The 49,519-nt window shown below is 71.4% G+C and carries 51 protein-coding genes (1 of these 51 only partly in view); 38 read left to right on the top strand and 13 right to left on the bottom strand.

What is annotated here, in order from left to right; genetic code table 11:
* Positions 1 to 238 precede the first annotated feature (238 nt).
* The 3 genes from ABFJ78_RS42015 (at position 239) to ABFJ78_RS42005 (ending at position 3,662) form a co-directional block, all read left to right on the top strand.
* Positions 239 to 1,282 carry an NAD-dependent epimerase/dehydratase family protein gene (locus ABFJ78_RS42015; RefSeq protein WP_436393017.1) on the top strand — a complete coding sequence of 348 codons (1,044 nt, stop codon included), beginning with the start codon at positions 239 to 241 and terminating at the stop codon, positions 1,280 to 1,282.
* Positions 1,279 to 2,304 carry a 1-acyl-sn-glycerol-3-phosphate acyltransferase gene (locus ABFJ78_RS42010; protein WP_436393016.1) on the top strand — a complete coding sequence of 342 codons (1,026 nt, stop codon included), beginning with the start codon at positions 1,279 to 1,281 and terminating at the stop codon, positions 2,302 to 2,304. Before ABFJ78_RS42015 ends, ABFJ78_RS42010 begins: the two co-directional genes overlap by 4 nt.
* Positions 2,305 to 2,459: 155 nt before the next feature.
* The gene (locus ABFJ78_RS42005; RefSeq protein WP_436393042.1) at positions 2,460 to 3,662 is read left to right on the top strand and encodes an ISAs1 family transposase; all 1,203 of its coding nucleotides are present in this window, start codon (positions 2,460 to 2,462) and stop codon (positions 3,660 to 3,662) included.
* Positions 3,663 to 3,734: 72 nt separating this feature from the next.
* On the opposite strand, the gene ABFJ78_RS42000 is transcribed toward ABFJ78_RS42005, so the two are convergent.
* From ABFJ78_RS42000 to ABFJ78_RS41990, 3 genes are all read right to left on the bottom strand, one after another.
* Positions 3,735 to 4,628, bottom strand: a complete 894-nt coding sequence (locus ABFJ78_RS42000) for an HAD family hydrolase (RefSeq protein WP_436393015.1) — start codon at positions 4,626 to 4,628, stop codon at positions 3,735 to 3,737.
* Positions 4,629 to 4,738: 110 nt separating this feature from the next.
* A complete protein-coding gene (locus ABFJ78_RS41995) occupies positions 4,739 to 5,797 on the bottom strand; it encodes a DUF5667 domain-containing protein (protein WP_436393014.1) in 1,059 nt (352 codons plus the stop codon).
* A 114-nt stretch (positions 5,798 to 5,911) separates the two neighbouring features.
* Positions 5,912 to 6,604 (bottom strand): sigma-70 family RNA polymerase sigma factor, encoded by a 693-nt coding sequence (locus ABFJ78_RS41990; protein WP_436393013.1) that lies wholly within the window; start codon positions 6,602 to 6,604, stop codon positions 5,912 to 5,914.
* A gap of 315 nt (positions 6,605 to 6,919) precedes the next feature.
* Between ABFJ78_RS41990 and ABFJ78_RS41985 the strand changes: the two genes are divergently transcribed.
* The 7 genes from ABFJ78_RS41985 (at position 6,920) to ABFJ78_RS41955 (ending at position 15,531) form a co-directional block, all read left to right on the top strand.
* Positions 6,920 to 8,431 (top strand): AMP-binding protein, encoded by a 1,512-nt coding sequence (locus ABFJ78_RS41985; protein ID WP_436393012.1) that lies wholly within the window; start codon positions 6,920 to 6,922, stop codon positions 8,429 to 8,431.
* Between the two features lie 10 nt (positions 8,432 to 8,441).
* Complete coding sequence (locus ABFJ78_RS41980) at positions 8,442 to 8,678, top strand: glutaredoxin family protein (protein ID WP_372671403.1); 237 nt, start codon at positions 8,442 to 8,444, stop codon at positions 8,676 to 8,678.
* 155 nt (positions 8,679 to 8,833) lie between these two features.
* Positions 8,834 to 10,420, top strand: a complete 1,587-nt coding sequence (locus tag ABFJ78_RS41975) for a molybdopterin-dependent oxidoreductase (protein ID WP_436393011.1) — start codon at positions 8,834 to 8,836, stop codon at positions 10,418 to 10,420.
* 331 nt (positions 10,421 to 10,751) lie between these two features.
* The gene (locus ABFJ78_RS41970) at positions 10,752 to 11,657 is read left to right on the top strand and encodes a redox-sensing transcriptional repressor Rex (protein WP_436393010.1); all 906 of its coding nucleotides are present in this window, start codon (positions 10,752 to 10,754) and stop codon (positions 11,655 to 11,657) included.
* Positions 11,654 to 12,961 carry a glutamyl-tRNA reductase gene (locus ABFJ78_RS41965; protein WP_436393009.1) on the top strand — a complete coding sequence of 436 codons (1,308 nt, stop codon included), beginning with the start codon at positions 11,654 to 11,656 and terminating at the stop codon, positions 12,959 to 12,961. Before ABFJ78_RS41970 ends, ABFJ78_RS41965 begins: the two co-directional genes overlap by 4 nt.
* A 20-nt stretch (positions 12,962 to 12,981) precedes the next feature.
* Positions 12,982 to 13,911 carry a hydroxymethylbilane synthase gene (hemC, locus tag ABFJ78_RS41960; protein ID WP_436393041.1) on the top strand — a complete coding sequence of 310 codons (930 nt, stop codon included), beginning with the start codon at positions 12,982 to 12,984 and terminating at the stop codon, positions 13,909 to 13,911.
* A gap of 87 nt (positions 13,912 to 13,998) precedes the next feature.
* A complete protein-coding gene (locus tag ABFJ78_RS41955) occupies positions 13,999 to 15,531 on the top strand; it encodes a uroporphyrinogen-III synthase (protein WP_436393008.1) in 1,533 nt (510 codons plus the stop codon).
* A gap of 48 nt (positions 15,532 to 15,579) precedes the next feature.
* On the opposite strand, the gene ABFJ78_RS41950 is transcribed toward ABFJ78_RS41955, so the two are convergent.
* Together ABFJ78_RS41950 and ABFJ78_RS41945 are read right to left on the bottom strand one after the other, a co-directional pair.
* Complete coding sequence (locus ABFJ78_RS41950) at positions 15,580 to 16,452, bottom strand: NAD-dependent epimerase/dehydratase family protein (RefSeq protein ID WP_436393007.1); 873 nt, start codon at positions 16,450 to 16,452, stop codon at positions 15,580 to 15,582.
* On the bottom strand, positions 16,449 to 17,237 hold the full coding sequence (locus ABFJ78_RS41945; protein ID WP_436393006.1) for a DUF6597 domain-containing transcriptional factor: 789 nt from the start codon (positions 17,235 to 17,237) through the stop codon (positions 16,449 to 16,451). Before ABFJ78_RS41945 ends, ABFJ78_RS41950 begins: the two co-directional genes overlap by 4 nt.
* 82 nt (positions 17,238 to 17,319) lie before the next feature.
* Between ABFJ78_RS41945 and hemB the strand changes: the two genes are divergently transcribed.
* From hemB to ABFJ78_RS41905, 8 genes are all read left to right on the top strand, one after another.
* Positions 17,320 to 18,291, top strand: coding sequence for a porphobilinogen synthase (gene hemB, locus ABFJ78_RS41940; RefSeq protein WP_436393005.1), 972 nt, complete (start codon positions 17,320 to 17,322; stop codon positions 18,289 to 18,291).
* Between the two features lie 17 nt (positions 18,292 to 18,308).
* Positions 18,309 to 18,845, top strand: a complete 537-nt coding sequence (locus tag ABFJ78_RS41935) for a hypothetical protein (RefSeq protein WP_436393004.1) — start codon at positions 18,309 to 18,311, stop codon at positions 18,843 to 18,845.
* Entirely contained in the window at positions 18,842 to 19,288 is a 447-nt protein-coding gene (locus tag ABFJ78_RS41930) for a hypothetical protein (RefSeq protein ID WP_436393003.1), read from the top strand. The genes ABFJ78_RS41935 and ABFJ78_RS41930 overlap by 4 nt, the downstream gene beginning before the upstream one ends.
* A 13-nt stretch (positions 19,289 to 19,301) precedes the next feature.
* Entirely contained in the window at positions 19,302 to 19,640 is a 339-nt protein-coding gene (locus ABFJ78_RS41925) for a hypothetical protein (protein ID WP_436393002.1), read from the top strand.
* A 62-nt stretch (positions 19,641 to 19,702) separates the two neighbouring features.
* The gene (locus tag ABFJ78_RS41920; RefSeq protein WP_436393001.1) at positions 19,703 to 20,980 is read left to right on the top strand and encodes an efflux RND transporter periplasmic adaptor subunit; all 1,278 of its coding nucleotides are present in this window, start codon (positions 19,703 to 19,705) and stop codon (positions 20,978 to 20,980) included.
* Positions 20,977 to 21,696: an ABC transporter ATP-binding protein gene (locus ABFJ78_RS41915; protein ID WP_436393000.1), complete on the top strand. Its 720-nt coding sequence runs from the start codon at positions 20,977 to 20,979 to the stop codon at positions 21,694 to 21,696. The genes ABFJ78_RS41920 and ABFJ78_RS41915 overlap by 4 nt, the downstream gene beginning before the upstream one ends.
* Complete coding sequence (locus ABFJ78_RS41910) at positions 21,693 to 22,895, top strand: ABC transporter permease (protein ID WP_436392999.1); 1,203 nt, start codon at positions 21,693 to 21,695, stop codon at positions 22,893 to 22,895. Before ABFJ78_RS41915 ends, ABFJ78_RS41910 begins: the two co-directional genes overlap by 4 nt.
* 9 nt (positions 22,896 to 22,904) lie before the next feature.
* On the top strand, positions 22,905 to 23,459 hold the full coding sequence (locus tag ABFJ78_RS41905; RefSeq protein WP_436392998.1) for a hypothetical protein: 555 nt from the start codon (positions 22,905 to 22,907) through the stop codon (positions 23,457 to 23,459).
* Here the strand turns inward: ABFJ78_RS41905 and ABFJ78_RS41900 are convergent.
* Entirely contained in the window at positions 23,456 to 23,932 is a 477-nt protein-coding gene (locus ABFJ78_RS41900; RefSeq protein WP_436392997.1) for a TspO/MBR family protein, read from the bottom strand. The two genes, ABFJ78_RS41905 and ABFJ78_RS41900, sit on opposite strands and share 4 nt — an antisense overlap.
* A 152-nt stretch (positions 23,933 to 24,084) precedes the next feature.
* Between ABFJ78_RS41900 and hemL the strand changes: the two genes are divergently transcribed.
* The 7 genes from hemL to ABFJ78_RS41865 all read left to right on the top strand — a co-directional run bounded on the left by hemL (position 24,085) and on the right by ABFJ78_RS41865 (position 32,031).
* Positions 24,085 to 25,386 (top strand): glutamate-1-semialdehyde 2,1-aminomutase, encoded by a 1,302-nt coding sequence (gene hemL, locus ABFJ78_RS41895; protein WP_436392996.1) that lies wholly within the window; start codon positions 24,085 to 24,087, stop codon positions 25,384 to 25,386.
* Complete coding sequence (locus ABFJ78_RS41890; RefSeq protein WP_436392995.1) at positions 25,383 to 26,009, top strand: histidine phosphatase family protein; 627 nt, start codon at positions 25,383 to 25,385, stop codon at positions 26,007 to 26,009. The genes hemL and ABFJ78_RS41890 overlap by 4 nt, the downstream gene beginning before the upstream one ends.
* The gene (locus ABFJ78_RS41885) at positions 26,006 to 26,569 is read left to right on the top strand and encodes a redoxin domain-containing protein (protein ID WP_436392994.1); all 564 of its coding nucleotides are present in this window, start codon (positions 26,006 to 26,008) and stop codon (positions 26,567 to 26,569) included. Before ABFJ78_RS41890 ends, ABFJ78_RS41885 begins: the two co-directional genes overlap by 4 nt.
* Before the next feature lie 635 nt (positions 26,570 to 27,204).
* On the top strand, positions 27,205 to 27,978 hold the full coding sequence (locus tag ABFJ78_RS41880; RefSeq protein WP_436392993.1) for a cytochrome c biogenesis CcdA family protein: 774 nt from the start codon (positions 27,205 to 27,207) through the stop codon (positions 27,976 to 27,978).
* Complete coding sequence (resB, locus tag ABFJ78_RS41875) at positions 27,975 to 29,570, top strand: cytochrome c biogenesis protein ResB (protein WP_436392992.1); 1,596 nt, start codon at positions 27,975 to 27,977, stop codon at positions 29,568 to 29,570. Before ABFJ78_RS41880 ends, resB begins: the two co-directional genes overlap by 4 nt.
* 3 nt (positions 29,571 to 29,573) lie before the next feature.
* On the top strand, positions 29,574 to 30,542 hold the full coding sequence (gene ccsB / locus ABFJ78_RS41870) for a c-type cytochrome biogenesis protein CcsB (RefSeq protein ID WP_436392991.1): 969 nt from the start codon (positions 29,574 to 29,576) through the stop codon (positions 30,540 to 30,542).
* 76 nt (positions 30,543 to 30,618) lie between these two features.
* Positions 30,619 to 32,031: an AAA family ATPase gene (locus tag ABFJ78_RS41865; protein ID WP_436392990.1), complete on the top strand. Its 1,413-nt coding sequence runs from the start codon at positions 30,619 to 30,621 to the stop codon at positions 32,029 to 32,031.
* On the opposite strand, the gene ABFJ78_RS41860 is transcribed toward ABFJ78_RS41865, so the two are convergent.
* Positions 32,028 to 32,210: a hypothetical protein gene (locus tag ABFJ78_RS41860; protein WP_436392989.1), complete on the bottom strand. Its 183-nt coding sequence runs from the start codon at positions 32,208 to 32,210 to the stop codon at positions 32,028 to 32,030. The genes ABFJ78_RS41865 and ABFJ78_RS41860 overlap by 4 nt on opposite strands.
* 328 nt (positions 32,211 to 32,538) lie before the next feature.
* On the bottom strand, positions 32,539 to 32,751 hold the full coding sequence (locus ABFJ78_RS41855; RefSeq protein WP_033291096.1) for a BldC family transcriptional regulator: 213 nt from the start codon (positions 32,749 to 32,751) through the stop codon (positions 32,539 to 32,541).
* Positions 32,752 to 33,032: 281 nt separating this feature from the next.
* Between ABFJ78_RS41855 and ABFJ78_RS41850 the strand changes: the two genes are divergently transcribed.
* From ABFJ78_RS41850 to ABFJ78_RS41840, 3 genes are read left to right on the top strand one after another with little or no spacing between them, the layout of a single operon-like run.
* Entirely contained in the window at positions 33,033 to 33,506 is a 474-nt protein-coding gene (locus ABFJ78_RS41850; RefSeq protein WP_410597988.1) for an Lrp/AsnC family transcriptional regulator, read from the top strand.
* A gap of 11 nt (positions 33,507 to 33,517) precedes the next feature.
* Positions 33,518 to 33,805 carry a DUF4229 domain-containing protein gene (locus ABFJ78_RS41845; RefSeq protein WP_436392988.1) on the top strand — a complete coding sequence of 96 codons (288 nt, stop codon included), beginning with the start codon at positions 33,518 to 33,520 and terminating at the stop codon, positions 33,803 to 33,805.
* A complete protein-coding gene (locus tag ABFJ78_RS41840; RefSeq protein WP_436392987.1) occupies positions 33,802 to 34,884 on the top strand; it encodes a PLP-dependent cysteine synthase family protein in 1,083 nt (360 codons plus the stop codon). The genes ABFJ78_RS41845 and ABFJ78_RS41840 overlap by 4 nt, the downstream gene beginning before the upstream one ends.
* Here ABFJ78_RS41840 and ABFJ78_RS41835 read toward each other — a convergent pair.
* Genes ABFJ78_RS41835 through ABFJ78_RS41820 form a run of 4 tightly spaced genes read right to left on the bottom strand, consistent with a single transcriptional unit; the run spans position 34,881 to position 38,041 of the window.
* The gene (locus ABFJ78_RS41835) at positions 34,881 to 35,750 is read right to left on the bottom strand and encodes a 1,4-dihydroxy-2-naphthoate polyprenyltransferase (protein ID WP_436392986.1); all 870 of its coding nucleotides are present in this window, start codon (positions 35,748 to 35,750) and stop codon (positions 34,881 to 34,883) included. The two genes, ABFJ78_RS41840 and ABFJ78_RS41835, sit on opposite strands and share 4 nt — an antisense overlap.
* 37 nt (positions 35,751 to 35,787) lie before the next feature.
* Entirely contained in the window at positions 35,788 to 35,931 is a 144-nt protein-coding gene (locus ABFJ78_RS41830) for a hypothetical protein (RefSeq protein WP_436392985.1), read from the bottom strand.
* 51 nt (positions 35,932 to 35,982) lie between these two features.
* On the bottom strand, positions 35,983 to 37,116 hold the full coding sequence (gene menE, locus ABFJ78_RS41825; RefSeq protein ID WP_436393040.1) for an o-succinylbenzoate--CoA ligase: 1,134 nt from the start codon (positions 37,114 to 37,116) through the stop codon (positions 35,983 to 35,985).
* A 1-nt stretch (position 37,117) separates the two neighbouring features.
* Positions 37,118 to 38,041: a 1,4-dihydroxy-2-naphthoyl-CoA synthase gene (locus ABFJ78_RS41820; RefSeq protein WP_436392984.1), complete on the bottom strand. Its 924-nt coding sequence runs from the start codon at positions 38,039 to 38,041 to the stop codon at positions 37,118 to 37,120.
* A gap of 51 nt (positions 38,042 to 38,092) precedes the next feature.
* Between ABFJ78_RS41820 and menD the strand changes: the two genes are divergently transcribed.
* The 3 genes from menD to ABFJ78_RS41805 all read left to right on the top strand — a co-directional run bounded on the left by menD (position 38,093) and on the right by ABFJ78_RS41805 (position 41,876).
* Complete coding sequence (gene menD / locus ABFJ78_RS41815) at positions 38,093 to 39,769, top strand: 2-succinyl-5-enolpyruvyl-6-hydroxy-3-cyclohexene-1-carboxylic-acid synthase (RefSeq protein ID WP_436392983.1); 1,677 nt, start codon at positions 38,093 to 38,095, stop codon at positions 39,767 to 39,769.
* 117 nt (positions 39,770 to 39,886) lie between these two features.
* Positions 39,887 to 41,404 carry a M1 family metallopeptidase gene (locus ABFJ78_RS41810; protein WP_436392982.1) on the top strand — a complete coding sequence of 506 codons (1,518 nt, stop codon included), beginning with the start codon at positions 39,887 to 39,889 and terminating at the stop codon, positions 41,402 to 41,404.
* Between the two features lie 22 nt (positions 41,405 to 41,426).
* Positions 41,427 to 41,876, top strand: coding sequence for a DUF3592 domain-containing protein (locus ABFJ78_RS41805; RefSeq protein WP_436392981.1), 450 nt, complete (start codon positions 41,427 to 41,429; stop codon positions 41,874 to 41,876).
* A 301-nt stretch (positions 41,877 to 42,177) separates the two neighbouring features.
* Here ABFJ78_RS41805 and ABFJ78_RS41800 read toward each other — a convergent pair whose 3' ends face one another.
* Positions 42,178 to 43,014: an inositol monophosphatase family protein gene (locus tag ABFJ78_RS41800; protein ID WP_400864699.1), complete on the bottom strand. Its 837-nt coding sequence runs from the start codon at positions 43,012 to 43,014 to the stop codon at positions 42,178 to 42,180.
* Positions 43,015 to 43,191: 177 nt separating this feature from the next.
* On the opposite strand from ABFJ78_RS41800, the gene ABFJ78_RS41795 reads away from it, so the two are divergent.
* From ABFJ78_RS41795 to ABFJ78_RS41765, 7 genes are all read left to right on the top strand, one after another.
* Positions 43,192 to 44,262 (top strand): glycosyltransferase family 4 protein, encoded by a 1,071-nt coding sequence (locus tag ABFJ78_RS41795; RefSeq protein WP_436392980.1) that lies wholly within the window; start codon positions 43,192 to 43,194, stop codon positions 44,260 to 44,262.
* A 1-nt stretch (position 44,263) separates the two neighbouring features.
* Positions 44,264 to 45,367 carry a glycosyltransferase gene (locus ABFJ78_RS41790; RefSeq protein ID WP_436392979.1) on the top strand — a complete coding sequence of 368 codons (1,104 nt, stop codon included), beginning with the start codon at positions 44,264 to 44,266 and terminating at the stop codon, positions 45,365 to 45,367.
* Between the two features lie 22 nt (positions 45,368 to 45,389).
* The gene (locus ABFJ78_RS41785; RefSeq protein ID WP_436392978.1) at positions 45,390 to 46,079 is read left to right on the top strand and encodes a demethylmenaquinone methyltransferase; all 690 of its coding nucleotides are present in this window, start codon (positions 45,390 to 45,392) and stop codon (positions 46,077 to 46,079) included.
* Between the two features lie 10 nt (positions 46,080 to 46,089).
* Entirely contained in the window at positions 46,090 to 47,376 is a 1,287-nt protein-coding gene (locus tag ABFJ78_RS41780; protein ID WP_436392977.1) for a geranylgeranyl reductase family protein, read from the top strand.
* 504 nt (positions 47,377 to 47,880) lie between these two features.
* Entirely contained in the window at positions 47,881 to 48,300 is a 420-nt protein-coding gene (locus tag ABFJ78_RS41775; RefSeq protein WP_364460780.1) for an NADH-quinone oxidoreductase subunit A, read from the top strand.
* 4 nt (positions 48,301 to 48,304) lie between these two features.
* Positions 48,305 to 48,853 (top strand): NuoB/complex I 20 kDa subunit family protein, encoded by a 549-nt coding sequence (locus tag ABFJ78_RS41770; RefSeq protein ID WP_086678877.1) that lies wholly within the window; start codon positions 48,305 to 48,307, stop codon positions 48,851 to 48,853.
* 4 nt (positions 48,854 to 48,857) lie between these two features.
* Positions 48,858 to 49,519, top strand: the 5' portion of a protein-coding gene (locus ABFJ78_RS41765) for an NADH-quinone oxidoreductase subunit C (protein WP_436392976.1). The gene runs 88 nt beyond the window's last position; 662 of the gene's 750 nt are visible here — the first part of the coding sequence; it begins with the start codon at positions 48,858 to 48,860; its stop codon lies off the right edge, out of view.

The raw sequence follows: 49,519 nt of genomic DNA, 5'->3' as shown, positions 1-49,519 counted from the left end.
TGGCCCGTCCAGTCTCTGGAGGGCCCACGTCCATGTGGTGGGCCGGTTCCCCCCGTTCGAGTGAGGCCTTCGTCGCTTTCCGGGGGAATGGCGGTTAATAGCACGTAAGACACCCCGGAGCTACCACTGATGAGCGGTAACATCTCAAGGGCGTCCGCGCGATGCTTCCAGTGAGTGCAGGCCCGCGCACATCGGGTGATCGTCCACCCCCACCACGCCCTACGCCGCAGGGAGTCGCATGCCGTCGAACATCGTGCTCGTCACCGGCGTCGCCGGGGAACTGGGCGGGAAACTCCTCGCCCGGCTGGGCAACAACCCCGACTTCGAGCGGGTCATCGGGGTCGACACGGTGGCGCCGGACAAGACGGTGCTGCAGCGCATGGGCCACGCCGAGTTCGTCCGCGCGGACATCCGGAACCCGTTGATCGCCAAGGTGATCAGCACGGCCGAAGTGGACACCGTGGTGCACGCGTCCTGCACCGCGCACCCGGCCGGGCCGGGGCGCCGCAGCGCGATCAAGGAAGTCAACGTCATCGGCACCATGCGGCTGCTGGCCGCGTGCCAGCGCTCGCCGCTGGTGAAGAAGCTGGTGGTCAAGTCGACGGCGGCGGTCTACGGCGCCGGCGCGCGCTCGCAGGCGGTGTTCACCGAGGACTCCGAGCTGATCCCGACGTCGTCCAGCGGGTACGCGAAGGACGCCGTCGAAATGGAGGGGTACGTGCGCGGCCTGGTGCGGCGCCGCCCCGACATCACGACGACGCTGTTCCGCTTCGCCAACATCATCGGGCCCGAGACCGACACCGTCCTTTCGCGCTACTTCGCGCTGCCGGTCGTGCCGACGGTCTTCGGCTACGACGCGCGCATCCAGTTGCTGCACTCTTCGGACGCGCTGGCCGTGCTGGAACGCGCGACCCTGGAAGACCGGCCCGGCGTGTTCAACGTCGGATCGGAGGGGGTACTCACCCTCTCGCAGGCGATCCGGCGAGCGGGCCGGGTCGAGCTGCCGATGCCGCGGAGCGTGGTGCCGTCGGTCGGCAAGGTGCTGCGCGGGGCGCGTGTGGTCGACTTTTCCGCCGACCAGGTCCGGCTGCTGAACTTCGGCCGGGTCGTCGACATCACGAAGCTGAAGGAAGGGTTCGGCTACACCCCGCGGTGGACGACGCGTGAGGCGTTCGACGACTACATCACCGGACGCGGCTTGCGACCGGTGCTCGACGGCGGGAAGCTGGCGGGCCTGGCCGGCAAGGTGCTCGTCGCCGCGGCGACGGGGCAGAGCCGATGACCAAACCGCACGACTTGGACGACTTCGGAAGCGAGGCGGAGACGGTGGGCGGTGCCGAGGCGCAGGTCATCCCCCTGCACGGACCGGGCCGGGAGAAGCCGGCGGCGAGTCCCCGTGACGAAGCCGCGCGGGTCGACGCACCGGTCGTCGCCTTCCCCGGCGCGGACCAGCCGGCGCCGGAGGAACCCCTTTCGGACGCCGCGCGCTCGGCGCTCGGCTTCATCCGCGACCGGCTGACCGGCGACTACACGGTCGACGAGTTCGGCTTCGACGCCGAGCTGACCGACGCGGTGTTCCTGCCGCCGCTGCGCGCGCTGTACAAGAAGTGGTTCCGCGTCGACACGTACGGCGTCGAGAACCTCCCGGCGTCCGGCGGCGCGCTCCTGGTGTCCAACCACTCCGGCACGATCCCGCTGGACTCGTTGATGACGGCGGTGGCGGTCCACGACGAAACGGGCGGCCGGCACCTGCGCGGCCTCGGCGCGGACCTGGTGTTCCAGGTGCCGCTGGTGGGCTCGTTCGCCCGCAAGTCGGGTCAGACGCTGGCTTGCAACGCGGACGCGGAACGCCTCCTGCGCGGCGGCGAGCTGGTCGGCGTGTGGCCCGAGGGGTTCAAGGGGATCGGCAAGCCGTTCTCGTCCCGGTACAAGCTGCAGCGCTTCGGCCGCGGCGGGTTCGTGTCGGCGGCCCTGCGCGCGGGCGTCCCGATCATCCCGGTGTCGGTGATCGGCGCGGAGGAGATCTACCCGAAGCTGGGCGACATCAAGGTCCTGGCGCGGATGCTCGGGCTGCCGTACTTCCCGGTGACGCCGTTCTTCCCGATGTTCGGGCTGCTGGGCGCGATCCCGCTGCCGACGAAGTGGAGCATCGAGTTCGGCGAGCCGATCGCCACGGACGCGTACGGCCCGGAGGCGGTCGAGGACCCGATGCTGGTGTTCCAGTTGACGGACCAGGTCCGCGAGTCGATTCAGCAGACGCTGTACCAGCGGCTTTCGCAGCGGAAGTCGGTCTTCCGCGGCTGAGTTGTCCACATCGGGTTCAGTTGTCCACAGATTTCCGCCGCGGCCGTCTTTGCCCCCGGGCGGCGATAGACTGGACCAGGGGACGCCCCCCGGGACAGGGCAGGGTTCCGGCAAAGTCGTGTCGTTGCAGGCAGGCACGGCTCTCGGTGGTGATCATGTGGTTGTCGAAGCCCATGGTCTGTGAGAGAGCCGTGCCTGCTGTTGCATCTTCTCCCATTCTTGCCGCGCTGACCCGACTGGCCTCCCTCGATCCTGATCAGGTAGCTGATCTGCGTGAATACCTCACCCGAGTGCCGGACCCACGCAAGCGGCGTGGGCTGCGGCATCCGCTGGGATCAGTTCTGGCACTGGCTGCGGCGGCAGTAGCAGCCGGGGCCCAGTCGTTTACTGCGATCGGGGAATGGGCCGCGGATGCACCACAGTGGGCGCTGGCCCGTCTCGGCACCCGGTTCGACCCCCGCCGGGATCGCCACGTTCCCCCGGACGAGGCCACCATCCGACGGGTGCTCTGCGACATCGACGGCGACGACCTCGACGCCGCGGTCAGCGGCTGGATCGCCGCCACCACCGACACCCCGGCAGGAGTCGCGGTGGACGGCAAATCCCTGCGCGGCACCTTCGCCCGCACCGGCGGCGCAGGGGCCCACCTGTTGTCCGCGCTGACCCATCGCGACGGAACGGTGCTGGCCCAACGGCAGGTCACCGCCGGGACCAGCGAAATCAGCTGGATACAGCCTCTGCTGGCCACCCTCGACCTCACCGGTGTCGTGGTCACCGCCGATGCCCTGCACACCACCCGCGGCCTGGCCCGCTACCTCGCCCGCCGCGAGGCGCACTACGTATTCACCGTCAAAGCAAACCAACACCGGCTGCATGCCCGGCTGGCGGCACTGCCGTGGCCAGCCGCCGGCCACCACATCAGCACCGGCATCGGCCACGGCCGTCTCGAGCAACGCACCATCGAAGTCCTGCCCGCCCCCGCCAACCTCGACTTTCCCCATGCGGCAACGGTTTTCCAGATCACCCGCTACCGCACCGACCGCGCCACCGGCACCCGCGAAACCCACACCGGCTACGGCATCACCAACCTGCCCGCCGGCACCGGACCGGCCACCATCGCCGGCCACCTCCGCCGGCACTGGGAAATCGAGAACCGGCTGCACTGGGTCCGCGACACCACCTACCGCGAAGACCACCCCCGCGTCCGCACCGGCACCGCACCCCGAGCCATGGCCACCCTGCGCAACCTCGCCATCAGCGCCCTGCGCACCGCCGGGCACACCAGCATCGCTGCAGCACTCCGCCACACCGCCCGAGACACCACCCGACCACTCACACTCTTCGGAATACCCACATGACCAGCACAAACGACTTTGCCGGAACCCTGCCGGGACAGGGCGGGGGCTGCCTTCCGGGCCGGTGGGCCGCCCTCAGCGGCGGCGGTAGGCCATCCCCGCCGCCACGGCACCCGCGAGCGCCCCGGCTCCCAGGACCGACGGCACGCCGATCTTCGCGGCCTTCCGCCCGGTCCGGAAGTCCCGGATCTCCCACCCGCGCGCCCGGGCCACGTCCCGCAACCCGCCGTCCGGGTTGACCGCCACCGCCGTGCCCACCGCCGACAGCATCGGGATGTCGTTGGCCGAGTCCGAATACGCCGTGCAGCGCTTGAGGTTCAGCCCTTCGCGGGACGCCAGCGCGCGCACCGCGTGCGCCTTCGCGCGGCCGTGCAGCAGGTCGCCCACCAGGCGGCCCGTGTACACACCGTCGCGGGTCTCGGCCACCGTCCCCAGCGCGCCGGTCAGCCCGAGCCGGCGTGAGATGATCGCCGCCAGCTCGATCGGGGTCGCCGTCACCAGCCAGACGCGCTGCCCGGCGTCCAGGTGCATCTGGGCCAGCGCGCGCGTGCCGGACCAGATCTTGTCCGCCATCAGCTCGTCGTAGATCTCTTCGCTGATCGACGTCAGCTCCGCCACCGTGCGACCGGCCACAAAGGACAGTGCGCGCTCGCGGTGGGTCTTGATGTCCTCTTTGTTCTCGCGGCCGCCGAGGCGGAACTTGATCTGGCCCCAGACGAAACCGGCCAGGTCGGACGACGTGAAGAACTTGCGCGCCGCCAATCCGCGGGCGAAGTAGAAGATCGACGCGCCCATCATCATCGTGTTGTCGACGTCGAAGAACGCGGCCGCCGTGAGGTCCGGCGGTGCGGGCGGGGCGGAGGGCTCGGCGACCACGCGGGCGTGCGCGGCCTCGGCCGACGCCTCGCCCGCGAGCGTGGCGAGCCGTTCGAGCTCCTGACTCTTATCCCTGCCACGCCAAGCTGACACGCACACCGCCTCCACGTCTGCCCACGTCCGGCCACGTCCCGGCGAAGGTCCGGGTCCTTCGCACAGCGTAGCGAGCCGCCCACCGCGACGTCGCAGGTGTGGCCCGGACCTCAGCCGATCACGATCGGGGGCAGACCCGGGAGCAGCGGCGGGATCGAAACCAGCGGCGGCGGCTGCGTGGTCGAGGTCACCGGCGGCGGCTGCGTGGTCGTCGGCACCTGGCCGTACACCGGCGGCGGCGTGACCCCGCCGGTCGGCGTGGACAGGCCCGGCGTCGCCGCGGCGTCCGACGGCGGCAGCTGCGTGCCGGTCGCCACCGGCGCGGTGCTTTCGGTCGACGACTGGGGAGCCGCCGACGTCGGCTCGCCGCCCGAAGACGGGATCGGCCGCTGCGTGCACTCGCCGGTCGCCGGGATCAGGCCCAGGTCGTCCGACGACCCGGTGGTGATCTGGTAGCAGTTCATTCGCGCCGCCAGGCCGCTCGTGCGCTCCTGGACCTTGCCGAGCAGGTCCCGGACGTCTTCGAACACCGGGGCCGAGCCGGCCGGGAGCGTCGCGAGCCGCGCCTGCTGGTTGCGGGCCCACAGCCGGACGTCGGACAGCGCCTGCGCGCCACCGCCTTCGCTCGTCGCCACGGTCGCGATCTGGGCGACCCCGGCCTTCAGGTCGGCCGCGAAGTCGTCGTAGGCCGTCCGGTAGTCGGCTTCGCTCGCGCCTTTTGACGCCAGCTCGCCCAGCTCGGTGACGCGGTTGGTCGCGAACTCCAGGTGCTTGCGGGCCTTGGCCTCGTCGCCGAAGGTCAGGCTCAGCGCCGTCGACTCCCCGGCGCGCTTGACGCCGTAGAGCGGGTCGCCCGGGAGCGCATTGCGGGAGAGCACCAGCGTCAACCCGGAGAGGACGAGGAAGAGGAAGAGCGCGGCGGCCACCAGGTCGGCGGTCCGCGGCCGCCACCTCCGACGCGGGGTGGCCACCGCCGTCTCCAGGCGGCCGGCGATCTCCGCGCGGATCCGCTGCCGGGTTTCCAGGTCCGGGGCCCCGGCCGCCCCGAGCTCGCGCAGGGCGCCGACGAGAGCCAGCTCGTCGGCGAACTCGCCGTCCCGGCGTACCGGGGACGGCTCCAGGGCACGCGCGAACCGATCGATCTCGGCTCGCTCACGCGCAAACCTCACTGCGCTGCTCCATCTCGGGCCTTTGGCCGGTCCTGACACCGGTCTGGCAGGAGTAACGATCCAGAAGCCGTCAGGGTTACCGGTTTCGGTCGACGGGCAGAAAAGTTCGCGGGATCAGCGCAATCCCGTGGGGAGAAGTTGTGCCAAACGGCGTACCGCGCGGTGCTGGAGCGCCTTGATCGCGCCCTCGTTGCGGTTCATGATCTCGGCCGTCTCCGCCACCGACAGTCCCTGCAGGAACCGCAGGATGATGCATTCCCGCTGGTCATCGCCCAGTTCGGCGACGCAGCGGAGCAACTCGGTGCGGGTCGCGCGGCTGATCGCCTCCTGCTCGGGACCCACCTGGACGCTCGCGCCGACGCTGAACGGCGCCGAACCCGGCTCCGTCACCTCGTCGGTGACGACCTCGAGGCGGAACCGGCTCGACTTCACGTGGTCGAGCACGAGGTTGCGGGCGATGGTGACGAACCAGGCGCCGACGTCACGGCCCTGGTAGCTCACCGAGGTGATCCGGCGCAGCGCGCGCAGGAACGTCTCGCTGGTGACGTCCTCGGCCAGGTCGCGGTCGCCGAGCCGGAACAGCACGTACCGGTAGACGACGTCGACGTAGCGGTCGTAGAGCCGGCCGAACGCGGACGTGTCGCCTTCCTGCGCGGCGCGCACGAGGTCCCACGCCTCGGCCTTGGCCGCCTCGGCGCGCTCGTCGTCGGACGCCTGCCTGCTCACCGGCATGGACGCGGAACGCCCGAACACGCGCTCGGCGAACATGAAGACGGGCCCGCGGCTCACGGCGGTCGGCACGGTCATCGGGCGGCACCTCCGGCGGCGAAGCTGGCCCAGCGGGCCACGGTACCCCCGGAACTCCGGAGAGCAGGGGCCTGCCGGCTCGCGTGCCCCACGGCTTCGTGGGCAAGCAAGTTCGTCACGGCGACTCCCTCTCTCCGGTCGTGGTGGTGATCACCGCCACCCCCACGACGCAGTGCAGCATACGTGTAGTTACCGCGAAGTAGGTAGTGGCTCCCGGGGTTGTGCAGACGCGACGCTCGCGGTCAGCACCCATGACGTCGCTCCGAATGACAGACTTGCAACGGTTTGGGCCGGGCGAGGAGAGGTGGATCGCGCGTGAGTGCTCCAGAGGGGACGCGGGCGGGGGTCGGCGGGCTGCTCACGCGGGCCGCGGCGACGTGGCCGGACCACGTGGGCGTGCAGGAGACCGGCACCGGGCGCGGCCTGACCTTCCGCCAGGTCGAGGCCGTTGCCCAGGCGCAGGCCCGGCGGCTCGTGGACGCGGGCGTCGAGCCCGGCGACCGGGTCGCGTTGCGGCTGCCGACGTCGGTGGACTTCGTGGTCGCGTTCTTCGGCGCCCTGCGCGCCGGCGCGGTCGTCGTGCCGCTGTCGCCGCAGGCGCCGGAACCCGAGCTCGAGAAGCTGCTCGAGCACAGCGGTGCCAAGGTTGTCATCACGCGCGACGCCGATGAGGCACTGCCGGACGGCGTGACCGGTCTCACTCCGGAATCCGACCCGGATGGAGCAATCGAATTCGTCGACGCGGGCCGGGCCGGGGAGGACATCGCCGTCGTCTCCTACACCTCGGGCACCACCGGGCCGCCGCGCGGCGTGATGCTGTCGCACCGCGCGCTGCTGGCGAACCTGGCGCAGATCGGCGAGGTCGAGGGCGCGCTGGAGCACGACGACCGCGTGCTGATCACCATCCCGCTCTTCCACGTCTACGGCCTCGGCCCCGGCCTGCTGCACGCGGTCGCCGTCGGTGCGACCGCGGTCCTGTCGGAGCGCTTCGAGGCGCAGCGCACCCTCGACGACTGCGCCGAGCACGGCGTCACGACGATCACCGGCGTCCCCACGATGTACACGGAGTTCGCCGCGCTGGGCACCGACGAGCTGCGCGGGAAGCTGACCACCGTCCGGCGGATGACGTCGGGCGCGGCGCCGCTGCACCCGAAGGTGCTCGGCGCGATCCGCGAGGCCACCGGCCTGGACGTCTTCGAGGGCTACGGGCTCACCGAGTGCGCGCCGGTGGTGACGTCGACGCTGGTCACCGGCTACCCGAAGCCGGGTTCGGTCGGGCGGCCGCTGCCCGGGGTCGAGCTGCGGCTGGTCGACAGCGACGGCACCGACCAGGCCGTGCCGCTCGACCCGGACGACGTCGACGACGTATTCGAAGCCGAGGGCGAGACCGGGCTGGTGTCGATCCGCGGCGCCAACCTGTTCTCCGGCTACTGGCCCGACGGTGACCACGGGCCGGACGCCGAGGGCTGGTTCCGCACCGGCGACGTCGGCTACCTGGACGTCGACGGCGACCTGCACCTGGTCGACCGGGCCAACGACCTGATCATCGTCAACGGCTTCAACGTCTTCCCGCGCGAGGTCGAGGAGGTCATCGGGCAGCTGCCGGAGGTGGCCGAGGCCGCGGTCGTCGGGGTCGTGGACGAGCGAAGCGGCGAAGCGGTGAAAGCGTTCGTGGTGCCGGTTTCCGGGGCGTCGCTGTCGGAGCAGCAGGTCGTCGACCACTGCGCGGCCCACCTCGCGGGGTACAAGGTGCCGCACGCGGTCGAGTTCGCCGAGTCGCTGCCGCACTCGGCGACCGGCAAGCTGCGCCGGGTCCGGTTGCGGTAGGACTGAGGGCATGGCGCACGAAGTGACGGTCATGGGCCGCGACGGCTGCCACCTCTGCGAGGTCGCGGAGGCGGAGGTCGCCCGGATCTGCGGCGAGCTGGGGGTCCCCTGGCGCGCGGAGGACGTCGACACGGACCCGGAGTGGCGCGCGGAGTACGGCGACCGCGTCCCGGTGATCCTCGTCGACGGCGCCGAGCACGGGTACTGGCGAGTGGAGGAGGACCGGCTGAGGAAGGCCCTCGCCTGACCCGGTCCGCCCGGATGACATGAATGACTCATTCATGTCGCCAGACGACGTGAATGACCCTTTCATGTCGTTTGGGCGGCGCGGGACCTGAGCCGTAACCGGCTCGTAAGGGGGATCGGGCAGCCGCTTCGCGCTCGCGCTCCGAAGATGGAGGCGTGAGCACTCTGCAGGAAGCGCCGCCCGAAGCGCCCCGGCGGCTTTCGCTGCCCGTCGCGACCCTCATCGGGCTGCTGGCGCTGGCGGCCGCCCTCGGCGTCGGGCACCTCGTCGCCGGCTTCGTCGGCTACACCGCTTCGCCGTTCATCGCGGTCGCCAACTACGTCATCGACCACAGCCCGACCGGGATCGTGAAGTGGGCCGAGCGGACGCTGGGCACGTGGGACAAGCCGGTCCTCAAGATCGGGCTGGCCGTGGTGCTCGTGCTGTTCGCGCTGCTGGCCGGGCAGCTCTCGCGCCGGACGCCTCGCGCGGGGCAGGTCCTCGTCGTCCTGCTCGGGGCCGCCGGCGTCGCGGCCGTGTACGCGCGCAGCGACCTCGGGCAGGTCTCGCTGCTCGCGCCGGTCGCCGCGCTCGTCGCGGGGCTCGCGGTCTTCACCTGGCTGCACCGGCTCGCACTTTCACGTGAAAGTGCCGACCAGGGGGCCGCACTTTCACGTGAAAGTGCGGCTTCGGGGGCGTCCCGGCGGAAGTTCCTCCGGGCCGGCGTCGGGGTCGTGGCGGGTTCGGGCGTTGCCGCCGTCGTCGGGCAGGTGGCCGGGACCAGCAAGAACGCCGAGGACTCGCGGGCCGCCGTCGGGCCGCTCGTCCCCGCGCGGACCGCGCCGTCGCTGCCCGCCGACGCCGACTTCGCGAAGCTCGGCTCGCCTCCGTTCATCACGCCGAACGGCGACTTCTACCGCATCGACACCGCGCTGGTCGTCCCGCAGATCCGCACCGAGGACTGGAGCCTTCGCGTGCACGGGATGGTCGACCGCGAGGTGACGTTCTCCTACGCCGACATCCGCAACCGGCCGCTGGTCGAGCGGCGCGTCACGCTGACGTGCGTGTCCAACGAGGTCGGCGGGCCGCTGATCTCGAACGCGACGTGGCTCGGCGTCGACCTCGTCGACCTGCTCGACGAAGCGGGCGTGCACCCGGGCGCCGAGCAGATGTACGCGACCAGCGTCGACGGCTGGACGTGCGGCACCCCGGCGAACGTCGCGCTCGACCCGCAGCGCGGCGCGATGCTCGCGATCGGCATGAACGGCGAGCCGCTCCCGATCGAGCACGGCTTCCCGGCGCGGATCGTGATCCCCGGGTTGTACGGGTACGTGTCCGCGACGAAGTGGGTCCAGTCGCTGGAGTTCGCGAAGTGGGACGACCGGCAGGCGTACTGGCTCAGCCGCGGCTGGGCCGAGCAGGCGCCGATCAAGACGGAATCCCGCATCGACACCCCGACGGGCTTCGCGCGCGTTTCGGCGGGCAAGGTCCGGCTGGCGGGGACGGCGTGGGCGCAGCACACGGGCATCGCGAAGGTCGAGGTCCGGCTGGACCAGGGGGCGTGGCAGCCGGCGGTGCTGTCGGCCGAGGTGAGCAAGGACACCTGGCGCATGTGGTGGATCGAGCTGGACGTACCGAAGGGGACGCACCAGGCGTTCGTCCGGGCGACCGACCAAGACGGCTACACGCAGACGGAGAACCGCGCGGACCCGGTCCCCGACGGCGCGACCGGCTGGCACTCGGTGAGCCTCGACGCGAGCTGACTCCAAGCGCCCCAATGTGGCCTTGGTTGCGTCTCACGCACCGAAGGCCGCCTTGGGTGCGTCAGACGCACCGAAGGCCACATTGGGGCGCTTGAGGCCTGGGCTGCGGAAGTGCCTGGCGGGCAAGGATTCTGACACCGCGTCATGATCGTGGCCACCCCTGAACCGCCTCCGACCAGTGACTTTGTGCGCGCGTTCACAAGTGGTCTACCGTAGGACCATCGCCCCCGGGCGGTCCGCATCGAACCGGACCTCGCGCCTTGGGTCAAGACACAGTTCGGAACGGCCGTGGCGATGGCCGCCGGGTGCACAGCGGGCAGGAGACGACGGCGTGGTGACACAGCGGGGGAGGCGCGACGCGGCGGACTCCCCGGGCCGGGTGCCGCGACGGCCCCGCCGGCAGGCCACCCCGGACGCCGACAACGCCCCCACCGCCGAAATGCCGGCCGTCCCGGCCGAGCGCAACGGGGATGCCCCCGAGGCCGTCCGGGCGAAGTCGATCCCGGAAGCCGCCGTCGCCCGGCTCGCCGTCTACCTCCGGGTGCTGTCCGGAATGTCGGAACAGGGCGCGACGACCGTTTCGAGCGAAGAGCTCTCGCAGGCCGCCGGCGTCAATTCCGCGAAATTGCGCAAAGACCTCTCCTACCTCGGGTCGTACGGCACCCGCGGCGTCGGCTACGAGGTCGGCGTCCTGGTCAGCCAGATCGAGCGCATCCTGGGCCTGACCCGGCAGCACAAGGTGGCCGTGGTCGGCATCGGCAACCTCGGCCACGCGCTGGCCAACTACGGCGGCTTCCCGGGGCGCGGCTTCCCGGTCGAGGCCCTGTTCGACCTGGACGCGGACCTGATCGGCGTGCCCGTCGGCGGCCTCCCCGTGTCGCACATGGACGACATCCCGCGGATCTGTGCCGAGCGTGGCATCTCCATCGGCGTGATCGCCACCCCGCCGACCGCCGCGCAATCGGTGTGTGACCGGCTGGTCGCGGGCGGTGTCCAGTGCATCCTCAACTTCGCCCCGGTCGTGCTGCAGGTTCCTGCTCACATCGAGGTCCGCAAAGTGGATTTGGCCGTGGAGCTGCAGATACTCTCGTTCCATGTGGCCCGCCGCGCGGACGACGCCGCCGGTAATCAGGGCAATTCCGGATTACCCGGTGCGGGCCTGCCGTCCGACAATGGGAAGGGCGGCCGGAACGGTTCGGGTCCGGACGGCGGACGGGAAATGGTGGTGCGCTCATGAGCGTCTTGGCGGTCGGTCTCTCGCATCGGAGTGCGGAGCTGAGCACGCTGGAGCGCGTCGCGGTCCCCGCGCCCGAGATCGGCAAGGTGCTCGACGAGCTGCAGCAGGCCGAGCACGTCAGTGAGGTCATGCTCGTCTCGACGTGCAACCGGATCGAGGTCTACGCGGTCGTCGAGACCTTCCACGGCGGCCTCGACGACGTCACCCGCGTGCTGTCCCGCCAGGCCGGGATGGAACCCGCCGAGCTCTACGACAGCCTGTACGTGCACTACGCCGGCGCCGCGGTCGAGCACCTGTTCTCGGTCACCTCGGGCCTGGACTCGATGGTCGTCGGCGAGACGCAGATCCTCGGCCAGATCCGGTCCGCCTACGCCACCGCCCGTGAGGCGGGCACCGTCGGCCGCACGCTGCACGAGCTGATCCAGACCACGCTGCGCGTCGGCAAGCGCGTCCACACCGAGACCGGGCTCGACCAGCTCGGCGCGTCGGTCGTGTCCGAGGCGCTCGCCGCCGCCGGGGACGTCGCCGGCAAGCACGCTGTCATCGTCGGCGCCGGCTCGATGGGCGCGCTGAGCGCGTCGCAGCTGCGCAAGGCCGGGATCGGCGAGATCACCGTGGCCAACCGCACCGACGCCCGCGCGCGCCGGCTCGCCGCGAACGTCACCGAGCAGGGCGTGCCGGCCCGCGCGATCCCGCTGTCCGGGGTCGCCGACGCCGTGCGCGACGCCGACGTCGTGATCTGCTGCACGGGCGCGCAGGACGCCGTCTTCGGTCCGGAGCACGTGCTGCCGCGCGGCGGGCGCGCCCTGGTCGTCTGCGACCTCGGCCTGCCCCGCGACGTCGACCCGGCGGTCGGCGAGCTCGCCGACGTGCGGGTCGTCGACCTGGCCACCATCCAGCGCCGGATGCGCGAAGCCGGCACCCCGACCACCGAGCGCCAGACGGCCAAGGCGACCGGGATCGTCCTCGACGAGGTCCGCGACTACCTCGCCGGGCAGCGCAGCGCCGAGGTGACCCCGACCGTGACGGCGTTGCGCCGGCGCGCGGCCGAGGTCGTCGACGCCGAGCTGCTCCGGCTGGACAACCGCCTGCCCGAACTGGACGGCGCGGTCCGCGAAGAGGTCGGCCGCACGGTCCGCCGGGTGGTCGACAAGCTGCTGCACGCGCCGACGGTGCGGGTCAAGCAGCTGGCCGCCGAGACGGCCGACACCGACTACGCGAACGCGTTGCGAGAACTGTTCTGCCTCGACCCGCAGGCACCCGCCGCGGTGGCGAGCCCGAAGCCCCCACCAGAGAAGAAGTAGCAGTGACCAGAGTCATTCGCATGGGTACGCGCGGTTCGAAGCTCGCGCTGACCCAGACCGGAACCGTGGCCGACGCCCTGCGCGCCACCGGCGTCGAGGTCGAGATCGTCAAGGTGACCACCCCCGGCGACAAGTCGATGGCGCCGATCGCGACGATCGGCGTCGGCGTGTTCACCTCCGCGCTGCGGGAAGCGTTGCTGCGCGGCGAAGTCGACGTCATCGTCCACTCCTACAAGGACCTGCCGACCGCGCCGGAGCCGGGCATCACGCTCGCCGCCGTGCCGCCGCGCGAAGACCCGCGGGACGCGTTGATCGCGCGTGACGGACTGACTTTGGGTGAGCTGCCGCCGGGTTCGACGGTGGGCACCGGCGCCGCGCGGCGCACCGCGCAGCTGCGGGCGCTGGGTCTCGGTTTGGAAATCGTGCCGATTCGCGGCAATATCGACACCCGCATGCGCAAGGTGACCGACGGCGAGCTCGATGCCGTGGTGCTCGCGCGTGCCGGACTGGCCAGGGTCGGACTGGTCGAGGCGATCACCGAGACCCTCGACCCGATCCAGATGCTGCCCGCGCCCGCCCAGGGCGCGCTGGCGGTGGAGTGCCGGTCCGCGGACGTGGACATCGAGCAGCTGCTCGCGTCCACAGTGGACGACGAGGGCACGCGGGTCGCGGTGACGGCCGAGCGGGCCCTGCTGGCCGCGCTCGAGGCGGGGTGCAGCGCGCCGGTGGGCGCGCTCGCCGAGATCGTCGAAGATCTCGACGCCGAGGGCAAGGTCGTGGAACGGATCTCGCTGCGCGGCACCGCCGCGGCCGAAGGCGAGAACGGCGCGGTGGACATGGTCCGGGCCATCGCGCTCGCCGACAAGGACCAGGCCGCCCAGCTGGGCAAGGACCTGGCCGCCGAGCTGCTGGACCTCGGAGCCGGAGCCCTCTCCGGACCCGCTCAGTAGCGCTCTCGCGAGCGCTTCCGAAAAGACGTGTAGGAGACCTGCGTCCGTGCGATCCCGCACGGCCGCCGCAAGAGGAGAAACGCACAGATGACCCCCGCGCGAAAGACCACCGGGCGCGTAGCGTTCGTGGGCTCCGGCCCCGGCGACGCCGGCCTGCTCACGGTCCGGGCCCAGGAGCTGCTGACCAAGGCCGAGGTCGTGGTGACCGACCCCGACGTCCCCCAGGCGGTGCTGGCCATGGCCGCCGAGGGCGCCGAGGTCCGGCCCGCCGTCGGCGAGGCCACCGAGGTCGCCAAGGACCTCACCGCCGAGGCCAAGGCCGGCCGGCTGGTGCTGCGCCTGGTCGCCGGCGACCCGCTGACCACCCCGGCCGTGGTGGCCGAGGTCCAGGCGGTCGCGCGCACGAGCGCCGTGTTCGACGTCATCCCGGGCGTCTCGCCGGGCGCGGCCGTGCCGGCGTACGCGGGCGTCGCGCTGGGCGGCACGCACACCGAGGTCGACGTCCGCGGCGACGTCGACTGGGCGGCGCTGGCCGCTTCGCCGGGCCCGCTGGTGCTGCACGCGACGTCGGCGCACCTGGCCGAGGCCGCGTCGGCGCTGACCGGCAACGGCGTCCCGGCGTCGACCCCGGTCGCGGTCACCGCGAACGGCACCATCAACACCCAGCGCACCCTGGACACCACGCTCGAGAAGGTCGCCAACGACGCGGGCGAGCTCGTCGGGCCGCTGATCGTCACGATCGGCCAGGCCGCCGGGCACCGCTCGAAGCTGTCGTGGTGGGAGTCGCGCGCGCTGTACGGCTGGAAGGTCCTGGTGCCGCGCACCAAGGAGCAGGCGGGCGAGATGGCCGAGCGCCTGCGCGGCCACGGCGCGACGTCGCACGAGGTGCCGACCATCTCGGTCGAGCCGCCCCGCAGCCCGGCGCAGATGGAGCGCTCGGTCAAGGGCCTGGTCGACGGCCGCTACCAGTGGATCGTCTTCACCTCCACCAACGCGGTCCGCGCGGTGTGGGAGAAGTTCGAGGAGTTCGGGCTCGACGCCCGCGCGTTCTCCGGCGTGAAGATCGCCTGCGTCGGCGAATCGACCGCGGCGAAGGTGCGCTCGTTCGGCATCATCCCGGAGCTGGTCCCCTCGGGTGAGCAGTCTTCGGAAGGGCTCCTGGCCGAGTTCCCGCCGTACGACGACGTCCTCGACCCGGTCGACCGCGTGCTGCTGCCGCGGGCGGACATCGCCACCGAGACGCTGTCGGCCGGCCTGCGCGACCGCGGCTGGGAGATCGACGACGTGACGGCGTACCGGACGGTCCGCGCCGCGCCGCCGCCCGCCGAGACCCGCGAGATGATCAAGACCGGCGGTTTCGACGCGGTCTGCTTCACCTCGTCTTCGACCGTGCGGAACCTGGTCGGCATCGCCGGCAAGCCGCACACCCGCACGCTGGTCGCGTGCATCGGCCCGAAGACCGCGGAGACCGCCGTGGAGTTCGGGCTGCGGGTCGACGTCCAGCCGGAGAAGGCGGACGTGCCGCACCTGGTGGACGCACTCGCCGAGCACGCCGCCCGGCTTCGCGCGGAGGGTGCGCTGCCGCCGCCGCGCAAGGCGAAGCGGGCCCGCCGCTCCTGACGCGCTTCACGACGAAGGCCGCCCCGATCGGGGCGGCCTTCGGTCGTTTCAGCGGGGGTTGGTCTCGCGCCACTTCAGGTAGTCGGCCACCGAGGCCGGGACGTCGAACTGCGGCTTGAAGCCCGTGTCCGCGGTCAGGCGCGAGATGTCCAGGTACGGGCCGTTCGAGCCGCCCGGCTGCAGAGTTACGCCCAGCGCCGACGCGAACTCGCCGTACGTGAACGGGCGGCCGCTCGAGACGTTGTAGACCTCGTGGTTCACCGTCGGAGCCGTGGTCAGCAGGGCGATCGCGCGGCCCGCGTCCGGGGCGTAGCAGACGTCGCCGCCGTCGTCGGTGTGCATGTCCGACGTGGCCGTGTTGACCAGCGAGGGGATCGGGCAGAACGGTGACCGCGGATCCACCAGCGGGCCCCAGATCGTGCCGATCCGCAGCACCACCGGCTGGACGCCGCTGCCCGCCAGGCTGTGCGTCGTCAGCGGCTCGACCGCCTTCTTGAACGCGATGATCAGGTGCGGCAGGGACGCCGTCGGCAGGTCCAAGCCCTCGTGCCAGGGAACTTCGGGACGGCCGATGTACACGCCCAGGCTGCTCGCGACCGCGAACCGCCGGACACCCCACGCGCGGGCCGCGTCGAGGGCGTTGAGCAGGCCGGTGAGGTCCGTCCGGAAGAAGTCCACCGGATCGTCGCCCGGGATGCTGCCGGCCAGGTGGACGATGTCGCTGATGTCGTGGCGCGAACCGAGCGCCAGGAACGCGTCCCGGTCGGTGACGTCGAGCTGTTCGACCGTGACCCGGCCTTCGAGGAACGACGGGACTTCGGCGCGCCGGTGGGCCGTCACGACGACGTCGTGGCCGAGGTGCAGCAGCGCGCGGGCGGTGTGGGCGCCGATCATGCCGAGCCCGCCGGTGACGAGGATCATCGCGCCAGGCTAGGGACGCCGAACCGCCGGTTCTTGAACGAATCGCGCAGGAACGGCAGGTAGGACGCCGAGTGGTCGTGGCCGCAAGCGCACGCGGAGACGCTGCCGCCGAGCAGCGCGCGCGGAGTCAACCCGGTCAGCCGGAGGCACTCGCGGTTGAGGTGCGCCTGGTCGGCGTACCCGGCGTCGGCGGCGAGCCCGGCCGGACCGCCCGCGCCCGCCTGGGCCAGTGCGAGGAAACCCTGGAACCGCAGCGTCCGCTGGAGCACCTTCGGCGCGACGCCCACCGCGCGCAGGCAGCGGCGGCGCAGCTGGCTGGGGGAGAGCGCGAGGTGCCCGGCCAGGGTGTCGATGTCGACCGGGCGCCACGGCATCAGCAGCCGCACGGCCTCGGCCATCAGCGGGTCCACCGCTCTCACGGGCAGCTGGGCCTGGATGGTTTCGAGGGCCCGTTCCGGGGACGCGGCGACGGCTTCGGCCAATCGGTCGTCGGCCAGGTCTACGTGCTGGTCGACCAGCTCGTCGAGGGGTACCGGCAGCGGTGGCGCGGCCCCCGGGTGGAACCGGACGCCGACGAGGGTCGTGCGGGCCGGGATGACCTCGAGCCGGGCCGCGGTCAGCGGGCCCAGCAACCGGGGGCGGCCGCCGATCGGGAAGTGCAGTTCGACGCCGCCGGTCGGCAGGTGCCGCTGGACGTACGGCTCGTCGCCGGTGCGCTGGAGCCAGACCGTCCGCACGACGGACGCCAGCCGCGGCACGGGCAGGCGCTCGACGTACTCGGTCACCCCCGTACCGAATCGCCCGCGCGAGCCGGGGTCAAGCACCCTTGCGGAACTCCGGCGATCACGGCGGGAGTAACTTGGAGGGGTGTTCCCAGAGCATCGTCCCCGCAGGCTCCGCACCACCCCGGCCATGCGCAGGCTGGTGGGTGAGACGACGCTGCGGCCACGCCAGCTGATCCTCCCGATGTTCGTCGCCGAAGGCCTCGACCAGCCGAAGGCGATCTCGAGCATGCCGGGCGTCGTGCAGCACACCCGGGACACGCTGCGGAAGGCCGCCGTCGACGCGGTCAACGCCGGCGTCGGCGGGCTCATGCTGTTCGGCATCCCGCAGACCCGGGACGCCGAGGGCTCCGGCGCCGTCGACGAGAACGGCATCCTCAACGTCGCCCTGCGCGACCTGCGCCACGAGCTCGGCGACGCCACCGTGCTGATGGCCGACACCTGCCTCGACGAGTTCACCGACCACGGCCACTGCGGCGTCCTCGACGCCGACGGCGGGGTCGACAACGACGCCACCCTGCGCATCTACGCCGAGATGGCCGTCGCGCAGGCCGAAGCCGGGGCGCACGTGCTCGGGCCGTCCGGGATGATGGACGGCCAGATCGGCGTCATCCGCCGCGCGCTCGACGAGGCCGGGCACCGCGACAAGGCGATCCTCGCCTACTCCGCGAAGTACGCCAGCGCGTTCTACGGCCCCTTCCGCGAGGCCGTCGACTCGCAGCTCAAGGGCGACCGCAAGACCTACCAGCAGGACCCGGGCAACGGCCGCGAGGCGCTGCGCGAGATCGAGCTGGACCTCGCCGAGGGCGCGGACATGATCATGGTCAAGCCCGCACTGTCCTATTTGGACGTCATCAAGGCGGCCGCGGACATCTCGCCGGTGCCAGTGGCGGCGTACAACATCTCGGGCGAGTACGCGATGGTCGAGGCGGCCGCGGCGAACGGCTGGCTGGACCGCGAACGGACCGTCCTCGAGGTGCTGACATCGATCCGCCGCGCGGGCGCCGACCTGATCCTCACGTACTGGGCCGCCGAGGCCGCTGCCTGGCTGGACTGACGTATTAGAGTCCCCCCGTGGACGACAAAGAGGACCTCACCGGTCTGACCGACGACGAACGGCGCAAACTGGGCCGCTCGCCGGATCCGGTGCTGCCGGGCCAGGTCGCGACGCAGGTGACCCCGCCCGGACCCGTGCAGGTGTCCTTCTGGTTCTGGGTCGCCGGCGGGCTCGTGCTGATCGGCGGCCAGGTGCTCACCCTGGTCCTCAAGCAGCAGCTGATCGACCAGCTGATCAAGCAGAACCGCGAGGCGGGCCGCCAGTTCGACGCGGCGGCGATCGCGAGCGGCACCACCACGCTGGTCTGGGTGCTGTTCGTCGGGGCGGTGGTGTTCGCGCTGCTGATGGCGCTGTTCGCCTACAAGGCCCGCGAAGGCACCCGCTCGGCGCGCACGGTGCTCACGTGGCTCGCGATCGCGTGCGTGCTGTTCCAGTTCGCCCTGTTCAGCAACCTGCCGTCGGTCATCGCGACGCTGCTGTTCGTCATCGCGCTGGTCCTGATGTACCTGCCGTCGGTGCGCGACTACTTCCCGAAGGCCGGCAGCAAGCCGTGAGCGACCGGCTCTACGCCGAGTCGGGCGTGAGCTGGACCGCCGTCGTGTGGGGTCCGGTGTTCGCGCTGCTCGGCGCGCTGGCGGAGCTGGTCACGGGCGGGCCGGTGCACGTGGTGGGCTGGCTGATGGTCGGGTTCGGGCTGTGCGTCATCACGGTGCCGTGGGTGTACGCGCGCCGCCGGTTCCTCTCGCTGGAAGTGACGACGAAGCAGCTGCGCCAGGGCCGCGAGAAGGTCCCGGCGGACCAGCTGGCGTCGGTGACGGACGTCGGGGTGCCGGTGGGGGCGCGGGTCCTGGGCGGCGGCTGGACGGTGCCGCGCAAGTACGACTCGCTCCCGGTCGAGCTGGCGGACGGCACGGTCGTCCTGGCGTGGGCGAAGGACGTCGAAGCGCTGAAGGACGCGCTGGACCGGCTCGTCCGGGCGACGCCGGAGGAAGCATGAGAAAATCGCTTCCGTGATCGACCTTCCGCAGCCCACCGGGGCCGAGCTCTGGCCGCCGGAAGAACCCGGCCCGCAAGCCCGGCTGCACAAGCCGTGGCGGACGCTCGTCGCCGTCGTGGAAGTCGTGCTCGCCGTCGCCGCCGGGTGGGCCGCCTACGCCCTCTGGCACGGCGGCCGCGCGATCGTCGTCACGCGGACCGACGACGGTGCCGTCCTCGAGTCGCACCGGTACTTCGGGGGCCTGCTCGCCGCCGCCATCGGGCTCGGCACCGTGGCCGCGATCCTGCTGGTCGACGCGGTGCGTCAGCTGCTGCTCGCCGTGCGTGCGCGGCACCGCGCGCCGAAGGCCTGATACACAGCTCCCGCACAGGGAACGAACAGGCAATTGCTAAGCAGCGGCAGCACTGTTGCCGCATGACGCGCGTGCGTGCCTCGAAGGCATGGGTGATCAACGGTGCTCTGGTCGTACTGCTGGCCGGAGCGGGTTTCGGGATATACCAGGCGTTCAGCCCCGAACCGAGCACGGCGCAGGCGCAGACGCGCAGCACCCAGGTGCGCCGCGCGACGGTCACCGAGACCATCTCCGCCGCCGGGACCCTCGCCAGCAGCTACACCGGCGCGGCGAACTTCTCGACGGCGGGCAAGGTCACCTCGATCGACGTGAAGGTCGGCGACGTCGTCAGCGCCGGCCAGAAGCTCGCCACGATCGACAGCACGCAGGCGGCGAAGCAGCTTCAGGTCGCGAAGGCGAACCTGGCGGTCGCGCAGGACAGCCTGGACTCCGCCGAGGACGCAGAGGACACGCCGGCGACGGGCCAGAACTCCCAGAACAGCGCCCAGTCGGCGGCCACCAGCGTCACCTCGGCGCAGGCCAAGCTCGACCAGGCCCAGCTGGACGTCCAGACCGCGCAGGAAGCCCTCGACAACACCACGCTCTACGCGCCCGGCGCCGGCACGGTCACCGCGATCAACGGCACCGTCGGGCAGCAGTCCTCGAGCGGCTCGGCCGGCAGCTCCCAGTCGACGTCGAGCAGCGGCAGCGGCCAAGGCGGGCAGGGCTCGTCGAACAGCTCCGCGTCCTCGTCCAGCAGTAGCAGCAGCGGCTTCATCACCATCACGAACATGACCGGCCTGGTCGTCAACACCTCGGTCGCCGAGATCGACGTCAGCAAGGTCAAGACCGGCCAGAAGGCGACCGTCACGCTCAACGCGCTGCCGGACAAGCCGATCCAGGCCACTGTCTCGAGCATCAACCTGACCCCGACCACCAGCGGCAGCGTCGTCTCCTACGGCGCGCAGCTGGCGCTGACCGACCCGCCGGACGGGCTGCGGCCCGGCCAGTCGGCGAGCGTCGTGATCACCGTGGCGGAGGCGCAGAACGCGCTGAGCGTGCCGGCCGCGGCCGTGACGACGGCAGGCAACACCAACGTCGTCACCGTGCAGGAGAACGGCCGGAACGTCACGCGCCAGGTGCAGGTCGGCATCCGCGGCGAGTCGACCGTGCAGATCACCTCCGGGCTGACCGAGGGCGAGAACGTCGTGCTCACCGGGGCCTCGACCGGCACCACCGGCACCGGCCGGACCGGCACCGGCACCGGCGGGTTCCCGGGCGGCGGGACCGGGGGCTTCCCCGGCGGCGGCCAGCGCGGCACCGGAACGGGCGCCGGCGGCGGCTTCGGCGGCCGCGGGTGAACCCGGCGCGCGCGAACCCGGTGATCGCGGTCTCCGGGCTGCGCAAGACCTACGGCGCCGGCGACACGGCGGTGCACGCGCTGCGCGGCGTCGACCTCACGGTGTGGCCCGGCGAGTACGTCGCCATCATGGGTGCCTCGGGCTCGGGCAAGTCGACGCTGCTGAACATGCTCGGCTGCCTCGACGTCCCGACGTCCGGCCAGTACCTGCTCGACGGCTTCGGCGTCGGCAAGCTGAACGAACGGCAGCTGGCGTTGCTGCGCAACCGGAAGATCGGGTTCATCTTCCAGTCGTTCAACCTGGTGCCGCGGACGTCCGCATTGTCCAATGTGGAATTGCCGCTCGTCTACAGTGGACTCCGCCGGGCGGAACGCCGGCGCCGCGCGCTCGCCGCGCTCGACATGGTCGGGCTGTCCGACCGGGCCAAGCACCTGCCGAGCGAGCTGTCCGGCGGGCAGATCCAGCGCGTCGCCGTGGCGCGGGCGCTGGTCACCGGCCCGGCGATGCTGCTGGCCGACGAGCCGACCGGCAACCTCGACCGCCGCAGCACCGAAGACGTCCTCGGCGTGTTCGACCGGCTCAACCGGCTCGGCCGCACCATCGTCGTCATCACGCACGAGGACGAGGTCGCCGAGCACGCGCGCCGCGTGGTGCGGGTCGACGACGGCCTCATCGTCTCGGACGAGATCACCCGCGCGGTCGGAGCGCTCACGTGAACTTCCTCGAAATCCTGCGCTTCGCCGTCCGCGGGCTCACCGCGAACAAGCTGCGCTCGGCGCTCACCACGCTCGGCATCACCATCGGCGTCGCCGCGGTGATCCTGCTCGTCGCGGTCGGCAACGGCGCGTCGGCGGCCATCGCGGCCAGCATCCAGGGCCTCGGCACCAACGTCGTCAACGTCTCCCCGGCGCGCGGCGGCGGGCAGGGCGCCTCGGCGCGGCCGCTGACCGTCCAGGACGCGCACGCGCTCGTCGACCCGATCGGCGCGCCGGACGTCAAGGCCGCGTCGCCGGTGGTGAACACAACGGCGACCGCCACCTACGGGCAGACGTCGTACGACATCTCCAGCGTCGCCGGCACCGAACCCGCGTACTTCACGACGACCAACCGCGACCTCGCCCAGGGACAGCTTTTCACCAGCGAGGACGTCACGGCCGCGCGGAAGGTCGTCGTGCTCGGCCCGACGACGGCGGAGTCGATCTTCGGTACCGCGGACCCGGTCGGCAAGAACGTGCTGCTGAACAGCATCCAGTTCACCGTGATCGGGGTGCTGCAGGCCAAGGGCAGCACCGGGCTGCAGAACGCCGACGACGTCGCCATCGCGCCCATCTCGGCCGTGCAGAACTCCCTGGCCGGGTACGGCAGCCTCAGCCAGATCGCCGTCCAGGCCACCAGCGCCGACTCCGTCTCGCTGGCGCAGTCCGAGATCACCGCGATCCTCAACGCCCGCCACGGCATCCGGCTCGGCGGCACCGCCGACTACCAGATCCAGAACTCCGAGCAGCTGCTCGCGACCCGGACGTCGGCGACCGAGACGTTCACCGTGCTGCTGGCCGCGGTCGCGGCGATCTCGCTGCTCGTCGGCGGGATCGGCGTCACCAACATCATGCTCGTCACGGTGACCGAGCGGATCCGCGAAATCGGCATCCGCAAGGCCATCGGCGCCCCGCGCGCGGCCATCCTCGGCCAGTTCCTCGCCGAAGCGACCATGCTCAGCCTGTTCGGCGGGCTGCTCGGCGTCGCGATCGGGCTGATCGGCAGCCGGTTCACCATCTCCGGGATCAAACCGGTCGTGGTGCCGTCGTCGATCTTGCTCGCCTTCGCGGTATCCGCCCTGATCGGGCTGTTCTTCGGCAGCTTCCCGGCGAACCGGGCCGCCAAGCTGCGGCCGATCGACGCCCTGCGTCACGAATAGGAGCCCACGATGACCACCAACCCCGCACTTTCACGTGAAAGTGCCGACCAGGGGGCCGCACTTTCACGTGAAAGTGCGGCCGAGGAGATCGTCGCCAGCCCGGCGGTCGAGGGGGACCTCAACGCCGAAATGCGGCGGGCCGCGAAGCCGTTTTCCCGCACCACGCTGGTGCTCGCCGGGCTCGTCGTCCTCGCGATCGCGTTCGGCGGCGGGGCCTGGACGCACGCCGCGTTCGGCTCGTCGTCGACCTCGACGCCGACCCGCCCGAGCGGTGCTCAAGGCGGGACTCAGGGCGGCACCGGCCAGCAGGGCGGCGGCTTCCGCGGCGCGGGCGGCCGGGGCACCACCGGGACCGTCGACCGCGTCGACGGCACCACGGTCTACGTGAAGACCGCGCAGGGCGAGGACGTCAAGGTGTCCACATCGGACTCGACCACGGTCGGCGTCACCCAGCAGGGCAAGCTGTCCGACCTCAAGCCGGGCGCGACGGTCACCGTCCAGGGCCAGGCGGGCGAGGACGGCACCGTGACCGCGCAGGCCATCACCCAGCAGGCGGCGCGCTAGTTGAGCGCGACGATCGCGGTGTTCAGCGCCGTCGCGTAGAGGATCCAGGCGAGGTAGGGCACGAGCAGCGCGGCGGCGGCCTTCGACCGGCGGGCGAACAGGACGATCGTGACGACCACGACGACGTCCAGCACGACGATGTCGACGAGCGCCGCCTTCGCCGCGCCGCCCTCGAAGAACAGCGGCGTCCACAGGAGGTTGGCCAGCAGGCCGATGCCGTAGGCGGCGAAGCCGCGGGTCTCGCCGTCGGTGCGCCAGTACAGCCAGCCGGCCACCGCGATGGTGACGTACAGCACTGTCCACACCGGACCGAACCAGGAGGGCGGCGCCGCCCACGACGGCTGCTCGAGCCGCGCGTAGACGTCCTTCGCCGAGGTCGCGGCCAGTGCGGCGACCACGGCCACGACGGCGACGACGCCCAGGAAGCCGCCCAGCATGAGCCACGGGTTGCGTTGCGGGGCACGTTCGGTCACCGGCTGTTCCCCTCCCGGGCGGCTGCCCGCCATCCTAGGCGGGTTTGCGAGACTGAACCTCATTCTGGTTAGGCTGGCGCTACGGATCGCGACCGTGCCGCTTGAGGTGACCTCTCGCGCCGGCCGACGGCTGAATGAGGTTCACTGAACCGGTGAGCACTGGAACCGAGCAGTCCAAGGCATGGTTCGACCGCGCGAAGACGGCCATCCCGGGCGGGGTGAACTCGCCGGTCCGGGCGTTCAACTCGGTCGGCGGCACCCCGCGGTTCATGGTCCGCGGCGAGGGCCCGCACCTGTGGGACGCCGACGGCAACCGCTACGTCGACCTGGTGTCGTCCTGGGGCCCGATGATCCTGGGCCACGCGCACCCGCACGTCGTCGAGGCGGCGCGCGAGGCGGCGACGTCCGGGCTGTCGTTCGGCACGCCGACCATCGGCGAGGTCGAGCTGGCCGAGGAGATCATCAACCGCGTCGAACCGGTCGAACAGGTCCGCCTGGTCAACTCGGGCACCGAGGCGACGATGAGCGCGATCCGGCTGGCCCGGGGCTTCACCGGCCGGTCGAAGATCGTGAAGTTCGCCGGGTGTTACCACGGTCACGTCGACGCGCTGCTCGCCCAGGCCGGCTCCGGCGTCGCGACGCTCGGGCTGCCGACGTCGCCGGGCGTCACGGGCGCCCAGGCCGCGGACACGCTGGTGCTGCCCTACAACGACCTCGACGCCGTCCGGCAGTCCTTTGTGGACAATCCGGGCGAGATCGCCGCGGTGATCACCGAGGCCGCGGCGGGCAACATGGGCGCGGTCGCGCCGGACGAAGGCTTCAACGCGGGCCTGCGCGACCTGGCCCACGAGCACGGCGCGCTGCTCATCATGGACGAGGTGATGACCGGGTTCCGCGTCTCGAGCGCGGGCTGGTTCGGCCTCGAAGGCGTGGCCGGCGACCTCTACACGTTCGGCAAGGTGATGTCCGGCGGGCTGCCGGCGGCGGCGTTCGGCGGCCGCGCCGACGTGATGGCGAAGCTCGCCCCGGGCGGGCCGGTCTACCAGGCCGGGACGCTCTCCGGGAACCCCGTCGCGGTGGCCACGGGCCTCGCGACGCTGCGCGCGGCCGACCACGCCGTGTACGCGGCGCTCGACGCGAACGCGAAGCGCCTCGGCGACCTCTTCCGCCGCGAGCTCAGCAACGCGGGCGTCGCCAACAACGTCCAGTACGCGGGCAACTTGGTAAGCGTCTTCTTCGGCGAAGCGCCCGTACGCGACTACGCGGGCGCGCAGGCGTCCGAGACGTGGCGGTACCCGGCGTTCTTCCACGCGCTGCTCGACGCGGGCGTGTACGGGCCGCCCAGCGCGTACGAGGCCTGGTTCGTCAACGCGGCCATGGACGACGAAGCGTTCTCGGTGATCGAAGCGGCCCTGCCCGCGGCGGCGCGCGCGGCGGCGGAGGCGGTCAAGTGACCACCGTCGTCCACCTGCTGCGGCACGGCGAAGTGCACAACCCGTCGAAGATCCTCTACGGCCGCTTGCCGGGTTACCGGCTGTCCGAGCGCGGGCAGCGGCAGGCGCTGACGGTCGCCGAGGCCGTCGCCGGCCACGACCTCGTGCACGTCGTCGCGTCGCCGCTGCAGCGGGCGCAGGAGACGGCGGGCCCGATCGCCGCGGCGCACCGCCTCGACATCGCGACCGACGAGGGCCTCATCGAGGCGGGCAACCAGTTCGAGGGCCTGCACGTGGCCGTCGGCGACGGCGCGCTGCGGGAGCCCAAACACTGGCCGAAGCTGGTGAACCCGTTCAAGCCGTCGTGGGGCGAGCCGTACGTCGAGATCGCGCACCGGATGCTGGGCGCGGTCCACCGGGCCCGCGAAGCGGCTGTCGGTCACGAGGCTCTCTGCGTGTCGCACCAGCTGCCGATCTGGACGCTGCGGCGGTTCCTCGAGGGCAAGCGCCTGTGGCACGACCCGCGGCGCCGCCAGTGCTCGCTGGCGTCGCTGACGTCGCTGGTGTTCGACGGCGACGAGCTGCGGGAGATCGTCTACAGCGAGCCGGCGGGGACGACCGACCCGAAGGTGACCGGGGCATGAAACGGCTGGTCGTGGGGGTTGTCGCGCTGCTCGCGCTGGCCGGGTGCAGCAGCGGCAAGGACGCGGTGGTGCAGGGGAGCAGCTTCAGCTTCGTCTCTCCGGGCGGCAAGGTCGACATCACCTACGACCTCGCCCAGCGCCAGACCGCGCCGGTGCTGGCCGGCGAAGACCTGATGAACGAGGGCAAGCAGTTGTCGCTGGCGGACTTCCCCGGCAAGGTCGTCGTGCTCAACCTGTGGGGTCAGTGGTGCGGGCCGTGCCGCACGGAGGTGCCGGAGATGGAGGCGGTGGCCAAGCAGGGCGTCCAGGTGGTCGGCATCGACGTCCGCGACCCGGCGCGCGAGGTGGCGCAGGACTTCGTCCGCGACCGGAAGCTGACGTACCCGTCGATCTACGACCCGGACGGCCGGGTGCTGCTCAAGCTGAGCGGCTACCCGCGCAACATCATCCCGTCGACGATCGTGCTGGACAAGCAGCACCGCGTGGCGGCGGTGTTCCTGCGGCCGGTGCTGGCCCAGGACCTGCTCCCGGTGACGCAGCGCCTGGCGGCCGAAGCCTGATCGCCGCCGCCGCGGTCACCGCGGTGTCGTGCCCGCCTCGGCGTCGGTCCAGGGGTTCACGGTGCTCAAGGCGAAGAGCGGCTACGGCCGCACGCTGCGCGTGTGGCTGAACACGAGCGCCCCGCCCTTCCCTGGGGGGCGTGCCCTTGTCCAGTCTATCGGCGAGGGGCGACAAACCCCGCCGACAGACGGCGCTGGGCCGGAGCTGTCCACATTCACGGTGAGTTGTGGACAACTCCGGCGCGGCGAGCGGAGGGCCGGCCGGTCTTCCCGGCAGCCGAAGGCCTGACCGGCACTCCGCCCAGACCCGCCCACCACCCCGATCCGAAGCCAGAACACGGACGGCGGTGCCGGGTCAAGGCACGCTTTCCCGCCTTGACGCGGTGCTGCCGTCCGTAGTCACAATCGGGCTTCGGGGTGGCTGCCCGCCGCACGGTCGGCCGCCGAAACCTGCCGGCCCACCGCACCGACGACGTGAATGACCCATTCATGTCGCCACACGACATGAATGAGTCATTCACGTCATCCGACGGCCGCTGCGCCGGGCGGGACCAAGGTCCTGAACTGCTGTGACCGAGGTCCTGTGAACCAGCCCCGGCGTTCTCACCAGGACCTCACTGCCTACCCTCAACGGGGTGAACTCCGTGACCGAGCTGGCGATCTCCGGACCGCTGCTGCTCGCCGCGGGCGTCGCGCTGCTGGCCGGGACCATCTCCTTCGCCTCGCCCTGCGTCGTGCCGCTCGTGCCGGGGTACCTCGCGTACCTCGCCGCGCTCGTCGGGGCCGATGCACCCGCTGTTAGCGCCGACGAAGAACGCAAAAAAGGCCGGTGGGCCGTGCTCGGCGCCGCTCTCCTCTTCGTGCTCGGATTCACCGTCGTCTTCGTCGCCACCCTCGGCACCCTCGTCTGGCTGGCCGACACCCTCGTCCTCAACCAGGACCTCCTCCAGCGCATCGGCGGGGTTCTCACCATCGCCATGGCGCTCGTGTTCCTCGGCTGGATCCCCGGCCTGCAGCGCGAGGTCCGCTCGCACCGCGTCCCCGGCGGCGGCGTCTGGGGCGCCCCGGTGCTCGGCGCGATCTTCGGCCTTGGCTGGACGCCCTGCATCGGCCCCACGCTCTCCGCCGTCACCACGCTGGCCAGCGCCACCGGCGGTGCCGAGGCCCGCGGGTACCTGCTGATCGCCGTCTACTGCCTCGGCCTCGGGCTGCCGTTCCTGCTCATCGCGCTCGGCGCCCGCTGGGCCGTGCGCGCCACCGACTGGGTGCGCCGGCACGGCCGCCAGGTGCAGATCTTCGGCGGCGTGCTGCTGATGGTCGTCGGCATCCTGCTGGTCACCGGCGTCTGGGGAGATCTGATGGGCTGGCTCCGCAACGAGCTCGCGGGCAACCTGGAGCTGCCGCTGTGACGACCACGGAGGCGCCCCCCAAGGCCCCGCAAGGCCCGACGCCCGCGAAGCGCACCTTCGCCTTCATCCGCAACACCTGGCGCGGCCTGACGTCGATGCGCACCGCGCTCGTCCTGCTGTTCCTGCTCGCGCTGGCCGCCCTGCCGGGCGCGCTCCTGCCGCAGCGGAAGCTCAACGCCCCCAAGGTCGACGAGTACATCGCCGCCCACGGCTGGTGGGGCACCCTGCTCGACAAGCTCGAGTTCTACGACGTCTACTCCAGCATCTGGTTCTCGGCCATCTACCTCCTGCTGATGGTCTCGCTGGTCGGCTGCCTGACGCCGCGCAGCTTCGACTACGTCAAGGCGATGCGCGCGAAGCCCGTGCTGACCCCGCGCAACCTCGCTCGGATGCCGCACTACCGGCTCGGCCGCGGCAAGTCCGACGTCGAAGCCGAGATCGCCGCTGTCCACAAGCAACTGTCGGGCTGGCGCCGCGTCGAGCGCGAAGAGGCCGACGGCGTCCGCACGATCTCCGCCGAACGCGGGTTCCTGCGCGAGACCGGCAACCTGCTCTTCCACTTCAGCATGCTCGGCCTGATCGTGTTCTTCGCGCTCGGCAAGCTCTACGGCTACGAGGGCCAGGTCATCGTCCAGGCCGACGGCAGCTCGTTCTGCAACTCCGGCATCTACAACTACGACTCCTTCAACGCGGGCCTGCGCGTCGACGGCACCGACCTCGATCCGTTCTGCGTGAAGGTCAACGACTTCACCGTGCGGTACACCCCGGCCGGCGAGCCGGAGTACTACCACGCGAACATCCAGTACCAGTCCGGCGCCGACCTCGACACGGGCACCTGGCGCCCGTACGGCCTCGAGGTCAACTCGCCGCTGCGGACCGCCGGCGACCGCGTCTACCTGCTGGGCCAGGGCTACTCGCCGCAGTTCACGGTCACCTTCCCGGACGGCAGCAAGCGGACCCAGAACACCCAGTGGCGCACGGTCGACCCGACCACGATGCTCGCCGAAGGCGCGACGAAGTTCGACCAGCCCGGCATCACCGACGAGGTCCAGCGGCGGACCCGCCAGCTGGCCATCACCGGCCTGTTCGCGCCGACGTCGTTCCTGCACGGCAACGTCCTGACGTCGGCGGCGCCGGAGCTGAAGGACCCCGCCGTCGCCGTCGACATCATGCGCGGCGACCTCGGCCTGGACGCCGGGCGCGGCCAGTCGGTGTTCGAGATCGACCAGTCCCTCGTGGACGACGGCAGGCTGAAGAAGATCGCCCGCGAGAACCTGAAGGTCGGCCAGGAGATCAAGCTCGACGACGGCACGAAGATCCGCTTCGACGGCGTCAACCACTGGGTCTCCCTGCAGGTCTCCCACGACCCGACGCAGGGGTTCGTGCTCGGCTTCGCCATCGCGATGTTCCTCGGCCTCGGCGCGTCCCTGCTGGTCAAGCGCCGCCGGCTGTGGGTGCGGGTGAAGCCGGGGACCGAAGACGACCCGGGTACCGTGATCGAGGTCGCCGGACTCGCCCGCACCGACCAGGCGGGGTACGGCGAAGAGTTCCACCGGATCAGTGAACGCCTGATCAGTGGTCAGAAGGGCTGAGGCATGCCGATCAACGAGACGCTGTCGACCTACAGCGACTGGCTGTACACCACCGCCGCGGCGATCTACGTCGTCGCGCTGATGATGACGCTGGTCGAGCAGGGTTTCGGCGCCAAGGGCCGGCTCGCCACCGAGCGGGCGAAGCTGCGGGCGCGCGAGCTCGTCGGCGCCGGCGGGCCGCCCATCGAAGAGGCTCAGGCCGCGCAGCGCACGGCCGGCCGGCCCGAGCGGATCGGCAAGATGGGCGCGTCGCTGCTCGTGCTCGGCGCGCTGCTGCAGCTGTCGGCGATCGTGCTGCGCGGGCTCGCCGTGCACCGCGCGCCGTGGGGCAACATGTACGAGTACGGCATGGCGGTCACCTTCATCACGGTGGTCACCTGGATCGTCGTCATGTGGAAGTTCCCGGTCCGCCACCTCACCGGCTTCCTGCTGCTGCCCGTCGTGATCCTGATGTTCATCAACGGCACGCTGCTGTACACGACCGCGGCGCCGGTGCAGCCCGCGCTGCAGTCGTACTGGCTGGTCATCCACGTCTCGGCGGCCATCATCGGCTCCGGCGTCTTCCTGGTGCCGGGGGTCGCGAGCGTGCTTTACCTGTTCCGCGCGGCCTACGAGAAGGACGAGACGAAGTTCGCCCGGTTCGCCTCGAAGCTGCCCGCGGCCGACGTCCTCGACCGGATCGCCTACCGGACGACGATCTTCGCCTTCCCCGTCTTCACCTTCGGCGTGCTCTGCGGCGCCGTCTGGGCCGAGTCGGCGTGGGGCCGGTTCTGGGGCTGGGACCCCAAGGAGACCGTCGCGTTCATCGCCTGGGTCATCTACGCGGCCTACCTGCACTCGCGGGCGACCGCGGGCTGGCGCGGGGCGCGCGCCGCGGCGATCAACATCGTCGGGTTCGCCGCGATGATCTTCAACCTGTTCTTCGTGAACCTCGTCACCGCGGGCTTGCACTCGTACGCCGGGGTGGGCTGAGCAGACCGCGAGTACGCCGACTACCGTCGTCACCAGGGGGCGTGATGTCGGGCGGAGTGCGCGGAGGTTTACACCGGTGACCGGACCCAGCGAAGAATCGGCTCCTGGCCACCCCGAACAGGCCGAAAAGCAGCCTGAGGTGAGCTTGTTCGCCGACGACCGGACGGACTCACACCCGCATCCGGATACGCCGGCCGCGCTCGACGCGCAGCCGACGCAGGCCGTCGCGCCGCCGCCCAACCCGGCGGTGTCCGGGCCGCACCAGGTGAACCCCGCCGTGTCGGGACCCCACCAGGTGAACCCCGCGGTTTCGGGACCGCACCAGGTGAACCCCGCGGTTTCGGGGCCCCACCAGGTCAACCCGGCGGTTTCGGGGCCGCACCAGGTCAACCCGGCCGTGTCCGGGCCGCACCAGGTGCCGCCGGGCCAGTACGGCTACGACCAGAACCTGCCGCCGCTGCAGCCGCAGTACGCGCAGGGCCAGTACCCGCAGCAGCAGGCGTCCGGGCTCCCGCAGCCCCAGGGCGGCCGGCACGCGGCGCCGCCGCAGGGCCACGGCCACGACCTCGCGACCGCGCACCTGGTCAAGCAGGTCAAGCGGCCCCCGCAGTCGGGCTGGCGCAAGGCCGTCTACGTCGGCTCCGGCAAGCTGATCAACCCCGGCGAGAGCCCGGCGGACGTCCAGCGCCGCGACCTCATCGCGCGCGTCAACCAGCCCCTGCGCGGCTGCTACAAGATCGCGATGCTGTCGCTGAAGGGCGGCGTCGGCAAGACGACGGTGACGACGACGCTCGGGGCGACGTTCGCCTCCCTGCGCGGCGACCGCGTGGTGGCCGTGGACGCGAACCCGGACCGCGGCACGCTGTCGCAGAAGCTCCCGCTGGAGACGACGGCGACGGTCCGCCACCTCCTGCGCGACGCGGCTCGCATCACGCGCTACAGCGACGTCCGGTCCTACACGTCCCAGGGCGCCAGTCGGCTGGAAATCCTCGCGAGCGAGCAGGACCCGGCCGTTTCCGAGGCCTTCTCCGAGGAGGACTACCGGCGCACGGTCAACCTGCTCGAGCACTTCTACAACATCGTGCTCACCGACTGCGGCACCGGCCTGATGCACTCGGCGATGAAGGGCGTCCTGGACGTGGCGGACGCGCTGGTCGTGGTGTCGTCCGGCTCGGTCGACGGCGCCCGCAGCGCCTCGGCGACGCTCGACTGGCTCGAGGCCCACGGCTACGGCGAGCTGGTCAAGCGCTCGGTGGCGGTGATCAACTCGGTCCGCCCGAAGGGCGGCTCGGTCGACCTGGACAAGCTGTCGGCCCACTTCGGGGCGAAGGTCCGCGCGGTCTGCAAGATCCCGTTCGACCCGCACCTGGAAGAGGGCGCGGAGATCGAGCTGGACCGCCTGTCCGGCGACACGCGCCTCGCGCTGCTGGACCTGGCGGCCACGGTGGCCGACGGGTTCGCGACCCCGCTTTCGCAGGGTTACCGCTAGCCGTCCTCGTCCCGGCGTTTGCGCTGCTGTTCGGCCAGCTGGCGCAGGAAGTCGGGGTCGTCGTCCGGGGCGATCGGGGCGCGGCGCGGCGGCGAAGTGACCATCCGCTGACCGGCGAAAGACCGCCACAGGAGCAGGGCGACGACCAGCGCGCCGACCGCCGCGAGCAGAGCGAGCATGCCGGATCCTCTCGTGTGGGTCCCCCGAGGTTAACCCGTCGGACCGGGTTTCGGCCCGAACCCCGGCGAGCGGGGTGACGACCGGAACACGAACGGCCGTGCCGGGCGGGGATTGGTTCCCCTTTACCTGGATACGGCTCCGGCGTGCGGATGGTTCGCGGGAACGCCGCCCAACCCGGTCGTGGCGGCGCTTACTCGAACGACATGAATGACCCATTCATGTCCTCTGGCGACATGAATGACTCATTCATGTCGTTGCGGGGATGACGAAGGGCCGCGCGGGCCGGGGAAGTCCCCGGGCCCGACGCGGCCCTCCGCCGGAATTCCTTCAGACCTTGCGAGCCGGTTCGCTGGCGTCCGTGGTCAGCTCCGCGAGGAGCTCGTTCACCTCGGACTCCCGGAACCGCCGGTGCCCGCCCGGGGTCCGGATCGAGCCGATCCGGCCCGCCGTCGCCCATCGGGTGACCGTCTTGGGGTCCACCCGGAACAGTGCTGCCACCTCGCCAGGGGTGAGCAGGCGTCCGCCCATCGTCGCGGTCATTTTCCGCCTCCTTAACGACCTCACTGCTATACCGGAGGCAATCCGGGCCCTTCTGGCCCGTCGCGCCGGGGTAGCCAACACGGCAATCGTTGCACTTCACCCGCCGGGTACTCGAACGGTTGTCCAAGAGTAAAGAGCCCTTAAAGGTCAAAACGGACAGCTTGCTTACGTTCTGCAACTATTATCCCGGTGACATGACGTGCGGAGATGTCGTTCGCCTGGGTCATCGGCCGCGAGGCGTGGTCTCAATGGGGGATTGTCCAACCGCATAGAGTGATGCCGTGGATCAGTTGGACCGGAAGATCATCGCGGCGTTGCGCATCAACGGACGGGCCACTTACGCGGACCTCGGGCGGGCGGTCGGGCTCTCCGCGTCGTCGGTGCACGAGCGGGTGGGCAAGCTGGAAGCCGCCGGCGTGATCACCGGCTACCACGCGGTCGTCGACCCGAACTCGGTCGGCCTCGGCGTCACCGCCCTCGTCAGCATCCACCCGACCGACACCGCGACGGAGGACGACGTCGCCGACGCGCTCGCCGAGCTCGACGAGGTCGAGAGCTGCTACGCGGTGGCGGGCGACGAAGCTTTCGTCGTGAAAGTGCGCGTGCCGACCGTCGACGAGCTGGAGCGGACCCTGGGGCGGCTCCGGCGCATCCCCGGCGTCGGGCGGACGAACACGACCGTCGTGCTTTCGACGCGCTTCGAGGGCCGCCCGAACAACGCGGGCCTGCAGAAGGACCGCGCGGGCGGGGCGTAGCCTGCGTTGGTGTGAGCGACGAGAAGGCCGGCACCCTGCCGCGTGACCTGACGTTGTACCTGCTGGCGCGGTTCGTGCTGGTCGGGGTGATCGCCTGGGTGCTGACCCTGGTCGGCGTGCCCCTGCTGGTCGCGCTGCTCGTCGGCCTGGTCGTCGGGCTGCCGCTGGGCCTCCTGCTGTTCCGCCCGCTGAACGCCCGCGTCACGGCCGGCCTGGCGAAGCGCAACGAAAAGCGCGCCCGGGCCCGTGCCGAGCTTCGCGCCCAGCTGCGCGGGGACGCGCCGGGCAGCGCGGAATGAGCCGCCCGCACTCCCGCAGCTGGGTCCGCGAGGCCGTCCGGATCATCGAGGCCGACGCCAACCGCAGCGCCGACACCCACCTGCACGTCTTCCCGCTGCCGCCGGAGTGGGGCATCGACCTGTACCTCAAGGACGAGTCCGTCCACCCGACCGGCTCGCTCAAGCACCGGCTGGCCCGCTCGCTGTTCCTCTACGGGCTCGTCAACGGCCAGATCGGCCCGGACACCGTGCTCGTCGAGGCGTCCAGCGGGTCGACGGCGGTGTCCGAGGCCTACTTCGCCCGCATGCTCGGCCTGCGCTTCATCACGGTCGTGCCGCGGAAGACGTCGAAGGAGAAGATCGCGCTCATCGAGTTCTACGGCGGTGAGTGCCACTACGTCGACGAAGCCCCGGCGATGTACCCCGAGGCCGAGCGGCTCGCGGCGGAGTGCGGCGGGCACTACCTCGACCAGTTCACCTACGCCGAACGCGCGACGGACTGGCGTGGCAACAACAACATCGCCGAGTCGGTGTTCGCGCAGATGCGCTCGGAACGCCACCCGATCCCGACGTGGATCGTGGTCGGCGCGGGCACGGGCGGCACGAGCGCGACGTTCGGCCGGTACGTCCGCTACAAGCGCCACACGACGAAGATCTGCGTCGCCGACCCGGAGAACTCGTCGTTCTACGGGGCGTGGGAGACGGGCGCGCTCGACTACGCGACGGGCATGCCGTCGCGGATCGAAGGCATCGGGCGGCCGCGCTGCGAACCGTCGTTCGTGCCGGGAGTCATCGACGAGATGTTCCAGATCCCCGACGCGGGCTCCCTGGCGGCCATCAGGCTGCTGCGCGAGCGCACCGGGCACTGGGCGGGCGGCTCGACCGGCACGAACCTCTACGGCGCGTTCCGGCTCATTTCGCGGATGGTCGAGGACGGCCAGGCGGGCAGCGTCGTGACGCTGCTCTGCGACGGCGGCGAGCGGTACGCGCACACGTACTACAACGACGAGTGGATCGAGGCCCAGGGCCTGGACCTGGCGCCGCACACGGCGTTGTTCGAGGAGTTCCTGACGACCGGGAAGTTCGTCCCGGAGAGCTAGAAGCCCAGCGCGACGGCGGCGAGCACCGCCCAGGCGAGCATGGCCAGGCCGGTGTCCCGCAACGCCGGGATCAGCTCACGGCCGTGCGCGCCGCCGCCGACCGCGCGGACCGACTTCAGCAGCAGGGGCGCCGTCACCAGCGTGATCAGCAGCAGCGGGTGGAAGACGCCGAGCACGATGCTCAGCGCGTACGGCACCGCGATCAGCACCAGATACAGCCGCCGCGTCCCGCCGTCGCCCAGGCGGGTTGCCAGCGTGCGCTTGCCCGACTCGATGTCCGTCGGGATGTCACGCAGGTTGTTGGCCGTCAGGACCGCCGTCGAAAAGCTGCCGACGGCGACCGCGCACGCCAGTCCGGCCCAGCTGACCCGCCCCGCCTGGACGTACACCGTGCCCAGCACGCCGGCCAGCCCGAAGAACACGAACACCGCGATCTCGCCGAAACCGTAGTAGCCGTAAGGCTTCTTGCCGCCGGTGTAGAACCACGCGCCGAGGATGCACAGCGCGCCCATCACCAGCAGCCACCAGTGCCCGCTGCTGATCACCAGCACGAGCCCCAGCACCCCGGCCAGGCCCAGCGCGACCAGCGCGGCGGTCAGCACCGCCTTCGGCGCGGCGACGCCCGAGCCGACCAGCCGCAGCGGGCCGACGCGGTTTTCGTCCGTGCCGCGGATGCCGTCGGAGTAGTCGTTGGCGTAGTTGACGCCGACGATCAGCGAGAGGGAGACGAGCAGCGCCAGCGCCGAGCGCCACCACGAGAACGCGTCCAGCGCGATCGCCGCGCCGACACCCGCCACCACCGGCGCCACCGCGTTCGGCAGCGTCCGCGGCCGGGCCCCCTCGATCCACTCGTTCACTGTCGCCATGGCGCCATTCAACGCCATGTCGATCAGCGAGCAGCAGTCAGTTCGTGGTCGGCAGCTGCCAGGTGAGCTGGCCGCTGTTCGGATCGGCCCCGGGGCCGTCGGCCAACGCCGCGCCGGCCGGCAGGAGGACCCCCAGGGCGACGGCGGTGGTGACGAGAGCAGTGCGAATCCAGCGCGTCATGGTGCGTAGCCAAGCGGGTGCCGACCGTACATGTCAACGAAGTGCCGCCATTCAGCCGCTCAAACCCGACTCGAGTCGCTGTTTCACGGCCGCACGGTCGATCTTGCCGGGCCCCCGAAGGGGCAGCTCAGCGCCGTATTCGACGCGTTTCGGCGTCGCGGCCGCGCCCAGCTCCGCGCGGACCGCGGCGCGCAGTTCGTCCGCTTCGCGTGCTTCATCTTCCGGGACCACCAAGGCCACGACGGCCTCGCCCCACTCCGGGTCCGGCAGGCCGACGACGCACGCGTCGCGGACGCCCGGCTGGGCGGTCAGCACGCGCTCGATCGCGTTCGCCGAGACCTTCACGCCGCCGGTGTTGATCATGTCGTCGGCGCGGCCGAGGACCTCGATCCGGCCGTCGTCGTGACGAACCCCACGGTCGGACGTCGTGAACCAGCCGTCCGAGAAGGACGCCGCCGTCAGATCGGGCCGCCGCCGGTAGCCGTGCGCGAGGACGTCGCCGGCGATGCGGATCCGGTCGCCCTCGACGTCGACGCGGACGCCGTCGAGGGGGAAGCCGTCGTAGACGCAGCCGCTCGCCGTCTCGCTCATGCCGTACGCGGGCACGATCGCCACGCCCGCGTCCGCCGCCCGCTCGCGCAGGGCCGCCGACGTCGCCGCCGCGCCGACCACGATCGCGTCGAACGTCTTCGCCGCGGCCAGCCCGGCGCCGCCGGCGTCGAGCAGCCGGACCAGCTGGGTCGGCACCAGCGCCGTGTACCGCGGGCCGCCGGTGAGCTTCGCCGCCGCGGCCGCGAAGTCGTCCGGCCGGAAGCCGGTGCCGGTCAGGAACACCGGGGACGTCCCGGCCAGCAGCGACCGGACCAGCACCTGCAGGCCGCCGATGTAGTGCGCCGGCGTCGCCAGGAGCCAGTGGCCTGGCCCGCCGAGGCGGGCGTGCGTCGCCTCGGCGGACGCCGTCAGCGCGCGGGCCGAGAGCAGCACGCCCTTGGGCGCGCCGGTCGAGCCCGAAGTGGCGATGACCACGGCCGTGTCCGGCTCGGCGGGCTCGTCCGGCGCCATCGCGTCCCGCAGCGTGGGGTCCGTGAAGGGCAGGACCGCCGGGCCGCCTGCCAGCGCGTCCGCGACGGCCCTCTTCAGCACGTCGAGGGCTTCGAGCGAACCGTCGAGGTGGACCGGGAGCAGCTCAGTAGTAATAGGGGACGTCCTTGAAGTCGGGGTCGCGCTTCTGGAGGAACGCGTCGCGGCCTTCGACGGCTTCGTCCTGCATGTACGCCAGGCGGGTGGTCTCGCCGGCGAACAGCTGCTGGCCGACGAGGCCGTCGTCGGTGAGGTTGAACGCGTACTTCAGCATCCGCTGGGCCGTCGGCGACTTGCGCGTGATCTCCCACGCCCAGGTCAGGGCCTCTTTTTCGAGGTCGGCGTGCGGGACGACCGCGTTGACCGCGCCCATGTGGTGCATCTGCTCGGCGGAGTACTCGCGGCCGAGGAAGAAGATCTCGCGGGCGAACTTCTGCCCGGCCATCTTCGCCAGGTACGCCGAGCCGTAGCCGCCGTCGAACGAGCCGACGTCGGCGTCGGTCTGCTTGAACTTCGCGTGCTCGGCCGAGGCGAGCGTGAGATCGCACACGACGTGCAGGGAGTGCCCGCCGCCCGCGGCCCAGCCCGGCACGACCGCGATCACCGGTTTCGGCAGGAACCGGATCAGCCGCTGGACCTCGAGGATGTGCAGCCGGCCGGCCCGCGCGGGGTCCACCGTGTCGGAGGTCTCGCCGCTCGCGTACTGATAGCCGGAGCGTCCGCGAATACGCTGGTCACCACCGGAGCAGAACGCCCACCCGCCGTCCTTGGGCGAGGGGCCGTTGCCGGTGAGCAGGACACAGCCGACGTCGGCGCTCATCCGGGCGTGGTCCAGCGCCCGGTAGAGCTCGTCGACGGTGTGCGGCCGGAAGGCGTTGCGGACCTCCGGGCGGTCGAACGCGACGCGCACCACGCGTTTGCCGCCGCGGCTCTCAGCGGAGCGGTGGTAGGTGATGTCGGTGAAGGCGAAACCTTCGACCTCGGTCCACGCGGCGGGGTCGAACAGCTCGGAAACTCGGGCGTCATCCACGTTTGGGAGAATAGGACCTGTGGACACATCTGATCTCGACGGAGCCTGCCGGTGAACCCTTCCACCGCGCAGGCCAGGGTCATCGTCGACGAACTCGTCCGCAACACCGTTTCGCACGTCGTCCTCTGCCCGGGCTCCCGCAACGCGCCGCTGTCGATCGCGCTCTATGACGCCGCGGCGGCCGGGAAGCTCCAGCTCCACGTCCGCATCGACGAGCGCGGGGCGGCGTTCCTCGCCCTCGGCATCGCCGCGCGCACCGGCCGCCCGGTGGCCGTGCTCTGCACGTCCGGCACCGCGGCCGCGAACTTCCACCCCGCCGTCCTCGAGGCCGACCGCGCCGGCGTCCCGCTGATCGTGCTGACCGCCGACCGGCCGCCCGAGCTGAGAGCCGCGGGCGCGTCGCAGGTCATCGACCAGCACCAGCTCTACGGCGCCGCTGCCCGCTACTTCGACGAGCTGGCCGTCGCCGAGCGGCGGGCCGGCCAGAACTCCTACTGGCGCAGCCAGATCTGCCGCGCGTGGAACGCCGCCTACGGCGAGTGGCGCTGCGGTCCCGTGCACCTGAACATCCCGTTCCGCGAGCCGCTCGTGCCCGACCTCGACGACGACGGCGAGTGGTACGAGTCCCTCGACGGCCGGCCCGACGGCTCCCGCTGGACCGAGCTGCCCGACTTCGGCGCGCTGCCGTCGTTCGTGGTGCCGTCGGCGCGGCACGGCCTGGTCATCGCGTGCGACACCGGCGTCCAGGCGGCCAGCGAGTGGGCCGAGCAGCACGGCTGGCCGGTGGTGTCGGAGACCGGCGGGCTGGGCCTGTCCGGCGGCACGGCGATCTCGTCCGGCGCGTGGCTGCTGGGCGTCGAGGAGTTCATCGCGAAGCACAAGCCGGAGCAGGTGCTCTGCCTCGGCCGGCCGACGGTGTTCCGGCAGATCCAGAAGGTGATCTCGGACCCGTCGGTGGAGGTCCTGCTGGTCCGCCCGGACTCGGACTGGCCGGCGCCCGCGCACAACGTCCGCCAGGTCGGGCAGTGGTTCGACGAGCCGACCAAGCCGGCCGACCCGGAGTGGCTGGCGAGCTGGCGCCGGGCCGACGCGGCGGCGTCCGCGGCGGTCGCGTCGGTGCTGGACTCGGAGCCGTGGCCGTCCGGGCTGCGGCTGGCGTCCGAGCTGGTGGACGCGCTGCCGGCGGACTCGCTGCTCGTGGTGGGCTCGTCCAACCCGACGCGCGACGTCGCGCTGGCGGGCCGGCTGCGCCCGGACGTCCTGGTGCACCGCAACCGCGGGGTCGCGGGCATCGACGGGACGGTGTCGACGGCGATCGGCGCGGCGCACGTCCACCGCGGGCCGTCGTACGCGCTGCTGGGCGACCTGACGTTCCTGCACGACGCGTCGGGCTTGCTGACCGGCCCGGCCGAGCAGCGCCCGGACCTGACGATCGTGGTGTGCAACGACGACGGCGGCGGCATCTTCTCGCTGCTGGAGCAGGGGGCGCCCGAGCACGCGGCGAGCTTCGAGCGCGTCTTCGGCACGCCGCACGGCGCCGACCTGGGCGCGCTGTGCGCCGGCTACCGCGTCCCGCACGTCGTCGCGGAGACGCTGACGGAGTTCCGCGCGGCCCTGCGGCCGGCGCCGGGGCTGCGGGTCGTGGAGGTGCGGGTGGACCGGGCGCGGCACCGTGACCTGCACGGCCGGTTGCGGGCGGCGGTCTCGGCCGCCGTCTCCGCGGTCTGAGTCAAGCGGTTTCCGGGACCGGTCCCAGGAGGTAAGAACCTTCCTTCGCCGGTACCTCGGTGCTGCCCGGCTGGCTACGTTCGAGCGCGCTGAACCTCACCCGTTGGAGGGATTCGAATGCGTGCAAGAACGCGCACCGGCTTCGGTGCGCTCGCGGCCGGCGTCGTCTCGGTGCTGCTGGCCGGCACCGCCGCCGCGGCCCCCGCGCCCGGCGCCCCCGGTGTCGGCGACCCCTACTACCCGAACGCCGGCAACGGCGGCACGGACGTGCTCCACTACGACATCCGCCTGACCTACCAGCCGGCGACCGACGTCCTCGCGGGCACGACGACGCTGCTGCTCACCGCCACGCAGGACCTCTCGCGGTTCGACCTCGACTTCGCGCTGAAGGCGTCGAGCGTCCGCGTGAACAACCGGCCCGCGCAGTTCGCGAACCAGACCGGCAACGGCGAGCTCGTCGTCACCCCGGCGCAGCCGCTGCTCAAGGGCCAGACCGCGACCGTCGTCGTCGCCTACTCGGACACGCCGTCGACCGAGACGGTGGACGGCATCAACGCCTGGAAGAAGGGCGCGTTCGGCGCGCTCGGCATCGACGAGCCGCAGAGCTCGGCGTGGTGGTTCCCGGCCAACGACCACCCGACCGACCGGGCGACCTACGACGTCACGATCGAAGCCCCGGACGACAACGTCGCCATCTCCAACGGGTCGCTCGTGCGCACGACGAAGAGCCGCGCGGGGTGGACCCGCTGGCAGTGGCGCAGCACGAAGCCGCAGGCCACGTACCTGACGTCGTTCATCGTCGGCAAGTACGAGCTGAACCAGTCGACGACGCCGGACGGCAAGCCGTTCGTCACGGCGTACGGCGCCGACCTCGGCGACTCGCTGTACGCGGCGAAGGCCAGCGTCGAGCGCACGCCGGAGATCAACGAGTTCCTGGCGACGCAGTTCGGCCCGTACCCGTTCGAGGCCGAGGGCGGCGTCGTCACCAGCGGCATCACGTTCTCCCTGGAGAACCAGACCCGGCCGACCTACGGCGCCCGCAACTTCCGCGCGGGCTCGAACACGACGCTGATCGCGCACGAGAACGCCCACCAGTGGTTCGGCGACAACGTCTCCCTCGGCCGCTGGAGCGACATCTGGCTGAACGAGGGCTTCGCGTCCTACGCCGAGTGGCTCTGGTCGGAGCACGAGGGCGAGGGCACGGTCGCGGAGCTGGCGCAGTACACGTACGACTCGAACCCGGCCGATGGTGATCTGTGGAAGCTCGTTCCGGCTGATCCGGGTGCGGACAACCAGTTCGACAACGCCGTGTACGACCGGGGTGCGCTGACGCTCCAGGCGCTGCGGACGGCCGTCGGTGACCAGGCGTTCTTCGCCATCTTGAAGGCGTGGCAGGCTGCCAAGGGCGGTTCGTCCGGGCGGATCCTGGAGTTCATCGCGCTGGCGGAGAAGATCTCGGGCAAACCGCTGCACGATCTGTTCCAGACGTGGCTGTACACGGCGGGTAAGCCGTCCGTGGGGCCGAACGGGGCCTCGCCTGCGGCTTTCACCGCGCGTGTGGCGTCGGTGAAGCCGAAGTCGTACGACCAGATCCAGGCGAACCACCGGAATCTCGCCGCCGAACACGCGCACTGAGCGGGACCGCTACGCTCGCCGCGTGAGCACGAGAGGTGAGCGGGTGAGGCGCGTCGGGTGGTGGGCTGCCCTCGGCGTTGCCTCGCTCCTCACCGTCATGTGTGTTTGCCTGCTCTTCGCGGCTATTCGGAATGATGGTGCGATCTCCGCGCAGTTGGGGACGGCGAACGCGACCGTGGACTCGGTGGCGTTCGATCGGACCATCATCCACTTCGAGACGCCCGATGGGATTGTGCACAGTCCGGCCAATGGGGTGTTGTATCCGGATGGGTTGGCCGCTGGGCAGCTCGTGCGGATCGAGTATGACGCTTCTGATCCGGAGTTGGCTCGGGTTGCCGGGCGGTCGGCTGCTTTGACTTTGCTGCCGCTGGGGAGTTTTGTGTTTTTTACCTGGCTTGTGGCTGGGCCGTTGCTTTGGTGGATTCGGCGGGTGGACAAGCGGGCTCGTGTTGAGGAGTCGGTCGCTGTTTGACCTGGGTTTTTGGTGTTCCCCCGCTCCTCGTCCTCGATTGTTCAACACCGGATACCCGGCCTCAAGGGCGCCTTCGGCGTCGCTTCGCGATTCGCTTCGCTCACCCTTGACCCCGGGTCTCCGGTGCTGACTGCGGCTGGGACGAGGGGCGGGGGGAGGTCTAGGCGCGTGTTGGCCGCTGGGGTGAGCGGCTGGGGGCTCAGCGGCTGCCGGGATGACGTGAATGACTCATTCATGTCGTCAGGCGACATGAATGAGTCATTCACGTCAGTAGTCGCGCCGCGCGGGCAGGCAAGCCACCTCAGCCCGCGTGGGCCGTCTCCTGCCACCAGCCCAGGACCTCGTCCGCCACCCCTGGGGCCGCCACCAGCAGGCCGTCCGTTGGCAACGCCGTGTCCTCGCCGTGCTTGTCCAGCACCACCGCGCCCGCCTCGATCGCCATCGCGACCGAGCCGGCCACGTCCCACTCGTGGTAACTGTGCAACACCGCCGCCGCCGCGTGACCCAGCGCCACCTGGGCGATCGACAACGCCGCCGATCCCAGGACCCGGACCCCCGCGTGCGCCGCCGCCGCTCGCTCGATGAAGCCGCCCATCCCCGGCCACGGCCCGCGCCGCGCGAACTCCGTGCACACCAGCGCTCCCGCCGTCACGCAGCGGTCCGTCAGCTGGACCGGCTTGCCGTTCGCCCTCGCTCCCCGGCCGCGTGCGGCCGCGTAGATCTGGGCCCGGTACGGGTCCGCCACCACCCCCACCACCGGCCCCGCCGCGTCCACCAGCGCCAGGCTGTACGCGCACCACGGCACGCCGGCCACGTAGTTCGCCGTTCCGTCCACCGAGTCGACCACCCAGCGGTACTCCGCCACGTCCGCTCCGTGGTCCGCGCCGAACTCGTGGCCGACCACCGGGATGCCCGGGAACTCCGCCGTCAGCACCCGCCTGGTGTGGCGCTCCAGGATGCGGTCGGTGTCGGTGACCCAGTCGAACGGCGAATCCAGCGTGGACGGGTGGGCGCCGCGGCCGGCGGTCGCGGTGATCACGTCGGTGGCGTCGTTGGCCAGCCGTCCGGCCACTTCGAGCGCCCTCGACAGCAAACCGGGCTCGACGGGCCGCGGCGGCCGGGAGGACAAGAGGGTCATGCCTGCTTAGTCTGGGCCCCGCTGGTTTCCGGGACACGACCTTGAGATGACATGTCGTAGCCGATCTGTTCCGGCAGCGTTGGCCGCCGTGTCACACGAGCGCCAGCATCGGGTGCGATCGTCCAAGACGTGCGAGTCGCCATAGTCACCGAAAGTTTCCTGCCCCAGGTGAACGGCGTGACCAACTCCGTCCTGCGGGTCGTCGAGCACCTGCGCGAACGCGCCCACGACGTGCTGATCATCGCCCCCGGCCCGGGCCCGGACTCCTACCGCGGCGCCCCCGTCGTGCGGATTCCCGCCCTCGACGTCCCCGGCGTCAACTCCCTGCCGATCGGCCTGCCCACGCGCACGGTGCTGAACGCGCTCGCCGCGTTCGGCCCGGACGTCGTGCACCTGGCCTCGCCGTTCGTCGTCGGCGCGCGCGGGCTGGCCGCTGCCCGGCGGCTGAGAGTGCCGTCCATCGCCGTCTACCAGACGGACATCGCCGGGTTCGCCGCCGCGTACGGCTTCGGCATCGCCGCGCGCGCCGCGTGGCGCTGGGTGCGGCGGCTGCACTCGCGGGCCGACCGGACCCTCGCGCCGTCCAGCGACTCCGTCGAGCAGCTCGAGCTGCACGGCGTCCCGCGCGTGCACCGCTGGGCGCGGGGTGTCGACATCGAGCGGTTCTCCCCGGACCACGCCGACGCCGCGCTGCGGGCCGAGCTGGCGCCGAACGGCGAGCTGCTCGTCGGGTTCGTCGGCCGGCTGGCTCCCGAGAAGGAGGTCGACCGGCTGGCCGCGCTCGCCGGCGTGCCCGGGATCCGCTTGGTCGTCGTCGGCGACGGGCCCGAACTCGACAACCTGAGGGCGCAGCTCCCGGGTGCCGCGTTCCTCGGCGCGAAGTACGGCGAAGAGCTCTCGAAGGCGTACGCGAGCTTCGACGTCTTCGTCCACACCGGCCCGCACGAGACGTTCTGCCAGGCGGTGCAGGAGGCGATGGCGTCCGGCCTGCCGGTGCTCGCGCCGGCCGCGGGCGGCCCCAAGGACCTCGTCCTGCCCGGCCGCACCGGCTACCTGCTGCCCGCCGACCGCGCGGGCTTCGGCCCGGCGCTCGTCGAGAAGGTCGACGCCCTCCGCGACGCCGCGCTGCGCGTGAGGCTCGGCGAGAAGGCGCGCAAGGTCGTGCTGGGCCGCACCTGGCCCGCCGTCTGCCACGAGCTGCTCGGGCACTACGAAGCCGTGCGGGGCCGGGCCGCCCGCGCGGCCTGACATGCACATCGTCCAGCTCGCGAACTTCTACGGACCGCGCTCGGGCGGGCTGCGCACGGCACTGCACCACCTCGGCGCCGGCTACGTCGCGAGCGGCCACGCCGTGACGCTCGTCGTGCCCGGCACCCGCTACGCCGACGAGGTCCTGCCGACCGGCGTGCGCCGGTTCTCCCTGCCCGCCCCGAAGATCCCGGGCACCGGCGGTTACCGGGCCGTCGACCCGCACCGCGTCCGCGCGGTCCTGCGCAGGCTCGAACCCGACCGGCTGGAGGTGTCGGACCGGTTGACGCTGCGGGGGATGGGTGGCTGGGCGCGGCGGCACGGCGTACCGAGCACGGTCATCTCCCACGAGCGCCTCGACCGCCTGCTGGAGCAGTTCCTGCTGCCCGAGCCGGTGGCGCGCCGCGTCGCCGACGTCGCCAACCGGCGGATGGCGGCGAGCTACGACACGGTCGTCTGCACGACGGCGTTCGCGCGCGCGGAGTTCGACCGGATCGCCGCGCCGAACGTCCGCCGCGTGCCGCTCGGCGTCGACCTCGCCACGTTCCGGCCCGCCATGCGCGACACCGGCTGGCGCACCGACCTCGCCGGGGGAGCGGACGCGCTGCTCGTCCACTGTGGACGGCTCTCGCCGGAGAAGCACGTGGAACGCAGCGTGGACACCGTCGCGGAGCTGACGGAGGCCGGTGCGAAGGTCCGGCTGGTGGTGGCCGGGGACGGGCCCCGGCGGCGCGCGCTCGAACGCCGGGCGCGCGGGCTGCCGGTGACGTTCCTGGGGTTCCTGTCCGGCCGTGGCGACGTCGCCCGGCTGCTGGCCAGCGCGGACGTCTCCCTGGCGCCGGGGCCGCACGAGACCTTCGGGTTGGCGGCTTTGGAGGCGCTTGCGTCCGGGACACCGGTGGTGGTGTCGGCGTCGTCGGCGCTGCGGGAGATCGTGCGTCCCGGGTGTGGCGTGGCCGTGGACGACCACGCGCCCGCGTTCGCGGAAGCGGTGACCGGGCTCTTGGAAAGCCCGGAGGACTTGCGCAGGGCGGCGGCGCGAGCGAGAGCCGAGGAGTTCACCTGGCCGGCGGCGGTGGCCGGGATGCTGGCGACCTTCCGCTGAAGCAGCGGACTAATCTCAGGTCATGTCACGCGCAAGCCTGGACAAGGACCCGCACGAAGTCGCCGCGATGTTCGACGGCGTCGCGTCCGGGTACGACCGGGCGAACTCGTTCATGACCTTCGGCTTCGACCGGCGCTGGCGCACCACCACCGCCCGCGTGCTCGACGCCCGCCGCGGCGAGAAGGTTCTGGACCTCGCCGCCGGCACCGGCGTGTCCACCGTCGAGTACGCCCGTGGGGGCGCCTGGTGCCTGGCCGCGGACTTCTCGTTCGGCATGCTCCGCGCCGGGAAGCACCGGAACGTGCCGATGGTTGCGGCCGACGCGCTCAACCTGCCCTTCGCCGACGAGAGCTTCGACGCCGTGACGATCTCGCTGGCCCTGCGCAACTTCGTCGACACGAAGGCCGCGCTCACCGAGATCGCCCGGGTGGTCAAGCCCGGCGGCCGCCTGGTGATCTGCGAGGTCTCGACGCCGCCGTTCGCCCCGATCCGGTTCATCCACCGGCGGTTCATGCTGAAGCTGCTCACCTGGGTCGGCAAGCGGACGTCGTCGAACCCCGAGGCCTACTCCTACCTGGCCGAATCGATGCTCGCCTGGCCCGACCAGCGCACGCTCGGCGAGATCATCGCGAGCGCGGGCTGGACCGACGTCGAGTGGTTGAACCTCACATTCGGCGTCGTGGCGATCCACCGCGCGCGCAAGCCTGCCTAAACTCGCGCGTATGAGCCGTCGTACCGCAGACCAGGACGCCGAAGTCATCGTCGTCGGCGCCGGGCCCGCCGGATCCACCGTCGCGACCTATCTGGCGAGGGCGGGCGTCGACGTCCTGCTGCTGGAGAAGACCGAGTTCCCGCGCGAGAAGGTCTGCGGCGACGGCCTGACCCCACGCGGCGTCAAGCAGCTCATCGACCTGGGCATCGACACGAGCGAGGACGCCGGCTGGGTGCACAGCCGCGGCCTGCGGATCCTCACCGGCGACCTGACGCTGGAGCTCGACTGGCCGGACCTGACGAGCTACCCGCCGTACGGTGTTTCCCGCACCCGCCACGACTTCGACGACCTCCTCGCGAAGCTCGCGGTGAAGGCGGGCGCGCGGCTGTACGAGCGCACCACCGTCACCAGCGCGATCACGAACGCGAGCGGCCGCGTGGTCGGCGTCGAGGCGAAGGTCGGGCCGGAGAAGACGCCGGTGCACTACCGCGCGCCGCTCGTCCTGGCCTGCGACGGCGTCTCCGCGCGGCTCGCGCTGAGCGTCGGCATCCAGAAGAACGAGAAGCGCCCGATGGGCGTGGCCGTGCGCCAGTACTACAAGAGCCCGCGCCACGACGACCCGTTCATCGAGGGCCACCTCGAGCTGTGGGACCGCTCGGACCCGCGGGACCCGAAGCTGCTGCCGGGCTACGGCTGGGCGTTCCCGCTCGGCGACGGCACGGTCAACGTCGGCCTCGGCATGCTGTCGACGTCGGCCTCGTTCCGGAACACCGACTACCGCGCGCTGCTGCGCCAGTGGCTCGACGGGACGCCGGAGGAGTGGGGCTACCGCGAGGAGAACGCGATCGGCAAGGTCGGCGGCGCCGGCCTCCCGATGGGCTTCAACCGCACCCCGCACTACCGCGACGGCCTGCTGCTCCTCGGCGACGCGGGCGGCATGGTCAGCCCGTTCAACGGCGAGGGCATCTCGGCCGCGATGGAGTCCGCGCAGATCGCCGCGGAGGTCGTCGTGCAAGCGCTTGCGCGGCGCGAAGGCCCTTCGCGGGAACGTGCTTTGGAGGCGTACCCGCGCGCGGTCCGCGAGCTGATGGGCGGCTACTACCAGCTGGGCAACGTGTTCGCGAAGATCATCGGCAAGCCGAAGATCATGCACGCGTGCACGAAGTACGGGCTGCGCATCAACAAGCTCCTGCCGCTGGTCTACAAGGGCCTGTCGGGCTGCTACGACGCGAAGGGCGGCGACGGCGTCGACCGCCTGATCTCCGCCCTGGCCCGCGCCACCCCGTCCCCCCGCTGACCAACGCGTCACTTTCCCTAGGAAAGATGCGTCCCGAGGCCCCTTGGACGCATCTTTCCTAGGGAAAGTGGCGTCTTCATACGCGCGCGGACACTCGGGTGGCCTAACAAGTTGGCCGTGCGGTCAGTGGGATAGCTCACACGCCGACGTCCCAAATGTCCGGCCGGCGAGCGATCTTGGACGGTCTTCGCGCAGGTCGTGCGCGCGTCGTCATCGGGCCGTGACAACGATGGCGGGAAAAGTTAGGCGACCCTTATAACACGGGGGCCTAGGGACAAGAGTGTGAGTCGCGTCCTAGACTCCCCCCATGCTTTGTGAATCCCTTCACATCCGCGACGAGTGGCTTGTGAACTATTTCACAAGCACCGCGCGGTCCAGCCACGGGCCGTAAGGAGACCCTGACCCTCGGCGGTGTGACCCAGGTCCCTTAGGGTGCCGACGAGGCCAAGCGGTTCCCCACCACAAGCACAACCGCATCGGCGCGGAAAGGATGGCGAAGACCCCGTGCTGACGTTGCTGACCCGAACCGACACGGTGCAGCTGGCGCAAGAGGCCCCCAGCCTGAAGCCCTACCTGCCCATCGTGATCCTGTTCGTCCTGGCGCTGGCGTTCGCCGTGCTGTCGGTCCTGCTCGGGCCGCTCGTCGGCCCCAGCCGGTACAACAAGGCCAAGCTCTCCGCCTACGAGTGCGGCATCGAGCCGTCCCCGCAGCCGCTCGTCGGCGCCGGGCGGATGCCGGTCGCGTACTACATCACCGCGATGCTGTTCATCCTGTTCGACATCGAGATGGTCTTCCTCTACCCGTTCGCCGTGCAGGCGGACGCGCTGGGCACGTTCGGCCTGGTGGAGATCCTGCTGTTCATCGCGACGGTCGGCTTCGCGTACGCCTACGTGTGGCGGCGCGGCGGCCTGGATTGGAACTAGACCCATGGGCCTCGAAGAGAAACTCCCCAACGGCATCCTGCTGGCCAGCCTCGAAGGCCTCGTCAACTGGGCGCGCAAGAACTCGCTGTGGCCCGCGACCTTCGGCCTCGCCTGCTGCGCGATCGAGATGATGACGGTCGGCGGTTCCCGCTACGACATCGCCCGCTTCGGCATGGAGCGCTTCAGCGCGACGCCGCGGCAGGCCGACCTGATGATCGTCGCCGGGCGCGTCACGCAGAAGATGGCCCCGGTACTGCGCCAGATCTACGACCAGATGGCCGAGCCGCGCTGGGTGCTCGCCATGGGCGTCTGCGCCTCCTCCGGCGGCATGTTCAACAACTACGCCGTGGTCCAGGGCGTCGATCACATCGTGCCGGTCGACATGTACCTGCCCGGCTGCCCGCCGCGGCCGGAGATGCTGCTGGACGCGATCCTCAAGCTGCACGCCAAGATCCAGGACGAGCCGATCAACGCCCGCCGCGCCGCCATCCGCGCCGCCAGCGGGGCGCGCACCGAGCTCGTCGCGTCGTCGATCAAGTACGCGAAGAAGTAGAGCGATGACTGAGAACCCCCAACCCGGCGAAGAGCAGTCCAGCGCCGAGCGTGCCGAAACGGGCCTCACGGCGAAGGGCCCGGGCGCGGCCGAACCGGTCGTCACCGGGCGCGAACGCCAGGGCATGTTCGGCGTCCACGGCACCGGCGACACCTCCGGCTACGGCGGCGTCCGGCTCCCGGCGTACAGCCCCGCGCCGGCCGAGCGCCCGTACGGCGGCTGGTTCGACCAGTTCGCCGACGAGTTCTACGCGGCGCTGGCCGACCACAAGATCCCCGCCGAGTCGATCCTGCAGACGACGGTCGACCGCGGCGAGATCACCTTCTACGTCGACCGCGAGAAGCTGGCGGAGATCGCGAAGGTCCTGCGTGACGACGGCGGCCTGCGCTTCGAGCTGCTGTCCTCGGTGTCCGGCGTGGACTACGGCGTCGACGTCCCGCAGCGGCTGCACGCGGTCTACCACTTCACGTCGCTGACCTACCGCCGCCGGATCCGCCTCGAGGTCACCCTCGACGTCGAGGACGCGCACGTGCCGTCGCTGGTCGGGATCTACCCGACCGCCGACTGGCAGGAGCGCGAGGCCTGGGACATGTTCGGCATCGTCTTCGACGGCCACCCGGCGCTGACCCGGATCCTCATGCCGGACGACTGGGACGGCCACCCCCA

Origin of the sequence: Amycolatopsis sp. MEPSY49, assembly GCF_051337345.1 — a bacterium.
Lineage (GTDB): Bacteria > Actinomycetota > Actinomycetes > Mycobacteriales > Pseudonocardiaceae > Amycolatopsis.
The sequence above is the reverse complement of the archived record's forward strand: the minus strand, read 5'-3'. Positions and strand labels throughout refer to the sequence as shown.

Excerpts from the sequence above, each read along its gene's own strand:
- ABFJ78_RS42010 (WP_436393016.1), top strand. The coding sequence starts at position 1,279 with ATGACCAAACCGCACGACTTGGACGACTTCGGAAGCGAGGCGGAGACG.
- ABFJ78_RS41840 (WP_436392987.1), top strand. The coding sequence starts at position 33,802 with ATGAGCCGCCCGCACTCCCGCAGCTGGGTCCGCGAGGCCGTCCGGATC.
- ccsB (WP_436392991.1), top strand. The coding sequence starts at position 29,574 with ATGCCGATCAACGAGACGCTGTCGACCTACAGCGACTGGCTGTACACC.
- ABFJ78_RS41885 (WP_436392994.1), top strand. The coding sequence starts at position 26,006 with ATGAAACGGCTGGTCGTGGGGGTTGTCGCGCTGCTCGCGCTGGCCGGG.
- ABFJ78_RS42005 (WP_436393042.1), top strand. The coding sequence starts at position 2,460 with ATGTGGTTGTCGAAGCCCATGGTCTGTGAGAGAGCCGTGCCTGCTGTT.
- hemC (WP_436393041.1), top strand. The coding sequence starts at position 12,982 with ATGGGTACGCGCGGTTCGAAGCTCGCGCTGACCCAGACCGGAACCGTG.
- ABFJ78_RS41790 (WP_436392979.1), top strand. The coding sequence starts at position 44,264 with ATGCACATCGTCCAGCTCGCGAACTTCTACGGACCGCGCTCGGGCGGG.
- ABFJ78_RS41800 (WP_400864699.1), bottom strand. The coding sequence starts at position 43,014 with ATGACCCTCTTGTCCTCCCGGCCGCCGCGGCCCGTCGAGCCCGGTTTG.
- ABFJ78_RS41830 (WP_436392985.1), bottom strand. The coding sequence starts at position 35,931 with ATGACGCGCTGGATTCGCACTGCTCTCGTCACCACCGCCGTCGCCCTG.
- ABFJ78_RS41920 (WP_436393001.1), top strand. The coding sequence starts at position 19,703 with ATGACGCGCGTGCGTGCCTCGAAGGCATGGGTGATCAACGGTGCTCTG.
- ABFJ78_RS41955 (WP_436393008.1), top strand. The coding sequence starts at position 13,999 with ATGACCCCCGCGCGAAAGACCACCGGGCGCGTAGCGTTCGTGGGCTCC.
- ABFJ78_RS41810 (WP_436392982.1), top strand. The coding sequence starts at position 39,887 with ATGCGTGCAAGAACGCGCACCGGCTTCGGTGCGCTCGCGGCCGGCGTC.
- ABFJ78_RS41980 (WP_372671403.1), top strand. The coding sequence starts at position 8,442 with ATGGCGCACGAAGTGACGGTCATGGGCCGCGACGGCTGCCACCTCTGC.
- ABFJ78_RS41905 (WP_436392998.1), top strand. The coding sequence starts at position 22,905 with ATGACCACCAACCCCGCACTTTCACGTGAAAGTGCCGACCAGGGGGCC.
- ABFJ78_RS41860 (WP_436392989.1), bottom strand. The coding sequence starts at position 32,210 with ATGCTCGCTCTGCTCGCGGCGGTCGGCGCGCTGGTCGTCGCCCTGCTC.
- ABFJ78_RS41770 (WP_086678877.1), top strand. The coding sequence starts at position 48,305 with ATGGGCCTCGAAGAGAAACTCCCCAACGGCATCCTGCTGGCCAGCCTC.
- ABFJ78_RS41785 (WP_436392978.1), top strand. The coding sequence starts at position 45,390 with ATGTCACGCGCAAGCCTGGACAAGGACCCGCACGAAGTCGCCGCGATG.
- ABFJ78_RS41950 (WP_436393007.1), bottom strand. The coding sequence starts at position 16,452 with ATGATCCTCGTCACCGGCGGGCTCGGCATGATCGGCGCCCACACCGCC.
- ABFJ78_RS42015 (WP_436393017.1), top strand. The coding sequence starts at position 239 with ATGCCGTCGAACATCGTGCTCGTCACCGGCGTCGCCGGGGAACTGGGC.
- ABFJ78_RS41965 (WP_436393009.1), top strand. The coding sequence starts at position 11,654 with ATGAGCGTCTTGGCGGTCGGTCTCTCGCATCGGAGTGCGGAGCTGAGC.
- ABFJ78_RS41780 (WP_436392977.1), top strand. The coding sequence starts at position 46,090 with ATGAGCCGTCGTACCGCAGACCAGGACGCCGAAGTCATCGTCGTCGGC.
- ABFJ78_RS41990 (WP_436393013.1), bottom strand. The coding sequence starts at position 6,604 with ATGACCGTGCCGACCGCCGTGAGCCGCGGGCCCGTCTTCATGTTCGCC.
- ABFJ78_RS41855 (WP_033291096.1), bottom strand. The coding sequence starts at position 32,751 with ATGACCGCGACGATGGGCGGACGCCTGCTCACCCCTGGCGAGGTGGCA.
- ABFJ78_RS41835 (WP_436392986.1), bottom strand. The coding sequence starts at position 35,750 with ATGGCGACAGTGAACGAGTGGATCGAGGGGGCCCGGCCGCGGACGCTG.